Below are 56,277 nucleotides of genomic sequence, written 5' to 3'. Positions count from 1 at the left end.
CTGTTCGATATGGGTCGACTTGCCGGTGCCGTGATAGCCGGACACCATCACGCGACGGTTATAGGCAAAGCCTGCAAGGATCGCGAGCGTCGTCTGACGGTCGAAAAGATAATCCGGATCAAGCTCCGGCACATAGGAATCGCCTGCCGCATAGGCCGGCACCGTCATGTCGGAATCGATCCCGAACACGTCGCGCACCGAAACCGTCGTATCCGGCAAATTGGCTATATCCCGCTCAACCTTGTTCATCATGCCTCCAGAGCGGCAGGCAGCGACCGGCCGCGAAATTAACACCGGCAAGCTGCCGACCGGCAACTTTCATCCGTGGGCGTGTTTTCCGGCAAGCCGGACGGCGCGCCCCTTCCGTAATTCGTTGCGGGCATCCGTGCTTGCATCCGCGCAAGCGCGCGGCAGAAGAATGTCCGTCGGAGCTGTCGGGGACAGCCCCATGGTCGGCCTCTCAGCCCCAAACAGGCTTTAGCAAAAACCTGCCTGCTTGAGCAATTGATAAGCCTGAATAACATCGCGAAATCTTTCTTCCGATCCGCGATCACCACCATTCGCATCGGGGTGGTGCTGTTTCACCAGCTCTTTATAGCGCGCCTTGATCTTATCGCCAGTCGAATTTGGTTCAAGACCGAGCGTGGCCAGCGCCTTGATTTCCAGCGTGCGCGGCTTGCGCTGCGCCTTCTGGCCCGGCGCGTGTCCCTTGGCTTCCTTGAAAAGGTTGAAGGGATCGCGGATGCGGTTGTGATAGGAGGCCGAACCCGAGCGCATCTTGGCCATGTCCGGCGAGGTGCGCGCCTTTGCGGTGGAATTGGCCGTCGTCGACCAGGTCGGACGATGCCCCGTGATCGCATCCTTCTGGAATTTTGCGATATCGCCATCGGAAAGACCAGAGAAGTAATTGAAATTCTTGTTATATTCCCGCACGTGATCGATACAGAAACGGAAATATTCGCCCTCGCGCATGCGCCCGACCGGCGCGCGGTGCGTGCCTGGCTTGTCGCAGCCGTCCCATTGGCAGCAAGGCCCCGAAGCCTTCGCCTCGGCGGTCTTTCTGGGCTTGATGCGGATACTGTCGAAAAATTTTGAGTTCGTTGTCATCGAATCGAATTATGCGGATTATCAGTTGCTGAACAAGAATTGACATTTCGTCCGGTCTGGCTTCTGGCCATTTCAACTGGGCGAAATTTTGGAGCAGGTTGCTTTCCTGTGCGGATTTGCCCCACCTTTTGCCGCCGAAGCAGCGTTATATGAGGCACAGCGTCTATATGGGGAGAAGTGGTCCAAATGTCCATTCACAATAGCAAGCGCAATCACAAACAAAGCGCGATGGAAGAAAAACTCACCACGGCTTTCGCTCCCGAACGGCTTGAAGTCATTAATGAAAGCCACCTCCACGCCGGGCACCACCATGAAGAGCGCGGGCATCACGAGGTTTATGACGGCACCGGCGAAACGCATTTCCGCATCCGCATCGTTGCCGACGCCTTTGCCGGGATGAGCCGCATCGAGCGTCACCGCGCCATCAACGCGCTTTTGAAGGAAGAGCTGGATAGCGGCGTCCATGCGCTTGCGCTTGAACCTTCGGCTCCGGGTGAAGCCACGCGGCGCTGACAAGCAGTTCACAACAAGCTGACAGGCGGGCATGACTCTGAATGTGCGCAAGGCGCCCTCGCGGGCGCCTTTGCTTTATGGATCGAACTTTGCGGAGAAAATAAATGCGTGGGTGGAAGTTCAGGAAAATATGAATGAGTATATTCTTTTTCTATTCATAATAAATCAGGTCGTATGCGGGGCTCTCCGTAGTTTTCGTATCGGAACATAAGATACCAAAACAATGGTCGTCATATATGCTATATATTTCTTCCATTGCGATAACATTGATATAAGAACCAATATTACTGAAAATATCAAGCAAAATTTTAATTACACTATTAGTTGCAAGCATAATAATTAGATTATATTAATATGAGCTTATTTATATTAACAACTTACTTATATAAGAGATATTTGAAAATATCAGTGAAATTTGAAATCGCCGAGCCGGCTACGCCCGAGTTTCACGTACAAAACTGCCGCCCGCCGGAAGCAGGGTTCTTTAAAAACAAAGCGTTAATCAGATTTCGGCCGGCTCCGCCCGTCAGCGCGGGAGCGATGCAATGATCGGCGTCGGCTTGCCATCGGCATCGAGCGGCACGATGCGCAACCGCGTCAGGCGGTTTCTTTCCTTCTTCAGCACGGAAAACCGTTTCCCGTAAAAGGTGAAAGCCTGTTTCACCTCCGGAATGGTCTGGGTCTCATGAATGACGAGACCGGCAATCGTGGTCGCTTCTTCATCCGGCAAGGACCAGTCGAGCGCGCGGTTGATATCGCGAATCGGCAGCGAGCCGTCGACGATCACCGAGCCGTCCGGCTGCAGGCGGACGCCCTGAATTTCGATATCGTGCTCATCGGCAATGTCGCCGACGATTTCCTCCAGAATATCCTCCAGCGTCACCAGCCCCTGCACATCGCCATATTCATCGACAACGATGGCGATATGCGCCTTGCGGCGAAGAAAAGCGTCGAGCTGGTCCTGCAATGTGGTGGTGTCGGGCACAAACCACGGCTTGCGCGCGACTTTCATGATGTCGATGCGCGTAAAATCATTGTCGACATCGTAGAGCGCGCGCAACAGATCCTTGGTGTGGATGATGCCGACAATATTGTCGATATCGTCGCGCCAGAGCGGCATGCGCGTATGGGGGCTCGCCAGAATATCGCGCACGATTTCATCCGCCGGCGCATCGGCATTGACGGTGCCCATCGAAGTCCGGTGCACCATCACGTCGCTGACCTCCAGTTCCTTGAGGTCGAGCAGGCCGCCCAGCTGGTCGCGATCTTCCTTGATGAGCGACTTGTCGCGATGCAGCACCTCCACCGCGCCGCGCAATTCTTCCTGCGGGCTGAGCATGGAGTGTCCGGCGGCAAGATTGATGCCGCAGGCGCGCAGGATCACGCGCACGATCCGGTTCACCGCACTGGAAACCGGACCGAGAATCAGGACGACCAGCGACACGCCGCGCGCAACGGCCAGCGAAAAACGGTCGGGACCGGAGATCGCCCAGGATTTGGGCAGAACTTCCGCGAAGATGACCAGAATGACCGTCATCGCCAGCGTGGCATAGGCAACGCCCGCATCGCCGAACAGGTTGAGGAAGATGCTGGTTGCAATCGAGGAGGCCAGAATATTGGCGAGGTTGTTGCCGATCAGGAGCGCCCCGATCAGCCGGTCCCGGCGGCTGATGAGGCGCTGCACCACGCCTGCGCGCTCATCGCCATTATGTTCGAGCGTGTGCATGCGGGCGCGCGATGCCGCCGTCAGCGCCGTTTCGGACCCGGAAAAGAATGCCGAGAGAACGACGCAGAGCAGGATGACGCCGCACATGATCCAAAGCCCGAAAGCCATCCGCCTTGTCCTCTCACTTCGTTTCCAGACGTTCTTTCAGAAATTCCAGCACGGCGGTTGGCGGCACGTCCTTTGCAATGAAGGACTGGCCAATGCCGCGTGTCAGGATGAAGGTGAGCGCGCCGCGCGCCACTTTCTTGTCCTGCGCAATATAATCCATCAGTTTTTCCGCCGGTGGCAATCCGCCCGGCACATCCGACAGCCGGTATGGCAGGCCGACGGCCTTCAGATGCGCTTCGACACGCTCGGCATCCTCGATGCCGCAGAGGTTCATCTTGACCGAGAAGCGATGCGCCAGCGCCATGCCGATGGCGACGCCCTCGCCATGCACGAGGCGGCTGGAATCGTAGCCGGTCGCGGTTTCCAGCGCATGGCCGAACGTATGGCCGAGATTGAGGAGCGCGCGGTCGCCGGTTTCGCGCTCGTCACGGGCAACGACGGCGGCCTTGCAGCGGCAGGATTCGGCGATAGCTTGCGTCCGCGCCGCGCCGCCGGAGAAAACCTCCTGCCAGTTCCGTTCCAGCCATTCGAAAAAGTCCGGGCGGTCGATCAGCCCATATTTCGCAACTTCGGCATAACCGGCCCGAAACTCACGCGGGCTCAGCGTATCGAGCACATCCGTATCGGCCAGAACGAGCTGCGGCTGATAGAAGACGCCGACGAGATTCTTGCCATGCGCCGTGTTGATCCCGGTCTTGCCGCCGACGGACGAATCGACCTGCGACAGAAGCGAGGTCGGCATCTGCACGAAATTCATGCCGCGCCGCACGATACCGGCAACGAAGCCCGAAAGATCGCCGACCACGCCGCCGCCGAACGCCACCACCGCATCGCCGCGCTCCAGCCGCGCCGCCAGAACGGCATTGGTGACGGTTTCCAGCGTGGAAAAGGATTTGGATTTCTCGCCCGGCGCAACGATTACCGGCGTCGCATCGATACCGGCGCCGGCAAAGCTTGCCGTCAGGCGCTCCAGATGGGCCTTGGCGACATTTTCGTCCGTCACCACGGCCACGCGCACGCCTTTCAGGCGCTTCGCCACTTCCTCGCCCGCACGCTCGACAAGCCCCTTGCCGATCAGGATATCGTAGGAACGGTCGCCGAGCGACACGGGAACGGTGGTGATACCGGGGATGGAAGGCGCGTTCATGCATAGTCTCCAATATCAGGCAGCGAGAACATCAGCGGCTTTTACTGCCGGTCATGCCTCTGATCTTTCGAGGTGATCGGCCAGAACATCGATCAGTTCGGCGGCGATCACTTCCTTCTTGTCGTCACGGGACATCAATTCCAGATCGGCCAGCGCATAGACGGGATAACGCTCATTCATCAGCCGCTGCATGACGCCGCGCGGATCACTGTTTTTCAGAAGCGGGCGGTTCTGGCGGCGCGAGACGCGCTCCATCAGAATATCGATTTCCGCATTGAGCCAGATGGAAACGCCGGCCCGCGCAATTGCAGCGCGCGTTTCGGCATTCATATAGGCCCCGCCACCGGTTGCCAGCACCATCGGCCCGTCTTCCAGCAGGCGCATGATGACGCGGCGTTCCAGATCGCGGAATTCGACCTCGCCATAGGCTTCGAACAGTTCGGGAATGGTCATGCGGGAAACCGCTTCGATCTCCGTATCCGCATCGCGAAACGGCAGGCCGAGCAGGCCCGCCACCTTGCGCCCGACGGTGGATTTGCCCGCGCCCATCAGCCCCACAAGCACCACGACTTTCGAACCGAGCAGATCGCGGATCAGCCCCGCTTTCCCATGTAGATTGTTTTGTTTTGCCGTACTGCTCATTGACCTCGTCCATTTGCTCCGGTTCCACATGAAAAACGGGGCGACGTCAATTGCTTTGATTGGTTTTCGGGCACGCGGGAGCGCAAGCATTGTTTTTTTGTGCGATGGCACACTTGCCCCCTCTTTCATTTTCCCGTCCTCTCCCCTCCTTGCTTTCGTCCTAATGCCGCAGCATAAAAGATGCATGCCCACGCTGACGCGCCTCGTCCTCTTTCTCGCGCTTGTTGCCGCCATTGTTTATGGCGCGATGTACGCGCTTGCCACTTTCGTCAAGCCGGACACGCGCGAGATCACCGTCGACATACCGGCTTCAAAGCTGAAACCGGTCACGATTGCGCCGCCGCCCGCCCCCGCGGCCAACCCCGCTTCGGCACATGCCGACGACACGGCGCCGCAATTACCCCAGGCGCCCCAGGAATGACGATGCGCGCATCGCTGGCGATCGAGAATTTTCTGGAAATGATGAGCGCCGAACGGGGTGCTGCGGAAAACACGCTTCAATCCTACCGGCGCGACCTGGAAGCGGTGGCGGAGGCGATGGCGGCCCGTGGCGTCAATCTGGCCGAGGCCGGGCCGGACCATATCCGCAGCGCCATCGATGCCATGGCAACGCAGGGCTTTGCCGCGACATCGCAGGCAAGGCGGCTATCGGCGCTGCGCCAGTTCTTCCGCTTTCTCTATGCGGAAGGCTATCGGCAGGACGACCCGACCGGCACGGTCGATGCGCCGAAAAAGCAAAAGCCGCTGCCGAAGATCATGAGCGTCGAAAACGTGACGCGGCTTCTCGACCGCGCAGCGCTCGAAGCCGGTGAAGCCGCCGAACCGGCAGACCGGATCAAGGCCCTGCGCCTTCATGCGCTGCTCGAAACGCTCTATGCGACGGGGCTTCGTGTGTCAGAACTCGTCGGCCTGCCCGTCACCGTCGCGCGCACCGACCATCGCTTTCTGCTGGTGCGCGGCAAGGGGGCGAAGGAGCGCATGGTTCCGCTTTCACCCAAGGCGCGCGAAGCCTTGCAGCGCTTTCTTGCCCTGCGGGATTCACTGCCCGGCAGCGACGACAATCCTTGGCTTTTCCCGGCTTTTTCGGAAAGCGGCCATCTGGCGCGCCAGGTCTTTGCCCGCGAGTTGAAGGGGCTTGCCGCGCGGGCAGGATTGTCGGCGGCAGCCGTTTCGCCCCATGTGCTGCGCCATGCCTTTGCCAGCCATCTTTTGCAGAACGGGGCGGATCTGCGCACCGTGCAGCAATTGCTGGGCCATGCCGACATATCCACGACGCAAATCTATACGCATGTGCTGGAGGAAAGACTGCATAAGCTTGTGAGCGAGCATCATCCGCTTGCCGATTAGCTTCTGTCCGGTTATGAGAAAACCGAAAATTTGCAAGATGAGCCCGCAGTGAATATGTAAGGCGCCGTAAAACAGCCTTTTTCAGGCTCGCAATTGCGCTAATCCCTTTGGAAAAAGCACGAACAGTCAGGCCCGATGTACAACTATCTCGATTTTGAAAAACCCGTCGCCGACCTCGAAGGCCAGATTCTGGAGCTGAAGAAGCTCGCACAGGAACAGGGCAGCGTCGAGATGAGCGACGAGATTCGCCGCCTCGAGAAGCGTTCGGCCGACGCGCTGAAGGATATCTACCGCAAGCTGACCCCATGGCAAAAGGCGCAGATCGCCCGCCATCCGGACCGTCCGCACTGCCTGGAATATATCGACCGGCTGTTCACCGAATTCACCCCGCTTGCCGGCGACCGCAAATTCGCCAATGACGAAGCCATCCAGGCCGGGTTCGGCCGCTTCAACGGTCAGGCCGTCGCGATCATCGGGCAGGAAAAGGGCTCCGATACCAAGACGCGCCTCAAGCACAATTTCGGCTCGGCCCGCCCGGAAGGCTATCGCAAGGCCGTCCGCATCATGGAAATGGCCGACCGTTTCCAGCTGCCGCTCATCACCTTCGTCGATACGGCAGGCGCCTATCCGGGCGTCAGCGCCGAGGAACGCGGCCAGGCGGAAGCCATCGCCCGCTCGACGGCGGAATGCCTCAGGCTGCGTGTTCCGGTGATCTCGATCATCATCGGTGAAGGCGGCTCCGGCGGCGCCATCGCCATCGCGGTCGCAAACCGCGTCTATATGCTGGAACATTCGATCTATTCGGTGATCTCGCCGGAAGGCGCCGCCTCGATCCTGTGGCATGATTCGACCCGCGCCAAGGATGCCGCCTCCAACATGCGCATCACCGCGCAGGACCTGTTCGACCTCAAGATCGTCGACGGCATCATTCCCGAACCGATGGGCGGCGCGCATCGCGGCAAGGAATCCGTCATCGACGCCACCGGCGACATCATCACCGCCTCGCTGCGCGCGATGAAGGATGTCGACGGCGAAACGCTGAAGCAGGAACGCCGCCAGAAATTCCTCGAAATCGGCCGCAACATCTGATTTTCACCATCAATTGATCGATAATGCATCCGGGAAGCCGCGCGCTTTCCGGATTTGCATCAAGCTGCAAATTCGGCCATATTGCCGACGCGCCCGATTTTAGCTATTTGAGCAAGGATTTATAAACGATACCGTAAGGTTTCAGTTATAAAATCCGGCCTACAGGAAATTGGCTTTTGCTCATAAAGTCTCTGGCGTAGCTCTAACAGACTTGATGCGACATGAAGATCAGAACTGCAATTCTAGGCTCCGTAATGGCAACCGCGCTTCTCGCGGGCTGTCAGGGTTCGTCCGTATCCGATCTGAGCCTCAGGGCTGAAAAGCCGCTTCCCGAAAAGGTCGTTGCCCGGATGAAGGCGAAGGGCATGACCCGCACCTCGCCGATCATGGTGCGCATCTTCAAGGAAGAAGGCGTTCTGGAAGTCTGGAAGCAGAAGAACAACGGCAAATACGACCAGATTGCATCCTATGAGATCTGCAAATGGTCGGGCAAGCTCGGCCCGAAATATATCGAGGGCGACCGTCAGGCGCCGGAGGGGTTCTATACCGTCCGCCCCGCCCAGATGAATCCGAATTCGAGCTATTATCTCTCGTTCAATATCGGCTTCCCCAACGCCTATGACCGCGCCAATGGCCGCACCGGCCAGCACCTGATGGTGCATGGCGCCTGTTCGTCGTCGGGCTGCTATTCGATGACCGACGAACAGGTCGCGGAAATTTACGCCTTCGGCCGCGATGCCTTCAAGGGCGGCCAGCGCGACTTCCAGATTCAGGCATTTCCGTTCCGCATGACCGCCGCCAATATGGCGCGCTACAAGAACGACGCGAATTACCCGTTCTGGAAGATGCTGAAGCAGGGCTACGACGCCTTCGAGGTCAGCAAGGTGCCGCCGAAGGTCGATGTCTGCGAAAAGCGCTATGTGTTCAACGTTTCGACGCCGGACGGCCAGCCGCTGTCCCCGACGGATGCCTGCCCGCCATCGGTCGGCGGCGAGGCCATGTCCTATGCGTCTTACGAAAAGACCTTCCAGACGGCTTTCAGCGCCAGCCAGAAGGCACCGGCACCGTCCATTCAGGGCATTGCCGAGGCCAAGCTCGTCTCCGCCTGGAGCGCTGCGCGCGCACGCGGCGAAAAGGTAACGCGCGAGCCGCCGTCACTGACGCCTTCTTCCGCTGAAAAGACAGGTGCGCCGGATATCCGCCCGGCAACGCCCTCCATCCAGCCGACGGCCATTGCCGCAGCGCCGCAGCCAAAACCGACGGCACCGGCACAAGCTGCCGCCCAGCCGGTCACACCGCAGATTTCAGAAATGACCACCGCCAGCACGGTGGCGCAGAATGTCGAACAGCCGACATCTGTGGCAGCCGCCGAACCGAAAAAGCCGTGGTGGAAGATCATCGGGGACTGACGACTTTGCAGGATGCCATTCCTGTCTACGATCTGAGGGGGCTGAAATGCCCCCTTCCGGTTTTGAAAACCCGCAATCGTCTGGAAAAAATGCCAAGCGGCGCGCTTCTCTGGGTGGAAGCGACGGACCCGCTGTCCGGCATCGATGTCCCGCATTTCTGCACGCAGGAAGGACATGCCCTCATCGCGCAGGAGCGGGAAGGCACGCTGCACCGCTTTCTCATTCGCAGGAAGTGATGGTCAGCTCCGGGGCGAGAAACCCGGAATAGCCAGCGGGTTTTCGGTCAGCGCGGCCCGGTCCGGCCGGTCGAGCGCCGGGCGTCCCAAAAACGCATCGAAAAGCTCACGCACATAGGTTTCCGGCAAGTCCTTCACGATCATCACCAGAAGCGTCTCATGCTTGTCCTGCGGCCATTGCGGCAGGCGGGCCGGCGGATGGAAAATCTTCTGCACGCCATGGATGACGACCGGGCGGTCCGGATCTTCGGCAATCTGCACGATGCCCTTCACGCGCAGAAGCTTCTCGCCATGCGTCGAACGCAGAAGATCGAGGAACATGTCGAAGGTCGAGAGCGGGATCGGCGCATCATGGCGCAGCGAGAACGAACGGATCGCATCGTCATGGTGATGATGATGCGCGTGACCATGATTGTGATGGTGATGGTGATGGTCGTGATCGCAATCCGGCCCGCACACATGGTCATGATGGGAATGGCCGTGATGCTCGTCCTCATAGGCTTCCGCCTTGAGCCAGCGCTGCACATCCGCCGATTTTGTTTCCGGGTTATAAAGCCCGCATTCGAAAAGCGCGGCATAGCCGGTGCGCTGTTCGCCGGCTTCCAGAATATCCGCGCCGGGATTGAGCGCATGAAGACGCGCCTTCAGTGCCGCAAGCCCGGCCTGCGCTTCCGGCAGATCGGTCTTGGTCAGCACGATGCGGTCGGCCATCGCCGCCTGCTTGACGGCTTCCGCGTGATTGTCGAGCGTCGCCATGCCGTTGACGGCATCCACCGTCGCCAGAACCCCGTCGAGCCGGAAAACCTGCATGAGCACCGGATGGCCCATGATCGAATGCAGCACCGGCGCCGGATCGGCAAGCCCGGTGGTTTCGATGATGACGCGCTTCAGCGCCTTGATGCGCCCGGTCTGGAGGCGGTCGATCAGATCGGCCAGCGTATCGACCAGTTCGCCGCGCACCGTGCAGCACAGGCAGCCGTCGGCAAGCTCGATCACGCCCTCGCTTGCCTGCTCGACCAGCAGATGATCGATGCTGACCTCACCGAACTCGTTGATGATGACCGCCGTATCGCTGAGCGCCGGATCTTTTAAAAGCCGGTTGAGCAGCGTCGTCTTGCCGGAACCGAGAAAGCCGGTCAGCACGGAAACGGGAATGGGATTTCGCATATCAGTTAATGGCCGTTGTCTTGACACCCACTGCCCGCTGCGGGCGCGGCATGGGCACCGGAACCTGCGAAATGTCGAGCTGGCTCGGTCGGGTCGTCGGGCCGGGCTGGGAAACCAGTCCCACCTGCACCGCAACCGGATCGCGATCCATCGCATGGATATAGGGCGAATTGATTTTCAGCTTGCCCTCGACATCGCGGCCGTCCCAGCGGTCGGCCATGGCCTGCTGGCTGCAGATCGCCTTGCGCATATCGACGGCCTGATTGAGATTGCCGCCCGCGGCAGGACGCAAGGTCGCGAGCGTCGGCCCGCCGGAACCGCTGGTGCGGAAAGCATCGGTCATCATCTGCGCGGCCTGAACGGCGCGCGCTTCCTGCCGATCCGCGCCGAGAATGATCGCCAGCACCGTGCGGCCATTGCGCGTGGCGGAGCTTGCAAGATTGAAACCGGACGCGCAGACAAAACCTGTCTTCATGCCATCCGCGCCATCGTAACGGCCAAGCAGGATGTTGTAATTCGCCTGCACTTTCTTGCCCGCGCCGGGATCGATGGCTTCGGTTGCGAAATAATGCGCATATTGCGGAAATTCGCGGCGCAACTGCACGGCCAGAACCGCGAGATCGCGCGCCGTCGTATAATTGTTGGGATTATGCAGCCCGTTCGGATTGGCGAAATGCGAGCCGACCATGCCGAGACGCTGCGCCTCCGCATTCATGCGCTGGACGAAAGCGGATTCGGTTCCGCCCACGGCCTCGGCAACGGCCACGGCCACATCATTGGCAGACTTCACCAGCATGATCTTCAGCGCCGTATCGAGCGTCATGACCGAGCCGGGCTTGTAGCCCATCTTGCTTGGCGGCTCCTTGGAGGCATTGACCGTCATGCGCACCGGCGAATCCAGCGTCATCTGACCCGATTGCAGCGCACGGAAGGCGACATAGGCCGTCATCATCTTGGTGAGCGAGGCGGGATACCAGCGCTGGAAAGCTTCCCTCTGCTGATAGACCTTGCCGGTTGCCACATCCACCGCAATCGAGGGATTAGCCGCAGCCGATGCCAGCGCGGTCACGGACAGGCCAGCAGCTGCAAACCAGATTTTCAATGATTTCGACATCATTCCGTAGTTCCAATCGAAATAGCCTGCAACTTCTGCGGGTCCGAACTGCGCCATAATGGGAGATTAACGCTTTCTTTATCTATGCCATGTGGCGATGAAAAGGCAAACAGGGATTGCCCGCTTTCACCGAAACGTCATATCCTGCCTTCTCCAAATCATGCCCGGTCCGGGGAGCCATCAGAAAATGCCAGTGTTGAATCGTGCCGTTGAAACGCAAGCGGAAATCGCCGCCTGGCGGCGAAAACTGCACCAGAATCCTGAACTGCTCTATGACGTGCACGAAACCGCGAAATTCGTCGAGGACAAGCTGAAATCCTTCGGTTGCGATCTGGTGGAAAGCGGCGTCGGGCGCACCGGCGTCGTCGGCATCATCAAGGGCCGCCACGGCGATGGCCCGGCCATCGGCCTGCGCGCCGACATGGATGCCCTGCCCATCCTTGAGACGAGCGGTGTGGAATGGGCCTCGCAAAATCCCGGCAAGGCGCATTCCTGCGGCCATGACGGCCACACATCCATGCTGCTCGGCGCTGCGCAGTATCTCGCCGAAACGCGCAATTTCCGCGGCTCGGTCGCGCTCCTGTTCCAGCCTGCAGAAGAAGGCGGCGCGGGCGGCCTTGCCATGGTCGAGGACGGCGTGATGGACCGCTTCAATATTTCGGAAGCCTATGGCGTCCACAACATGCCGGGCCTGCCGGTCGGCCAGTTCGCGATGCGAAAAGGCCCGATCATGGCCGCGACCGATGAGTTCGACCTGTTCATTTCCGGGCGCGGCGGCCATGCGGCGCAGCCGCACCGCACCATCGATCCGATTCTTGCCGGTTCCCAATTGATGATTGCCCTTCAGGGCATCGTCTCGCGCAATGCCGATCCGCTCGATTCGCTCGTAATCTCGGTGACGAAGTTCATCGCGGGCGAGGCCTATAATGTGATCCCGGAAAAGGCGACGCTGTCGGGCACTGTCCGCACGCTCAAGCAGGAAACCCGCGCCTTTGCCGAACGCCGCATCCGCGAGGCAGCGGCCGGTATCGCCGCCGCGACGGGCGCGGAAATCACGGTGCGCTACAAGAACAATTACCCGGTCACCTTCAACCACGATGCGCAGACGGAGTTTGCGGCCCGCGTGGCAAGTGCGGTGGCGGGCGAAGGCAAGGTGGATGAGAATGTCGCGCCGATGATGGCGGCGGAGGATTTTTCCTACATGCTGGAAGCACGCCCCGGCGCCTATATTTTCCTTGGCAATGGCGACACGCCCGGCCTGCACCACCCGGCCTATGATTTCAACGACGATGCCATTCCCTATGGGGTCAGCTATTTTGCATCGCTGGTGGAAACGGCGCTTGCGGCCTGAAACTGAATAAAACTGCCCGCCCCGCTTTTTGCGGGGTTGGCGACCGGGATGAAAAACAGTATGTGTCTGAAAGCATTCGCAATGCCGGAATCACCGGCGAATGCGCATCGGTTGGTCCCGTAGCTCAGTAGGATAGAGCGACAGATTCCTAATCTGTAGGTCACAGGTTCGATTCCTGTCGGGATCACCACCGAACCATCACCCCTCATAAGGCCAGTTGGCCTGTGAAAAGACACCGCCATCGACCCAGATCGTCTGGCCGGTGACAAAGCGCGCCGCATCGGACGCAAAAAACAGGACCGGGCCGGAAATGTCCTCCGCTGTTCCCACCCGGCGCAGCGGCGTGATGCGCGCCCAGGTGCCCGCATAGTCGGGCTGTTCTTTCGCCGTCCGCTCATTGAGGATTGCGCCGGGCGCAACACAATTCACCCGGATGCCGTGCGGCCCAAGCTCCACCGCCGAAGATTTGGTGAACTGCTCTATCCCGCCCTTCGAAGCCGTGTAGGAAACAAGTTTCGGAAAGGCGAGCTTGTTGCAGCCGGAACCGATATTGACGATGGCGCCGCCCTTGTCGGCTTCCACCATGCGCTTTGCGGCAGCCTGCGTGTTGAGAAAACAGCCTTTCAGATTGGTGCGGATGACATCGTCCCACCCCTCTTCCGAAAGTTCCAGCAAGGGCGCCCAGGTCTGGATGCCCGCATTGTTGACCAGCACATCCGGCGCATCGCCGAACCAGTCGCAGACCTCATCGAAAAAGGCTTCCACTTCGGCACGCCTTCCGACATCGCAGCCAAGCCCCAACGCCTGACCGCCAGCCTCCTCTATGGCCTCGACAAGCGATTGTGCGGCATCATCATCATCACGATAGCTGAAGGCAACCGTGTAGCCCGCCTCGGAAAAAGCCGAAACCAGATGTCTTCCAATGCCGGTGCTGCCGCCCGTCACGACCGCGAATTCACCCATGAAAGCTCACTCCCAGAACTGTTCCAGACGATAAACTTAACCGGTTTTCAGCGGTGGTAAATCGGCAAAAAAGAAAATATCGTTCGGCCGAATGCGAGGAGAGAACAATGAATCCCGATATCAAGGAAGCCAATGGCGCATGCCACTGCGGAACCGTGCGCTTTCGTGTCAAATTATCCGACGGTCTTCACACGGCGCGGCGCTGCACCTGCTCCTATTGCCGGATGCGCGGGGCCGTGGCGGTTTCGGCTGATCTTGGCGGGCTGGAAATCCTCGAAGGCGAAGACGCGCTGACGCTCTACACCTTCAATACGGGCCGCGCGAAACACTATTTCTGTTCCCGCTGCGGGATTTATACGCATCACCAGCGCCGCTCCAATCCGAACCAGTTCGGCGTCAATGCGGCTTGTCTTGAAGGCGTGTCGCCATTCGATTTTGCCGCCGTTGCCGTGACCGACGGCGTCAATCATCCGTCCGACAATCCCGAACGGCGCGGCTCGAACATTGTGGGCTATCTGCGCTTCGAGCCGGTTGAAAACGATTAACGCCCGATCGCCTTCCGCTCGTTGCGCTCCCACGAGAACACCACCGGCGGCAGCGGATCGAGGCCGCGAATCATGTCCGCTCCCTTTTCGCCGATCATGATGGTCGGCGCATTGGTGTTACACGATGGAACGCGCGGCATGACCGAGCTGTCGCAGACCCGCAGACCTTCAAGACCGCGCACCTTGAGGTCGAGATCAACCACAGCCATCGCGTCGGTCCCCATCTTGCAGGTGCCGACGGGGTGGTGGTCGGTCTTGGCATTGGCGCAGGCATAATCGAACAGATCGTCGTCTGTAACCACCTTCGGCCCCGGCAGGCGTTCAGCCATGACATAGGGCTTCAAGGCGTCCTGTTGCATGATTTCACGCGCGATCTTCAATCCTTCGAGCGACATTTTGCGATCATGCGGGTCGCTCCAGTAATTGGGATCGATCAGTGGGGCTGCTGCCGGATCATTGGAAGCAAGCCGCGCCGTCCCGCGCGAGCGCGGATGCAGATAGGCGGAGTTGAGCGTCACACCGGCATTCTTGAGTTTTTCGACACCCGCCTCGATGCCCGAACCCAGCCCCAGATGAAACTGGATATCCGGCGAGCGGGCATCCGGGTCGGCATACCAGAAGCCGCCGGTTTCAAACAGGCTCGACGCCACCGGGCCGGAGCGCAGCAGCATATATTGCAGTCCGGCGGCAAGCGTGCGGTGCAGCTTCGCCACGCCGTCATAGGTGTGATCGCCGGTGCATTCGGCAATGACAAAGAGGTCGAGATGATCCTGCATGTTCTCGCCCACGCCGGGCAGATCGTGCTTCACCGCAACGCCGACCGCATTCAGATGATCGGCGGGGCCAATGCCCGATTGCAGCAGAAGTTTCGGTGAGCCGATGGCGCCGGACGAAACGATGATTTCGCGCGCGGCGCGCAAGACCTCGCCGCTCATCAGCACAACGCCGGTGGCGCGCGTCTTTTCCAGCACGATATTGGCTACCTGCGCATTCATGCGGATCGTCAGGTTCCGGCGATCCCTGATCGGCGCAAGATAGGCAAGCGAGGCCGAGGAGCGGCAACGGTTGCGCTGGGTAAGCTGGTAAAAGCCGACGCCCGCCTGCTCACGCCCGTTGAAATCGGGATTATAGGGAATGCCCAGTTCCTGCCCGGCGCGGATATAGGCATCGCAGATCGGCAGCGGCGCGGAAGGCATCGAAACGCCCAACGGCCCGCCATAGGAATGATAATCATCGTTGAAGCGCTGATTGTCCTCGGCGCGTTTGAAATAGGGCAGCACATGGCGATAATCCCAGCCGGTGCAGCCTTCTTCATCGGCCCACAGATCGTAATCGGCGGCATTGCCGCGCGTATAGATCTGCGCATTGATCGAGGAGCCGCCGCCGATGACTTTCGCCTGCGTATAGCGCAGCACGCGGTTTTTCATGTGCTTTTGCGGAACGGTTTCAAAACCCCAGCTGGCCACACCCTTGGTCATTTTGGCAAAGCCCGCGGGCATGTGGAACAGCGGATTCCAGTCGCTTCCGCCCGCTTCCAGCAGCAGCACTTTTATCGATGCATCCTCACTCAGGCGATTGGCGAGAACGCAACCGGCAGGCCCGCCGCCGACGATGATATAATCGTAATCCATCGCGCTACCCTTATAATTTTGCAATCGACAGGCCGCCATCGGCATGGATCGCCGAGCCGGTCGCAAAGATGAAATCGCCACCGGCAAGGCCGGCGACAATGGCCCCGACATCGCCCGCCTCGCCCCAGCGCTTCATCGGCACCAGACCGCCTTCGATCAGCGCATCGTAGCGCTCTGTAACCTTTGCCGTCATGTCGGTGCGGATGATGCCGGGACGCACCTCGAACACGCCGATCCGCGCTTCGGCCAGACGCAGCGCCAGCCCCTGCACGAAGGCGGTGAGGCCTGCCTTGCTGATGCAGTAATCAAGCCGCTCCGGCGATGTCATCACCGACGAAACCGAACTGATGGTTATAATGCTGCGTGGAAAGCGCACTTCGGCTGCGGCCAGCATGGCCTTCACCACGGCCTGCGTGAAAAACACCGTGCCGCGCAGGTTTACATCCATGATCGTATCGAAATTTTCCGGCTTCAGAGCCAGAAAATCGCCGCGCTCGACCGAACCCATGCCTGCATTGTTGACGAGGCAATCGATGCCGCCGAACTCCTTCATCACCGCGGAAACAGTTTTCTCATGCGTTCCAACGGCGGCGAGATCGCTTTCAAGGAAAGCCACCTTTCCGCCAAGCCCGCGCAATTCGTGGATGACGGCCTCGTCGCATTCGCGGTCTGTGATCGCCAGATCAAAACCCTTTGCGGCAAGCGTGCGGGCAATGCCAAGCCCGATCCCGCGCCGCCCGCCAGTCACCAGCGCAACAGGTCTTTGACGGTTCATGCCAGCACCTCCCGGTTCAAATGGTCCGCCACGCGCAAGGCCTGCGCGGCAATGGTCAGCGCCGGATTGACCGCCGCCGATGTCGGCAGAAGCGATGCATCGACCACATGGAGATTGGGGTGGTCATAAGCGCGGCACCAGGGATCGAGCGGCGCGGTTGCCGGATCGTTGCCGATGCGCACCGTGCCGCATTGATGCGACGGCGTGCGTCGGTCAAAGGGCCGCGACAGTACCACCGGAAACCCCGCCGCACGCAGCGCGGCTTTGAGCTTTTCGACCAGCATCCGATGCGCCTTCCAGTTGCTGCGCACCCAATGCAGAATAATGCGGTCGCCATCCACGCTCACGCGGCTTTCCGGCGATGGCAGGTCTTCGCTCATGGCGTAGAAATCGATCGTATGCCCGGCGATGCGGTTCAACAGCCATTCCGGCACGCGAGGCATATTGGATTTCAGGATCGCGCCAGACACGCGCCCCAGCAATTGCACATTGCCAAGCGGCGGCCCGCCTGCCCCATCCGACAGATAGTAATCATTGAAGCCGAATGTCTTCTGGTAGATGCTGTCATTGCGGTAGCGCGGATCGAAGGCGATCACGGCGCTCGCATTGTGGTTCATGAAATTGCGCCCCACCTGATCGGAGCGATTGGCCAAGCCCGACCGCAGCAAAAGCGCCGCCGACTGCACGGCACCGGCAGACAGGATGACGAGCTTCGGACGCTGGACCAGCGCCTCGCCGTCCTTCATATAATGAACCGCCGTGATTGTTTTCCCATCCGGCCCCGCTTCCAGCCGCGTCACACGCGCGGAAGTTTCCAGCCGGACATTCGGATATTGAAGCGCCTGCGCAAGCGGGCAGGTTTCCGCGTCCATCTTGCCGTCATCGCAATTGGGATGCGCATCCCAAGGCGTTCTGGCCTTTGCCAGCCAACGCTCGATATCAACACCCAATGGCAAGGAAGCCGGATGCAGCCCCGCCTTTTTCAGCCGCGCCCGCACATCGGCAATCGGGCGCTCGTCGCGGATAGCCGCATAAGGATAGGGCCTTGAATGATGCGGCTCGGTCGGATCATCACCCAACGCGCCGCGCACCTGAAACAGCTCTTCCGCCTTGCAATACCACGGCTCCAGTTCCTGATAGGCAAAGGGCCATGCGGGCGACACGCCTTCCAGATGCGCAAGCTCCTCAAAATCCTCGCGCCGATAGCGGATCAGCACCGCGCCATAAAATTTGGAATTGCCGCCGACATTGTAATAATTGCCGGGATTGAACGGCGTGCCGTCCGCCTCGTGCCAGAACTCTTGCGGGCGAAAGAAGCCCTGTTGGAAAATGGCGCGCGGGTCGCGGTTTTCCGGCCTGTCGGCCAGGCGCTCTCCCGCCTCCAGAATAAGAATGTCGGCACCGGATGCGGCAAGACCGGCGGCCATTGTCGCGCCGCCGATGCCCGATCCGATGATGACGATATCCGGCTGTCCTCCCAAAGCCGTCGCTCCCTATTTTCCTTGCGGCATCCACCAGCCCGTGCGCGCACCGATATGCATGTTGAGCGTCTTGGTCTCGGTATAATCCTCCACCGCATGACGCCCCAATTCGCGCCCCAGACCGGACTGGCGATAGCCGCCGAAAGGCAGTTCCGGCGTGCCGTCCATAAAAGTGTTCATCCAGACCGTGCCCGCCCGCACCTTGCGCCCGATAGTCATGCAGGTATCGAAATCGCGGCTCCACACGCCCGCTGAAAGCCCGTAATCGACCGCATTGGCAATCGAGATCGCCTCGTCCACCGTATCGAAGGAAAGCACCGACAGAACCGGGCCGAACACTTCCTCGCGCGCCACGGCCATGTCGGCCTTCACGCCTGCAAGAATAGTCGGTCCCATATAGTGGCCAAGACCGAGGTCCAGCACATCGCCGCCATGGGCAATTGCAGCGCCTGCCTTTTTGGCCTGATCGACATAGGCGCCAACCTTATCCAAATGCTGCGGCGTGATGATCGCGCCGACCTGCGTGCTGACATCAAGCGGATCGCCAACGATCACCTTTTTCGACAGATCGGCCACGCGCCCGACAATCGCATCGACAATCGAGCGATGCACGATCAGGCGCGACCCGGCATTGCAGCACTCGCCCGCGTTGAACCACGCACCGAACACGGCGGCATCGATAAAGGCATCCATATCCGCATCCGGAAACAGGATTTGCGGGTTCTTGCCGCCAAGCTCCAGCGACACTTTCTTCAGCGTTTGCGCCGCATTGGCCATGGTGAGCTTGCCCACGCCGGTGGAGCCGGTGAACGACACCATATCGACATGCGGATGCGTGCTCATATGCTGGCCGACATCGGCACCCGTTCCGGTCACGATGTTCACGACCCCATCCGGCAAACCCGCTTCGGCCAGAATTTCGCCGAGCAGCAGTGTCGAGCCGGAGGTCAGTTCCGAAGGTTTTACCACCGCCGTACAGCCCGCAGCCAACGCAAAAGGCAGCTTTTGGCCGACGATCAGGAACGGGAAATTCCACGGCGTGATGATCGACACCACGCCGATTGCCTCGCGCAGCACGACGCCCAAAGTACCATCGCCCAGCGTGTTGTAGCTTTCGCCATGCAGGTCGCGCGCAAGCGCTGCCGCATAGCGCCAGATATCGACCGAACCGGCAATTTCGCCCCGCACTTGGCTAATTGGTTTGCCGGCTTCAATCGCATCGAGATAGGCAAGCTCTTCCGCCCGCGCCTCGATCAGATCGGCAGCTTTCAGCAGAACCAGCGAACGCTGCGAAGCGGTTTTCGACGACCAGCGCCCATCGTCAAATGCCTTGCGCGCGCTCGCAACGGCGCGTTCCACATCGGCCTTGTTACCTGCCGGATAACGGCTCACGGTGACGCCATGGCCGGGCGCCACGCGCTCGATGGTCTTTCCGCTTTCGCTGCCCACCCATTTGCCATCGATCAGCATGGAGAATTCGCGGACTTCCAGCCCGGTCAAAGGCTGTGGTTTGACGACAACGCTCATTACCATTCTCCCTTAAAATTCGCTTCGCGCTTTTCGGCAAACGAGCGCACGCCTTCTTTCAGATCGCCGGTCTTGGCGACAAGGATGGATCCCAGCGCCTCGACAGCTGTTCCATTGTCCTCGCCATTGGCGACGGACAGCATCAGTTTGGAAATTTCGAGCGCAGCCGGCCCGCGTCTGGCGACCCGCGCCGCATAGGCCTGCGCCGCCTGCAAGGCTTCGCCCGTATCGACCACATGATCGACCAGCCCATGCGAAAGGGCTTCGTCTGCCGTAAACATTTCACCGCCCAGCACCATGCGGCGCACGATCTGCGCCCCGAAACGGCGCACAAGGCGCTGCGTGCCAGACCAGCCAGGCACCATGCCGAGCGAGGTTTCCGGCAGGCCGATCTTCGCCTGCCGCTCGACAATGCGGATATCGGCGGCACCCGCCAGTTCCAGCCCGCCGCCCAGCGCATGACCATTCATCGCCGCGATCAGCGGCACACGCAAAGTCGCCAGACGCTCAAACACGCGATGCCCATAGCGCACCCAGGCATGGCCAAACTCTTGCGGTTCCATGCCGCCCCAGGCCTTGATGTCGCCGCCTGCGGAAAAAGCCTTGCCCTCAGCCGTCAGGATCGCGACCCGCACGCTGCTATCCGCCTCCACCCGGTCGCAGGCGGCAGACAATTCCTGCAAAAGCTCGATATCGAAGGCATTGAGCTTTTCGGGCCGTCTGATGGTCATGACGGCAATGTGGTTCTCGGTTGTTATTTCTATCCGTTGAACCATTTACGCCTCCAGCTTTCGGGCAGGTTTTTGCGGCAGCGTGAGCCCGATCGGCTCTTCGCGGAACAGCGCCTTGTCCATGGTCTTGAGCCGGTCGGAAACAATCAGCGGAAACTCGGCTTGATCCAGAATATGCGCCTGCAAGTCGATACCGGGCGCAATCTCGGTCAGCACGATGCCTTCCGCCGTCAGCTTCATCACAGCGCGCTCGGTGACATAGGTAATGTCCTGCCCCTGCTCGACGCCGCGCGGGCCGGAGAAGGTGACATGCTCAACCGCATTGACAAGCTTTTTGAGCTTGCCTTCTTTTTCGATCACCAGCTTGCCGTCAGCGACCGACAGTTTTGCACCGGCATTGAACATGCCGGAGAAGACAATCTTCCTGGCGCGCGCGGTAATATCGACAAAGCCGCCAGCGCCCGCCGTCACATGCGGACGGAATGACAGTTTCGACACATTGACCGAGCCGTCGCGCCCGATCTCAAGGAAGGACAGAAGCGAGGCGTCAAAGCCCGCGCCCTGAAAATAGGTGAACTGATAGGGCGACGGCATATAGGCGTCGGCATTGGACGCACAGCCAAAGGCGAAATCCAGCAACGGCACGCCGCCGACAGCGCCCTGCTCGATCACCCATGTCACTGCGCCATGCAGGCCTTCTTCCAGCAGAATGCGCGGCACATTGGCGGAAATGCCGAAGCCCAGATTGACAGCACTGCCCGCCTGCAATTCCTGTGCGACACGCCGCGCAATCGCCTTTTGAATATTGAATTCGGCCAGGCGGAACGTATCCAGCGGGCGGAAAATCTCGCCGGAAATCGCCGGATCATAGAGCGTCTGCGTCGTCTGCTTCTGGTCGGGATCAACCACGATATAATCGACCAGAACACCCGGCACGCGCACGTCATGCGGTTTCAGCGTGCCTTCCTTGGCAATGCGCTTCACCTGCGCAATGACGATGCCGCCATTGTTGCGCGCCGCCAGCGCCTGGTCCAACCCGCCGAGAGTGGCGCCCTCATGCTCATAGGTGAGATTGCCGCGTTCATCCGCCGTGGTTGCCCGGATGATCGCCACCTGCGGGATGATGGCCGGAAAATAGAGCCACTCCTCGCCCTCGAAACTGACGCGCTTTACCACCGGTTCCTCACGCGCCTTATCGTTCATCGCGGTGCCCTGACGCTTGGGATCGACGAATGTATCGAGCCCCACCTTAGTCAGCACGCCGGGGCGCTTGGCGGCAGCTTCGCGGTGCATGTCGAACAAAATGCCCGACGGGATATTATAGGCCGGGATCTCGTTATTGGTGATCATCTGCCAGATCAGCGGCGGCTCGGCGCTTGATGGCCCGGATGGGTAGGAACCGCCAATGATCTTCTTGAGAAGCCCCTTCTTGGCGATGTAATCAACACCCTTGATGCCGCTCATATCGCCCGCCGCGATCGGGTGCAGCGTGGTGATGTTTTTGGGGTGGCCGGTTTCGTCGAACCGCTCGCCAATGGCTTTTAGCATCATATCCGGGCAGCCAAGGCCGCTTGATGACGAGACCGAAACGACGGCATTGTCGGGGATGAGTGCGGCTGCTTCAGCAAATGAAATATGCTTGCTCATAAGTTAAGTCTCAAAGTCCTGAATGAACGGCGGTTGCCTTGCCGGTCTTGGCAGCTTCAGCGACGGCAAGCCCGGTCGCGAGCGACCAGATGCCGTCCTCCAATGTCGCCGATGGCTGGCCTTTTCCGGCAATGGCATCGTGGAAAGAATGCAAGGCGGTTTCGTAGAGATTTTTGTGGTCGAGCGGCAATTCGTGCTCGCCGTTTTGATCACGCAGCAGCACGCTCCCGACCGGCTTTTGCGTCATCACATTGCGCGCAATGAGCGAGCCTTCGCTGCCATGCACCTCGAAGCCGGTTTCGGCATATTTGGCGGTGAAGGCATCATGAAACTGGGCAATCGCGCCGGATGGAAAACGCAGCACACCCATCACGCCATCTTCCAGCCCTTGGCCACTCAAGCCACCCTGTTGGCTGAAAGCGACCGCTTCGACCGGATTTTCACCCAGCACAAAACGCAGCGTGTCGGCATCATGCACGGTGATGTCGAGGATCACGCCGCCGCCCGCATCGGGGCGCTCGATGCGCCAGCCTTGCAGATGCGGCGGCAGATAAACCGCATGAAAAACGCGGGCGCCCAGCACCTTGCCGATCTTGCCCGCAGCAATGGCATCGCGCATGGCGCGGTGGCTGGCCGCATTGCGCAAATGATGGTTGGTGCCTGCCACAACGCCCGCCTCGCGCACGGCTTTCAGCATCTGGTGCGCATCACCAATCGTCAGCGCCAGCGGCTTTTCGCACAGGATATGCTTGCCCGCTTGTGCCGCGGCAATCGCCTGATCGCGATGCAGTTCATTGGTGGTGGAGATATAGACCGCGTCGATTTCCGGGTCGGACAAAAGCGCTTCGAGGCTGGTCACGGCGCGGGCAATCCCGTTTTCACGGGCATAGGTTTCGCCGCGTTCGGCATTGGTGCTGTAAACCGAAATCACTTCGCCGCCAGTGGCGCGAATGGCCCCGATCACCCACTCTTTCGCAATGGTGCTTGCGCCTATAAGGCCCCACTTTGCCATTCGAATTTCTCCTCCGGTTTTCTGAACGGCGCGCCGCAACTCGCACGCACCGCAAGACGCACCGACAAGCGCTGCGCCTCCGCCTCCACCCGTTCCGAATTGATCTGCTTCAGCAAAAGCTGTGCCGCACGTTCTCCCAAACCTTGCGGATCGACAGCCACGGTCGTCAGTGCCGGAACAGCCGTCTTTGCCTCGATCACATCGTCAAAGCCAACGACGCCGAAATCCCGCCCCGGCTCCAGATTTGCAGCCCGCAAGCCATCGCAGACACCGAAAGCAACCGCATCGTTGAAGCACACCGCAGCCGTCGGCTTCATGCCCTGCCGCAGCATCTGTTCCAGCGCCTCAACCCCACCAGCGCGCGACGGGGCGGAGGTGAAGACCAGCGCCTCGTCGAAGCCGATGCCCGCCTGCTCCAGCCCTGCGCAATAACCCGAAACGCGCTCGGCAAAGACCGCTATATCCGCATAGCCGCCCATGAAGGCGATCGACCTGTGCCCCAGCGACACCAGATGCTCGACCGCCTTCGCCACACCGCCGCGATTATCCGAAACGATGGAGGAAACGCCGGCACCCGGCACCTCGCGCACCATCTGCACAACCGGCAGGCCGCTTTTCGCCAATGGTTTCAGGTCATTGGCCTCAGTACCCCGCGCCGGCGAAACGATCAGCCCGGCAATGCCATGTTCGCGCATCGAGGCGATCACCTCGCGCTGGCGATCGATGCTTTCCGCCGTATTGGCCAGAAACTGCACATAGCCAGCCGACTGCATGACACGGTCCACACCGACGGCAAGTTCGGCAAAGAAACTGTTGGTCAGGTCATTGACCACAAGGCCGATGATTTTCGACTTCGCCTGACGGAGATTGGCCGCCGAACGGTTATAGACATAGCCCAGTTTCTCGATTGCCGCCTGCACCTTGGCGCGGGTTTCGGCATGAACCAGCGGACTGTCACGCAGAACCAGCGAGACGGTCGATTTCGACACGCCAGCCTCGCGCGCAATGTCGATAACGGTGACGCTGCCCTTGCTCATGGTCTGCTCCGGTTTCGATTGGTGATTTAATTGGAACGTTCCAACCCTGTCAAGAGCCGGGAGAAAAACCGCTCTGTGCCTTGAGTTTGCCACAATTCAAGCCGGTTTTTGGTGCATGTTTTTCCCGAAAACCCGTGTTCGACGCCAAAACACGCTCAAATCACACTTTCGCCACAATTTTTGACCGAATTGCCATTTGGAACGTTCTAAATTAAAATCAGGCATGAGAGGCGGAGGAACAATCATGGGCGATCATCAACTGATGCTGCCGGATGGCAATGGAACCTTGGTTGCCTACAGGCTGACCGGGACGCAAACCCCGCGCCCCAAAAGCCCGCCGCAGTTCAATCGCATCGCCTATGCGGCAGCGCATGTGGTCTCCGATCCGCTGAAAGATACCCGCCCATGGAACGACCCGGCGATAGACTGGGAGGCGACCATGGCTTTCCGGCATCACCTGTGGGGCCTCGGTTTCAGGATCGCCGAAGCGATGGATACGTCGCAGCGCGGCATGGGGCTGAACTGGGCGGGCGCACAGGAACTGATCCGCCGCTCGCTCGCCGAAAGCAAGACTGTCGCGGGTGCCGATCTTGCCTCTGGCGCAGGCACCGACCACCTCGATCCGGCGGAGGCAAGAAGCCTCGACGACATCATCAAGGCCTATGAAACGCAGGCCGCTTTCATCGAAAAACATGGCGGGCGCTTCATCCTGATGGCCAGCCGCGCGCTGGCCCGCATCGCCAGATCGCCGGACGACTACGTCAAGGTCTATGGCCGGATTCTCGCGCAGGCCCGCGAAAAGGTCGTGCTGCACTGGCTGGGCGATATGTTCGACCCACAGCTCAAAGGCTATTGGGGCTCGGAAAATTTCGATGAAGCACTGAACACCGTCATTGGCATCATCGAAACCAATCGCGACAAGGTGGAAGGCATAAAAATTTCGCTTCTGGAGGAGCGCTACGAAATCGCCTTGCGCAACCGCCTGCCGGAAGGCGTGCTGTGCTTCACGGGCGATGATTTCAACTATGCGCCGCTGATCGAAGGCGACGGAAACAGGCACAGCCATGCGCTGCTCGGCATTTTCGATGCTGTGGCACCACAGGCTTCCAGTGCTCTGGCGGCGCTGGCAGCGGGCAACAATGCCCGCTTCCGCGCGATCATCGAGCCGACCGTACCGCTATCGCGCAAAATCTTTGAGGCGCCAACGCAATATTACAAGGCGGGCATCGTGTTTCTTGCCTGGCTGAACGGCCACCAGACCCATTTCACCATGCCCGCGGGGATGCAGTCGGCGCGCGGCATTGCGCATTACGCCGACATTTTCCGCCTTGCAGACCGGGCCAATGTGCTGGACCAGCCGGAGCTGGCCATCCGCCGCATGAGGCAGCTTCTGGCGCTTTACGGCATGGAATGAAGGCAGGCGGGTTTCACCGCCAGCCAAGGCCCGGTGCAACATGCTTGAGGATCGACTCGATCACATGCGCGTTGTAGTCGACGCCAAGCTGGTTCGGCACGGTGAGAAGCAGCGTATCGGCCTCGGCAATCGCCTCATCCCTGGCAAGCTCCTCGATCAGCCGGTCCGGCTCGGCGGCATAGGACCGCCCGAAAACCGCGCGCAGATCTTCCTCGATATAGCCGATGGAATCCTGCTCCTTGCCGCCATTGCCGAAATAGGCCCGGTCGCGATCATCGACCAGCGCGAAGATGCTGCGGCTCACCGAAACACGCGGCGTGCGCGTATGTCCGGCTTCCTTCCAGGCTTCACGATAGGCGCGGATCTGCCTGGCCTGCTGGATATGCAGCGGTTCGCCCGTTTCATCCTTCTTCAAGGTCGAGCTTTGCAGGTTCATGCCAAGCTTTGCCGCCCAGACTGCCGTGGCATCCGAGGCCGCGCCCCACCAGATACGGTCGCGAAGCCCTTCCGCATGCGGCTCGATCCGCAGCAGGCCGGGAGGGTTCGGAAACATCGGGCGCGGATTGGGCTGGGCAAAGCCCTGCCCCTTCAGCGCTTCGAAGAACACCTCGCCATGCTGGCGGCCCATATCGGCATCGGTCTTGCCCTCTTCCGGCGCATAGCCGAAATAACGCCAGCCATCGATCACCTGTTCCGGCGAGCCGCGGCTGATGCCAAGCTGCAAACGGCCCTTGGAGATGAGGTCCGCGGCCCCTGCATCCTCGACCATATAGAACGGGTTTTCATACCGCATGTCGATGACGGCGGTGCCGATCTCGATCCGGCTGGTTTTGGCGCCGATGGCTGCAAGCAGCGGAAAGGGCGAGGCAAGCTGGCGCGCAAAATGGTGCACGCGGAAATAGGCGCCATCGGCCCCCAGTTCCTCGGCGGCAACAGCAAGGTCTATCGATTGCAAAAGCGCATCGCTGGCCGAGCGGGTTCCCGATTGCGGCGATGGCGACCAGTGGCCGAAGGAAAGAAAGCCGATTTTCTTCATGATGATGGTCCCTGATTGCGGGCAAAAGATTGGTTCCCGTCCAATATGGCGGCGCGGAGAAGGATTGGAAGTGTGCCGAACACGGACACAGTGTTCAGCATTCGGTGCCTGCGGCTTTCGCGCATTCCAAGAGCGGCGCTTCCCTGCGATACGTTGACAGTCCCAATGGACGCGATTAAGCCTCACATCAGGCGGATAAACCTTCAATCTGAGGTTATTGGAGAAAAGGTGTTTGCCGACAAGCAACGCACCAAAACAGGGGAGATTTTCATGCGTTCAATGCTTCTGGCCTTGCTGGCCGCAACGGCCATTGCCACTTCGGCACAGGCCAAGGACGTCACCGTCGACGTAACCGCCATCGTTGAACATCCGGCACTTGACGCCGTGCGCGACGGCGTGAAGGACGCGCTGGCCGAAGCTGGCTACAAGGAAGGCGAAAACCTCAAATTCGCCTATCAGTCCGCACAGGGCAACCCGGCCACCGCAGCCCAGATCGCGCGTCAGTTCGTCGGCGAGGGCCCGGATGTGATCGTTCCGATCTCCACGCCGTCGGCGCAGGCTGTTGTTTCGGCCACCCGCGATATTCCGGTGGTCTTCACCGCCGTTTCCGACCCGGTCGGCGCGCAGCTCGTCAAGGACATGGCAAAGCCCGGCGGCAATGTCACCGGCCTTTCCGACATGTCGCCGGTGGCCGAGCATATCAAGCTCATCAAGGAAGTGATGCCGAACATCAAGAAGCTCGGCTATCTCTACAATTCCGGCGAAACCAATTCCGTGTCGCTGCTGGCAGCCCTGAAGGAAGCCGCTGCCGCCGACGGCATCGAAATCGTTGAATCGGCTGCCACCAAGTCGGCTGAAGTCCAGGGTGCAGCGCGTGCCCTCGTCGGCCGTGCCGACGCCATGTATGTGCCGACCGACAACACCATCGTTTCGGCCCTTGAAAGCGCCGTCGGCGTTGCCGAGGAAAGCAAGCTGCCGCTCTTCACCGCCGATACGGATTCCGTCAAGCGCGGCGCGCTGGCCGCACTCGGCTTCAACTATTACGATGTCGGCAAGCAGACCGGCGCCGTTGTGGTGAGGATCCTCAAGGGCGAAAAGCCGGGCGATATTGCCGTAGACATCGCCAAGGGCACCGATCTCGTCATCAATCTTGGCGCGGCCAAGAAGATGGGCGTCGAGTTCCCGCAGGCCGTTATCGACCGCGCCACCAGCAAGATCGACTGATCGGGCCTGGAAACCGGATAAAAAAGGGCGGAGCCTCACAAGGGCTTCGCCTTTTTTGTTATGTTGCAATTGCCCCACAAAGTGCCGCATTTCGCGGCTTCCCTGGCGATATTGCTTGCACACTGGAACTTGTGGGTTGTATCTCGCCTGAGATAAAAGCCGCAAAAATGCGGTTTTGCATAAACAACCGGGGAATGGCCTGGCACAGCCCGATGGCTGGCAGGCGCACTCAAAACAAAACCGGTCGTGACTGAAGCTGGCCGCGTGGAATGGCCGGGATTTCCGGTTTCCGCAACGCCGATGATCGATGCCGCGCAATAGCGGCAATCGTTCATTTTGGTCGCGGCGAGAAACAAGGAATGACATTGTGAGTCAGATCGCCTTCTGGGGTGCGGTCGAATTGGGCCTCGTCTTTGCATTTGTAGCCATCGGCGTCTATCTGGCGTTCCGTGTCCTCGATTTTCCCGATCTGACGGTTGATGGTTCGTTTCCGCTGGGCGCTGCCGTGACCGGCGTGCTGATCCTTGCCGGCATGAACGCCTGGCTGGCGGCGGCCATTGCCATGGTGGCCGGCGCCGCCGCCGGGCTTGTGACCGCAACGCTGAATGTGCGCTTCAAGATTCTCAATCTCCTCGCCTCCATTCTCACCATGATCGCGCTGTTCTCGGTCAATCTGCGCGTCATGGGCCGACCCAATATCGCGCTCATCAATCAGGACACCATGCTGACGCCGTTCTTCGGCCATGGCATTCCCGAATATTATGTGCGTCCGCTGTTCCTGTTCGTGCTGGTGGCCATTGCGGTGTTCATCGTCTGGCGCTTTCTGGAAAGCGATATGGGCCTCGCCATGCGCGCAACCGGCGCCAATCCCCGCATGGCCCGCGCACAGGGCGTTCGCACCGACCGCCAGATCTATCTCGGCATGGCGCTTTCCAACGCTCTTGTGGCGCTGGGCGGCTCGCTTTTCGCACAGACCAACGGCTTTGCCGATGTGACCTCGGGCGTCGGCACCATCGTCGTCGGCCTTGCCGCCGTCATCATCGGGGAAACACTGCTGCGCAGCCGCTTCATCCTCGTGATCCTCATCGGCTGCGTGGCCGGGTCCATCATCTACCGCATCGCGATCCAGCTTGCGCTTTCAAATGGCGATATTCTCGGCCTGCAAGCCTCCGATCTCAACATCGCGACCGCCCTTCTCGTCACCTTCGCCCTGATATTGCCGCGCCTGCGTCGCGGAGGAGCATCGGCATGATCGAACTGTCCAATCTCGATGTCGTGTTCGCTCGCGGCACTCCGCTCGAAAAGCAGGTTCTGAACAAGATCAACCTCACCATGGACAAGGGCTCCTTCGTCACCGTCATCGGGTCGAACGGCGCCGGCAAATCGACCATGCTGGGCGTGCTTGCAGGCGATGTCATCCCCACCGCCGGCAAGGTCGTCATCAGCGGGAAGGATGTGACGCGCAAGCCCACCGCCGATCGCGCCGGTCTCGTCGCCCGCGTGTTCCAGGACCCGCTGGCGGGAAGCTGCGGCACGCTCACCATCGAGGAAAATCTCGCGCTGGCAGCCTCCCGCGGCAAGACGCGCGGCCTCACCCACGCGCTCAATTCCAATCGCCGCGCCTGGTTCCGCGACCGTGTGGCAAGCCTCAATCTGGGCCTGGAAAACCGCATGCATGACCGCATGGAGCTGCTCTCCGGCGGCCAGCGACAGGCGCTCTCGCTCATCATGGCGACGCTTGCCGGTTCGGAAGTGCTGCTGCTGGATGAACATACCGCGGCCCTCGACCCCGGCATGGCCGAATTCGTGATGGAGCTGACGCGCACGCTCATTGCCGAGAACAAGCTGACCGCGCTCATGGTCACGCATTCCATGCGTCAGGCGCTCGACTATGGCGACCGCACCATCATGCTGCACGGCGGCAAAATCCTGCTCGACGTGACCGGCGACAAGCGCAAGACGCTGGGTGTCGAAGACCTTATCGACATGTTCCGCAAGGTGCGCGGCCAGACGCTCGACGACGACGCGCTGCTGATCGAATAGGTTTTGCAAACAGCTTTGTTTCACAGCCGTCGTTCGGTTTGAGCGGCGGCTGTTTTGTTTGCGGGCGAATTGCGCTACAGCATTTCCAGCAAAAGTGTGAAACGGTTTTGCGTTCGGAAATGCGGAAATGAAAAAATGATAGAACGGTTCCGTTAAAACAGGAACCGCTCTGGTGAAATTCTATGGCGCAGAAGAAAGCACACGAAGTCGATAGTTTTCTGGCAAGACCGACAAGCTCGTTTCCGGTCGTGCTTCTTTATGGCCCCGACAAGGGGCTGGTGAGCGAACGCGCGCGCCGTTATGCCGAGGCGAGCAAGCTGCCGCTCGATGATCCCTTTGCCGTCATCCGCATGGAAGCCGACGAGATCGAGGCCGACCCGGCAAAGCTTGCCGACGAGGCCGGAACCATTTCGATGTTCGGCGGCCAGCGCCTGATCTGGATCAAGAACGCCGCTGGCCAGAAGAAGCTTGCCGAAGCGGTCAAGCTGCTGGCGACCGAGCCGCCGCAGGAGACGTTCATCCTTGTCGAGGCGGGCGATCTCAAAAAGGGCGCGGGCCTGCGCAGCGCCGTGGAAAATGCCGCGGCAGGCATGGCGCTCCCCTGTTATTCGGATGATGCGCGCGGCATAGACGGCGTGATCGATGATATTCTGGCCGAATGGAAGATGCAGATCACGCTCGATGCGCGCCAGCTTCTGCGCGCCAGCCTTGGCGGCGACCGCCTGGCGACGCGCGGCGAGCTGGAAAAGCTCTGCCTCTATGCGCGCGGCAAGGAGCGGATCGACATTGACGATGTGCGCCAGGCCGTCGGCGATGTCGCGGGCCTGTCCACCGACGAGGTGATCGATGCTGTTCTGGCTGGCGATCTGCCGCGTTTCGAGATTGCGTTCGACCGCGTCGTCAAATCCGGCACGGCGCCGTTTCTGCTGCTCAACACGGCGATGCGCCAGTTCCAGCAGGTGCAGACCTTGCGCCATATCGCCGACACCGAGCGCAAAAGCGCCTCCGTCGTTGTGGCCGGTGCGCGCCCGCCGATCTTCTTCAATCGCAAGAAGCTGATCGAAAATGCCGTCAGCCGCTGGACGGGCGATGGCCTTGCCCGCGTCATGGAACGGCTTCAGCGCGCCGTTCTGGAAAGCCGCCAGAATGCGGCTCTCGCCATCCCCATCATCCGCCAGTGCCTGCTGGCAATCAGCGTCGAATCGCTGCGAAACGCCCGGCGCTAGAATTCAGGAAACAGAGCCGGTTCAAGATGACGTCCGTAGAAGATCAAGCAAAAAGGGGAAGGCGTGGCCTTCCCCTTTTTAGTCTGGATGTCGATGGCGTGATTATACGCGGCGCTCGACCATCATCTTCTTGATTTCGGCAATCGCCTTGGCCGGGTTCAGACCCTTCGGGCAGGTCTGGGCGCAGTTCATGATCGTGTGGCAGCGATAGAGCCGGAACGGGTCCTCGAGATTGTCGAGGCGTTCGCCCTTGGCTTCGTCTCGGCTATCGATCAGCCAGCGATAGGCTTGGAGCAGCACGGCAGGGCCCAGATAGCGGTCGCCGTTCCACCAATAGCTCGGGCACGAGGTCGAGCAGCAGGCGCACAGAATGCACTCGTAAAGACCGTCGAGCTTCTGACGGTCCTCATGGCTTTGCAGCCATTCCTTCTGCGGCTCCGGCGAAACCGTCTTGAGCCATGGCTCGATGGAACGGTGCTGGGCGTAGAAATTGTTGAGGTCCGGCACAAGGTCCTTCACCACCGGCATGTGCGGCAGCGGATAGACCTTGATGGCCCCCTTGATGTCGTCCATGCCCTTGGTGCAGGCCAGCGTGTTCGCGCCATCGATATTCATGGCGCAGGAACCGCAAATGCCTTCGCGGCAGGAGCGGCGCAGCGTCAGCGTCGGGTCGATCTTGTTCTTGATATAGAGCAGACCGTCCAGCACCATCGGACCGCAATCGTCGCGGTCGACATAATAGGTGTCGATGCGCGGATTGTCGTCGTCGTCCGGCGACCAGCGATAGATACGGAATTCCGTGACCCGCTTGGCGCCATCGGGGCGCGGCCAGGTCTTGCCCTCTTGCGGGCGGGAATTCTTGGGAAGTGCGAGTTCAACCATTGCTCTTTCCCCCGATCAGTAAACGCGCTTCTTCGGCGCAATCTTGGCGAGGCTGATGCCGCCTTCCTCTTCCGTCGTCAACGGATCGAGGTGAACCGGGCGGTAATCAAGCTTGACCTTGCCGTCCGGCGACAGCCAGGACAGGGTGTGCTTGCGCCATTCGGCATCGTTGCGGTCCGGGAAATCCTCATGCGCATGGGCGCCGCGGCTTTCCTGGCGTGCTTCAGCCGAAACAACGGTCGTCAGCGCATTGGCCATCAGGTTTTCCAGCTCCAGCGTTTCCACCAGATCGGAGTTCCAGATCATCGAACGGTCCGTGACCTTGATGTCCGGCAGTTCGTGCCAGATCTTTTCCATGCGCTCGACGCCCTGCTTGAGCGATTCCGACGTGCGGAACACGGCGGCATCTTCCTGCATGGTGCGCTGCATCTTTTCGCGCAGTTCCGCGGTCGGCTGGGAGCCATTGGCAAAACGCAGGCGATCGAAGCGCTCCATGATCCTGTCGCAGGCGGCAAGGTCGAGATCGGGGATCTTCGACTTGCGGTCGATGACCTGACCGGCGCGGATGGCAGCCGCACGGCCGAACACCACGAGATCGATCAGCGAGTTGGAGCCGAGGCGGTTCGCGCCATGCACCGAAGCACAGCCCGCTTCGCCGACGGCCATCAGGCCCGGCTGCACGCGGTCCGGATCGTCCTTGGTCGGGTTCAGCACTTCGCCCCAGTAATTGGTCGGAATGCCGCCCATATTGTAGTGAACGGTCGGCAGAACCGGGATCGGTTCCTTGGTCACATCCACGCCCGCGAAGATCTTGGCCGATTCCGAAATACCCGGCAGGCGCTCATGCAGGACAGCCGGATCGAGATGGTCGAGATGCAGGAAGATGTGGTCCTTGTTCTTGCCGACGCCGCGGCCTGCGCGGATTTCCATCGTCATGCAGCGCGAGACAACGTCACGCGAGGCAAGGTCCTTGGCCGAAGGGGCATAGCGTTCCATGAAGCGCTCGCCTTCGGAATTGACCAGATAGCCGCCTTCGCCGCGCGCGCCTTCGGTGATGAGGCAGCCCGCGCCATAGATGCCGGTCGGGTGGAACTGCACGAATTCCATGTCCTGCAGCGGCAGGCCGGCGCGTGCCACCATGCCGCCGCCGTCGCCGGTGCAGGTATGGGCGGACGTTGCCGAGAAATAGGCGCGGCCATAACCGCCCGTCGCCAGAACCACCATCTTGGCGGAGAAGCGATGGATCGTGCCGTCATCGAGGTTCCACGCCACGACGCCGGTGCACACACCGTCGGTCATGATGAGGTCGAGCGCGAAATATTCGATGAAGAACTGCGCATTGTTCTTGAGCGACTGGCCGTAGAGCGTGTGCAGGATCGCATGGCCGGTGCGGTCGGCGGCAGCGCAGGTGCGCTGGACCGGAGGACCGTCGCCGAAATTCTGCATGTGGCCGCCGAAGGGGCGCTGATAGATCTTGCCTTCTTCCGTGCGCGAGAACGGCACGCCGTAATGCTCAAGCTCGTAGACGGCGGCAGGCGCTTCACGCGCCAGATATTCCATGGCGTCGGTATCGCCCAGCCAGTCCGACCCCTTGACGGTGTCGTACATGTGCCACTGCCAGCTGTCCGGGCCCATATTCTTGAGCGAGGCGGCAATGCCGCCCTGTGCGGCGACCGTGTGGGAACGGGTCGGGAAAACCTTGGTGATGCAGGCCGTCTTCAGGCCCTGCTCGGCCATGCCGAGCGTTGCGCGCAGGCCCGCGCCGCCGGCACCGACCACCACCACGTCGAACTTGTGATCGACATAGGTATATTTGCTTGCCACAGCGGCATCAGCCGCGTTGTTTACTGCACTAGCCATCGGGCTATCAACCTCCGAAGCTCAGCTTGAGGATCGCAAAGATGCAGGCAAAGCCGACCACCGCCGTAAAGAAGGTGTTCAGCATCACCAGCACGACCTTCATGCCTTCGCCATGCGCATAATCTTCGATAATGACCTGCATGCCCAGACGCATGTGATAAACGCCGGTCAGGATGAACAGCGCCATCACGATGGCCGTGAAGGGATGCGAGAGAGCAGCCCGGACTTGCTCATAGCTTGCGCCATTGAGCGAAATGACCAGGCCGATGAAAAACATGACCAGCGGCACCAGGGCGACCGCGCTCAGGCGCTGATACCAGAAATGGCCGGTGCCTTCCTTGGCCGAACCCAGACCCCGAACCTTGCCGAGCGGGGTGCGCATATCATTGTTCATACCGTTCATGGGATCAGCCTCCTAGCGTACCGAATAGGCGACGACCCAGACGAGGATCGTGGCGATGACGGAGAAAGCGACGGTCGCCCAGGCGATCTTGGAGGCGGTGTGCTTTTCAAGGCCCGCGCCCGTATCCCAGATCAGATGGCGGACGCCGCCGGCCAGATGGTGCAGAAGCGCCCATGTATAGCCGAACAGGATCAGGCGGCCGATCCAGGACGAGAACAATGCGTTGACGGTGTTGAAGCACTCTTCGCTGACGGCAGCCGAGATCAGCCACGCCGCCAGCAGCAGGGTGCCGAAATAAAGGGCGCCGCCCGTGATGCGATGGACGATGGACATCGTCATCGTGATGACCGGCTTGTAGATGGACAGGTGCGGCGACAAAGGACGCTGGCGCGTTACAGTCGGTTGTGTCATGGCTCTGTAGGCTTCCCTGACGTTTATCTCCGGCCACACCCCGCTGACGACGATCAGCAAGGCAGCCGGGTTGCGGGTTCTACCGAACCCCGGTTCGACGTCGCCCAAGGCACAGGGAACCGGACTTTACGATCCCGCGCCGGTACGACCCAAGAAAAATATGGCTGGACCGTGGCGTACGGCCCTATGTGGCGCTTTCTACTTCGCTTTTACCACCACGTCAAAGAAGCTTTTTCACGAAAAGACTAACAATTGGTCGCACCTTGGCGACACATTCGCGTGATTGCGGCATTCAAACGATTGAAGACCGCAACCGGCAAAAACATGTGTAATTTCATCCACTTTTGGGAAATCGATCAATTGCCGAATCGAATCACATAGCTCGACCAGTCGGCAGCCGTGGCAATCTGCTCATAGAGCTTGCGCCCGTCTTCCGGCACGCGCGGCGCATTGAGCACCAGCTTGGACCAGCTGCGCTCTTCCGCCTTGTCGGCCAGCACGTCGATCAGCGCCTTGGCGATGCCTTTGCCGCGATGATCGTGATGGACATAGATATGATCCACCTGCCCCGCGCGCAGGCCCGTCACCGGCTCGGGCAGATCGTAGAAGATCACGAAGCCGACCAGCCTGCCGTCGACGCGGGCGCCCAGCGTTTCCGCCGCGCGGTCCTGCAGCAGGTGCTCGGCATAGAAATCGTCGGGGCGGCGCGGCGCGCCGCGCTTCAGCGCCTGGGCATAGCTTGCCAGAAGCGGCGCGAATTCATGGGCATCGCGCAGATGGAGGAGCGCAATATCGACGGCATGATCTTTGGTCATTGGACGTTCCTTGGCGTTTCCGGCTCTTGTGCATGCGGCTTGCGAAGCAGCGCCGCATGGAAAGGCCGTTTTTTTGATTTTAGCCAGCACGGATGACAAAGGTAAAGAAAGAGTTAAGATGATCCGCATTCTCTTTGGGATCATGCAGGATGGGGCGCGATCAACCATGGCAAACCGCAAACCGAAAATGCCGGACTTGAGGCTTGGCCTGACCATGGGGCTGGCCGTCATCGGCGCGCTTGCCTTTGCCGGTTCCGCGCTGGGTGGCGAAGCGGTGCGCTTTGTCGACGGACAGGGAAATCGTGTCATCCGCATGCCGGACAACGGCGCGAAGATCATCCGGGTCGGCGCGGCGCAGGCGGCGGTTTCTTCCGCGCCGCAGCGCGTCCGGATCATTTCCGCCCCGCGCGATCATGCGCTCGCCCATATTGTCGCGCGGCCCGGCAGCACGTGCGAAAGCGCGGTCGTGCTGCATGGGCGCGCCTTCATGTACGGGATCGATCACGGAGAAACGCCGGTTCTGGACCATCCCGGCTGCGGCTATCAATAGGCCGCGATCAGCGCCCGGTCAGTGACCGGAATTCCAGCACGTTTTCATCGGCCAGTATCGGCAGCGCCGTGCGCACATTGTTGCGCCCGCCCTTTTTCGCTTCATAGAGCGCACCGTCGGCCCGCTTGTAGAGATCGGAAAACACATCGTCGAATTCCATTTCCGCAATGCCGAAGCTCGCCGTGAATGCGATAATGCCGTTCTTGCCCTGAATATGGATATCCCGGCAGGCAAGCCGGGCCTTGTCGGCAAAATGCCAGGCGGACTGGATCGTGTTTCCCGGCAGGATGATGGCGAATTCCTCCCCGCCGATGCGCGCGGCAATGCCGCCTTTGGCGCTCGCGGCCTTGTGCAGTTCGGCGGAAAAGGCGGCGATGACGCGATCGCCCAGCGCATGGCCATGCGTGTCGTTGATGGCCTTGAAGTGATCGATATCGCACAGGACGAGCGACAGGGCCTGCCGCATATGTTGCGATTTTGCGATGGCGGCTTCGGCGCGGAATTCGAAACCGCGCCGGTTGAGCAGGGCCGAGAGCTGGTCCGTCTCCGAGCGGATCAGCATATTGGTGATAAGCTCCCGCATCAGGCTCAAAAGCAGTAGCAGCCCGCCCGCGACCGAAAGCGCCGTGCCGATCGACTGCGAGACCATCGCATAGGTCGTGCCGATATAATCGGCCGGTTGCGCGCCGGCGCCCCCGGACACCAAGGCGATGAAAGGCTTCAACAGGAAATGGACGGCGCTGATGCCGAACAGCACCGCCATCAGTGTGTCGATACCCGTTCGATCCGCGCGCAGGATCACCCGCACCGCAAGCAGGAGCACCAGGAAATAGGGCGTCTGGTAAAGCAGCATGCCGATCATCCGGCTGCGGGCAATGTCGTAAATGCCATAGGCCATGGCAACGGACACGACGGTCAGCACGGCAAGGAGCATCCACGGCACCGGCCTGGCATACATCTGCGCCAGACCGACAACCAGGCACAACAAGGTCAGATAATAGGTCGTGAAGGCCAGCATATAGCCGAAGCGGGCATCGGGAATGGAAGGCATGGCAAGCTCTGTCAGGAAATAGAGCGTCGCGAAAATATAACCCAGCGCAAAGACGGGCGCCGCCGCATTATCCCGCGCATAGACGGCAATGCCCAGAAATGCAAAAGCAAACAGACCCGAAACGGTCACGTTGATCAGCAGGATAAAGTCCGCCCCATTCATCGATGCTCTTCCCCGCGCTGGCACTCAAATCGCCCGGACGCCAGCCCCCCTTGTTTCCTCCTACAATCAAAGCGTGAAAAAGCTGCTAATATGCAGCCAAAGAAAAACCGCCGGGATGAACCGGCGGTTTGATCGCTCCCCAAAGGCCGTGATGCCGGCCTTCGAAATCTCAGTTCCACGCGCGGATATCGACGAAATGTCCGGCGATCGCGGCGGCGGCGGCCATGGCAGGCGACACGAGATGCGTGCGGCCCTTGAAGCCCTGGCGGCCTTCGAAATTGCGGTTCGAGGTCGAGGCGCAGCGTTCGCCCGGCTTCAGGCGGTCATCGTTCATGGCAAGGCACATGGAACAGCCCGGCTCGCGCCAGTCGAACCCGGCCTCGATGAAGATCTTGTCGAGGCCCTCGGCTTCCGCCTGTTCCTTCACCAGGCCGGAGCCCGGCACGATCATGGCGCTCACGCCGGCGGCAACCTTCTTGCCTTTGGCCATGCGGGCGGCATCGCGCAGATCCTCGATGCGGCCATTGGTGCAGGAGCCGATGAAGACGCGGTCGATCTTGATGTCCGTCATCTTCGTGCCCGGCTTCAGGCCCATATAGTCCAGAGCGCGCCACTTGGATGCCCGCTTGGTTTCGTCCTTGATCTCGTCCGGATTCGGAACGACGTCGGTGACGAAGACCACGTCTTCCGGCGAGGAGCCCCAGGAAACGACCGGCGAAATCCGGGCCGCGTCGAGTTCGACGATCTTGTCGAAATGCGCGCCTTCATCCGAATGCAGCGTCTTCCAGTAGGAAATCGCCTGTTCCAGCGCCTCGCCCTTCGGCGCGCGCGGCTTGTCCTTGATATAGGCGAAGGTGGTTTCGTCCGGCGCGATCAGGCCCGCGCGGGCGCCGCCCTCGATCGACATGTTGCAGACCGTCATGCGGCCTTCCATCGACAGCGAACGAATGGCATCGCCCGCATATTCGATCACATAGCCGGTGCCGCCCGCGGTGCCGATCTCGCCGATGATGGCGAGCGTGATGTCCTTGGCGGTGACGCCGGGCGCCAGCTTGCCATTCACACGCACCAGCATGTTCTTGGCCTTCTTCTGGATCAGCGTCTGGGTTGCCAGAACATGCTCCACCTCGGAAGTGCCGATACCATGCGCCAGCGAGCCGAAAGCGCCGTGCGTGGAGGTGTGGCTGTCGCCGCAAACAATCGTCATGCCGGGCAGCGTGAAGCCCTGCTCCGGCCCGACAATGTGCACGACGCCCTGGCGGCGGTCACGCTCGGAATAATATTCGACGCCGAAATCAGCGGCATTCCTGGCCAGGGCCTCGACCTGAATGCGGCTTTCCTCGTTCTTGATGCCGTTGACGCGGTCCGGCGAGGTCGGCACATTGTGATCGACCACGGCCAGCGTCTTTTCAGGATGGCGCACCTTGCGGCCCGCCATGCGCAGGCCTTCGAAAGCCTGCGGGCTCGTCACTTCATGCACAAGATGGCGATCAATATAAAGGAGGCAGGTTCCGTCTTCCTGCTGATCCACTACATGGTCGTCCCAGATCTTGTCATAAAGTGTACGCGGCGCGCTCATTGCGAGAGGTCCCTTGAATAGGTCTTGACTTGAATAGTTCTTAACTTGGCTCATATGCACCCGCCGTCACGGTTCGTCAAGAAACTGAAACCGCAACAGGGTGTCGCAGTAACAATCTTGCGAGATATGGGCGAAATTATGCAATATGTTACGCAAGCCTTCGCATTTGGCAAATAAAAAAGGCGACCCGAGGCCGCCTTTTTCAAACAGAATGCCGTGAAACTTATTCAGCAGCAGCCTTGGCAGCTTCAGCCTTGGCAGCGGCAGCCTTGTCGGCTTCGCGCTCGGCCTTGGTGCGGTTGTCTTTCTTTTCAGCGATACGGGCAGCCTTGCCGGTAAGGCCGCGCAGATAGTAAAGCTTCGCACGGCGAACCTTGCCGCGGCGAACGAGTTCAACGCCTTCGACGATCGGCGAATAAACCGGGAATACGCGCTCCACGCCTTCGCCATAGGAAATCTTGCGAACGGTGAAGTTTTCATTGAGGCCGGCGCCGGAACGGGCGATGCAGACGCCTTCATAGGCCTGCACGCGGGTACGCGTACCTTCGGTCACGCGAACCTGAACGCGAACGGTGTCGCCTGGCTGGAAATCCGGAAGCTTGCGCTTTTCCTCGATCTTGGCTGCCTGTTCGGCTTCAAGCTGACGAATGATATCGGTCATCGTCTTTTTCCTTTACGAATTCTTCTCAAACAGCCAGAGCGCTCTGCACTTGCCGCCAAGCAATCCTGGCCCTGCGGCTATGCCCGTCAATTCGGGCAGGAGCGGTACACCATTTATTGGTTTACGGACGTCTCGGGCATATCCGGACGCTGCATGAACGCCGGGATTTTCCCGAACTGGCAGGCACATACAGCATCGCGGAGGATTTGTCACGCCCCGTCATAAATTTTCGTAGCCAGCGCCGCAGGACTGTGCCACAATTATCGTCAACAATAAAAATGCAAATCGTAAACAACTATATAAGTTGTTACTCAAATGGGGACAATATGACAATCAGGAATCCATCACCCTCCTTGTATAACGAGGATCTGGCGCCAGCTGAGGAGCGCAAATGGGGCGCCTTCAGCATTTTCAACGTCTGGACATCGGATGTTCATAGCCTTTGGGGCTATTATCTTGCCGCAAGCCTGTTTCTTCTGTGCGGCAGTTTTCTGAACTTCATCATCGCCATCGGTGCGGGATCGCTGGTGATTTTCTTCCTGATGAGCCTGGTCGGCAATGCCGGTGTGCGCACCGGCGTGCCTTTCCCGGTGCTGGCGCGCGCATCCTTCGGCACGTTCGGGGCCAATTTTCCGGCACTCGTGCGCGGCGTTGTCGCCTGCTTCTGGTATGGCGCACAGACGGCAGCAGCCTCCGGCGCGCTCGTCGCGCTGCTGATCCGCAATGAGAGCATGCTGTCCTTTCACCAGAACAGCCACCTTCTCGGCCATTCCACGCTCGAGGTCATCTGCTATGTCCTCGTCTGGGCAGCCCAGCTTCTCATCATCCAGCGCGGCATGGAAACCGTGCGCAAGTTCCAGGACTGGGCCGGCCCGGCCGTCTGGATCATGATGCTGATCCTGGCTGTCTATCTGGTCGTCAAGGCGGGCACCTTCTCCTTCGGCAGCGAAATCCCGCGCGATGTGCTGCTTGAGAAAACGCGGGATGCAGGCGTTACGGGCGAGCCGGGGTCCTTTGCGGCGCTTGCCGCGGTTGCGGCCACCTGGATCACCTATTTCGCGGCGCTCTATCTCAACTTCTGCGACTTCTCGCGCTATGCCAAGGATGAGGCATCCCTGCGGCGCGGCAATCTCTGGGGCCTGCCGGTCAATCTTCTGGCCTTCTGCCTCGTCGCCGGCGTCACCACCACCGCTGCCTTCACCGTTTACGGCGAAGTCCTGCTTCACCCCGACCAGATTTCGGCCAAGTTCGACAGCTGGTTCCTCGCGCTGCTGGCCGCTTTGACCTTCACCGTCGCCACACTCGGCATCAATGTGGTTGCAAACTTCGTGTCCGCAGCCTTCGACTTTTCCAACACCTTCCCGCAGAAGGTCTCTTTCAAGCGGGGCGGCATCATCGCGGCGATGATCGCGCTGGTTCTCTATCCCTTCGCACCGTGGGAAACCGGCGCGGCTCATTTCGTCAACTTCCTCGGTTCAACCATGGGTCCGATCTTCGGCATCATGATGGTGGACTATTATCTGCTGCGTCGCGGACAGCTGAATGTGGCCGATCTTTATCAGGAAGACGGTGAATTCCGGTTCCAGAATGGCTGGCACGTCAAGGCTTTCGTCGCCTTTGCCATCGGCGCCCTGTTCTCGTCCGTCCTGCCCATGACCACCAATATCCTGCCGGACTGGTGGGCGACCTATGGCTGGTTCTTCGGCGTGGGTATTGGCGGCGGCGTCTATTTTGTTCTGCGCCGGTCGCAGACGGAACTGCGCAAGCCCGCACATCAGCATTCTGCCTGACAGGAAACGAAAATGCCCGGCATTGCCGGGCATTTTCATCAGCCGGCCAATCGGGCCGGGATGCCTGTCCCTGAAACCCGCTCCTTATAAGCTTGACCGCCGGAGGTCCGATCCGGATCAGCTTCCTTTGCGCTTGTCCGCGCCATAGGCTTCCCAAAGATCGGGACGCCGCTCCCTCGTGATCCGCTCGGCCTGTTCGTGCCGCCATTTATCGATGGCGCCATGATTGCCGGAGGTCAGGATTTCGGGGATCGATCGTCCCTCCCAGACCTGCGGGCGGGTATAATGCGGATGTTCAAGCAGGCCGGTCTCGAAACTTTCCGTCTCGCCGGATTCGCGATTGCCCATCACGCCCGGCAACAGCCGGACAATGGCGTCGAGCAGCACGATGGCCGCCGTTTCGCCGCCGGACAGAATATAATCGCCGATTGAAACTTCCTCGAGATTGCGCGCCTCGATCACGCGCTCATCCACGCCCTCGAAGCGGCCGCACAGAATGATCGCGCCCGGCCCGTCGGCCAGTTCGCGCACGCGCTTTTGCGTCAGCGGCTTGCCGCGCGGGCTCATCAAAAGCATCGGACGGCGGCCATCGGCAACCGAGTCCAGCGCGCGCGCAATGACATCCGGCTTCATCACCATGCCGGCGCCGCCGCCGGAGGGCGTATCGTCCACCATACGGTGCCGCCCTTCCGCAAAATCGCGAATCTGCACCGCATCAAGCCGCCATTTGGCCTCGCCCAGCGCCTTGCCTGCAAGCGAAGCGCCAAGCGGCCCCGGAAACATTTCGGGGTAAAGCGTCAGCACGGATGCATGAAAGAAACCGGGGGCCTCCACGACCTTCGAAACTTCGGTCATGACTTCTTCGGCTTTTTCTTTTCACTTTCCGGGCGATCATCCTCATCGTCGGCGATCAATCCGGCGGCATAGGGTTCGACCAGCAGCGTGCCCTTGTCCAGATCGATCTCCGGCACGGCGGCCTCGGTAAAGGGAATGAGCATCGGGCGCTTGCCCTTTTCGCTCAGCTCGATGAGGTCGCCGCCGCCGAAATCGAACAGCGCGCTCACCACGCCATAGGTCTTGCCCTCGGCATCCACCGCCAGCAAGCCGATGAGGTCCGTCTGAAAAAATTCGTCCTCATCCAGTTCGTCATCCGGCAGCTGCGAGCGATCGATGAAAAGCTCGATCCCGTTCAGCGCCTCGGCGGCATTGCGGTCGTTGATGCCCTTGAAGCGCACGACCACGACCGTCTTGGCCGGGCGGGCTTCCAGAACCTCATAGCTCTTGCCCTGTTCGTCATAGAGCAGGCCGTAATCGGCGATGGCCAGCGGATCGCCGGTAAAAGTCTTCACACGCACTTCGCCGCGCGTGCCATGGGCGGCGCCGATGACGGCGAGCTGGATCGGGTTTTCTGGACGCGGCATTGCCAACCTTGTTTCTGCTGCTCGGATGGAACTATTTTTGTTCCATAGCTCTTTCGTCAGCGCAATTCACCTCATTTCGTCAGAATAATGGTTTTCGGCCCAGGGACAACCAGCCGGTAACCTATCGCTGGCAGACTGTCCGCCAGTCCAGAACCAACCCGGCTTGACCATGACAACGAACAGCGAATTTCTGATCCCTGCCCGCGCCGACCTCGCAGCCGCGCGCGAAGAATGGCTGAAGACGCTGAAAGATGCGCGCCGCCTGTCGGAAAATACGCTCGAAGCCTATGAGCGCGACACGCGCCAGTTCCTCAATTTCCTGACCGGCCATCTGGGCGGGCCGCCATCGCTGCGGGATGTCGGCAATCTGCGGATTGCCGATCTGCGCTCCTTTCTGGCCAGCCGCCGCAATGCAGGCGTCGGCGCCCGCACGCTGGGGCGCGGGCTTGCCGGTGTGCGCTCGCTGCTGCGTCATCTGGAAAAGCGCGGGCTTGCCAATGCGGCCGGAGCGAGCGCTATCCGCGCGCCGCGCCAGCCGAAATCGCTGCCGAAACCGCTGACCGCCGAAGATGCCCGCCGCGTGGTGGCCGCTGACGGGCAGATGGCGGAGGAACCATGGATCGCCGCGCGCAATGCAGCCGTCCTGACCTTGCTCTATGGCTGCGGGCTGCGCATTTCCGAAGCGCTGGGCCTCATGGGCGACGCATTATCCGACGGCGCCGCCCTTTCGATCACCATCACCGGCAAGGGCAACAAGGCCCGCCTCGTGCCGCTGTTGCCCGTCGTGCATCGCGCCGTCGCGCAATATCGGGCGCTTTGCCCGTTCGATCTTTCCGCCGACAAGCCGCTTTTTCGCGGCGCCAAGGGCGGTGTGCTGCATGCCGCCATCATCCAGCGCGAAATGCAGAAGCTGCGCGCCGGTCTCGGCCTGCCCGACAGCGCCACACCCCATGCGCTGCGCCATTCCTTCGCGACCCATCTTCTGGGACGCGGCGGCGATCTTCGGACAATCCAGGAACTGCTTGGCCATGCAAGCCTCTCCACCACGCAAGCCTATACCGGCGTGGACACCGAGCGGCTTCTGGAAGTGTACGACAAGGCGCATCCGCGCGCCTGAAAAGTCGCTGGCGCGGGCAAAAACCGGGCCTATATTACCTTCATGAAAAAGCTGCTTCTCCTTCTTGTCTGTGCCTGTCTGGCAGGCGCAGCATCCGCCCGCGCCGATGATGCGCCTGCCGCTTGCACCGTGCATGGCGTCAATCTCGTCGACGGGCTTGAGACGAAGGACCCGGCAGTCTGGAAGGAATTGCAGCGCGAAGCCGATGCCGTGCCCAATCGCAAGGGGCTTTTGTGGAAAATCGACAAGGATGGCGTCGCCCCCTCCTATCTCTTCGGCACGATCCATCTCTCCGATCCGCGCGTCCTGGCATTGCCGAAGCCGGTCGAGGACGCCTATCGGTCGGCCAGCACGGTCGTCATCGAAACCACGGATGTTCTGAACCCAAAAGCTTTTCTGCGTCTCAAGCTGGAAAAGCCAGACCTGCTGCTTTTCACCGACGGCACGACGCTCAAATCGCATATTCCGGCGGAGCGGCGCATGGAAATGGAACACAAGCTCGCAGAACGCGGCATCGTTCTCGACGCGGTCGCAAACATGAAACCCTGGGTTCTATCCAGCCTGCTGGCCCTTCCCGAATGCGAGCGAAAACGCAAAAGCGAAGGCGGGAAATCGCTCGATGAGCGCCTGGCGCTCGATGCACAAGCGGAGGGCCGCGATGTGCGGGGGCTTGAAAGCGCTGCCGAGCAGCTGGAAGCCATGAACAGGATGCCGCTCGACGTCCATATCCGCAATCTGGTTGCTTCCGTCGATTATGGCGACAGGATCGAGGACGCCATGGAAACGACAACCGCATTATATCTTGCCGGAGATGTCGGGATGATTATGCCCGCGCTCCGGAAAATCGTTCCCGATGGGCTTTCCGACGATGACTATGATTCATTCTTAAAATATCTCATTTCGGACCGGAATCACCGCATGGTTGATCGCGTCGTCCCGATTATCGACAAGGGAAATGCTTTTATTGCCGTGGGCGCGCTACATCTGCCGGGCAAGGACGGTATAATCGAATTGCTGCGTGCAAAGGGCTATCGGGTAATCCCGCTATAGGACCCATATGGCTGAATATTTCTAACCGGCTCTAAGATCGGTGATACTATTTTCAATGGCGGTAATATTGAGTTCGAGTTCGGCAATCTGTCTCAGTATGGATTTTCCCGGAAGCGCTTCTTCTCTGGCTGCTTCATCCAGAAGCTTGAACTGTTCATCGCGCAAAAGCGACGAGAGCTTTTCGAAGCGCTCAATGGTTTTCATATTTTCTTTCGAAGGCATAATATCTTTTCCTTAAATTTCGGCGTGGCTTTTAAGCGCTTGTGATGATCCAGCTTTACAGTGATAAAACCTGCATAGCCAGTTGATCGATCATAATCCGACTTGCCGGATCACTTCCGTGATTGAATATACATAGCGATGGACAGTTTCGCTCGGGTTAACGGCATATTCACAGCGCCCGCCCGCAGACCTATCAATCCATACTCCTTTTCTTATCTTGGAGTTTTCGGAACGATCCTCTCCTTTTCGCATTGTTATATACCGGGTGTGTTTTCGCAACATGATGCGGTTGGTGCTGAAGCGGTTCATGAATGACCCAATACCCGGCCAACCGACGCTTCCCGGCTATCGCTTCGATGATGGAAGGAACCATTGGAGGAACCCGATATGGTTGATCCCCTCGATCCAAGAAACAGCGATCCACGCCTTGCGGACCCGTCACGCCAACCCGGCCAATCCGGCCAATCCGGAATGCCGCCGCCCAATCGCGGCGGAAGCGGTTATCTGCTGGGCGCGGTGCTTCTGGCTGCGATCATCATTCTTGGTTACTTCTTTTACCGCAACGGCAGCGGAACCGATACTGCCGCGCCACCGCCGCCGGCGACGCAGGGCGAGCCCGCAACACCGGCTCCGGCCCCACCGGCCAGCCCGCCGGCACAGAACTGAACATCGAAAAAAGGCCCGCTCGCGCGGGCCTTTTCACAATCACAGGATTGCAGCCGATCACATATGGATCGGCTTGGCGAAGGTCGCCAGAGCGGATTCGCGCACGGCTTCCGACATGGTCGGATGGGCGTGGCAGGTGCGGGCCAGATCTTCCGACGATCCGCCGAATTCCATCAGCACGGCCAGTTCGTGGATCATTTCACCGGCATTATAGCCGAGGATATGCGCGCCCAGAACGCGGTCCGTCGCCTTGTCGGCGAGGATCTTCACAAAACCGTCGGTGTGCAGCATGGCGCGCGCACGTCCATTGGCCGTGAAGGGGAACTTGCCGATCTTGTATTCGATACCGGCGGCCTTCAGTTCTTCCTCGGTCTTGCCGACGGAAGCCACTTCCGGCTGCGTGTAGACGACGCTCGGAATGACATCGAAATTCACGTGACCGGCCTGACCGGCAATGATTTCGGCAACCGCAATGCCTTCGTCTTCCGCCTTGTGCGCCAGCATCGGCCCCTGCACCACGTCGCCGATGGCATAGATGCCTTCGACATTGGTGCGCCAATGATCGTCGATCGCAACGCGGCCGCGATCGTCCATATTCACGCCCGCTTCCTGCAAGCCGAGACCATCCGTGTACGGACGGCGGCCGGTCGCAACCAGCACCGCATCGGCTTCAAGCGTTTCGGCCGCGCCGCCCTTGACCGGCTCGAAAGTCACTTTCGCGCCCTTTCCGGCCTTTTCCACGCCCGTCACCTTGGCGCCGAGCTTGAAGGCAATGCCCTGCTTTTCGAGAAGGCGCTGGAACTGCTTCGACACTTCGCCATCCATGGGCCCGAGCACCTTGTCGAGATATTCGACGACCGTAACCTTCGCACCCAGACGCGCCCAGACGGAACCGAGTTCCAGACCGATCACGCCGCCGCCGACCACGATCAGGCTGCCCGGAACCTTGTCGAAGGAAAGCGCGCCGGTCGAGGAAACGATGACTTTCTCGTCAATATCGACCTTGACGCCCGGAATGCCGGCCACGTCCGAGCCGGTGGCGATGATGATGTTCTTCGCTTCGATTTCCTCGACCTTGCCGTCTTCGGCGGTCACGGAAACCTTGCCCTTGCCGACGATCTTGCCGGTGCCGATGAAGGCCGTGATCTTGTTCTTCTTGAACAGGAACTCGACGCCCGTGACATTGGCCTTCACGGTCGTGTCCTTGTGCGCCAGCATCTTCGTGAGATTGAGCTTCGGCGTCACTTCCACGCCCAGCGTGTCGAAGGAGTGGCCGGCTTCGGCAAACACTTCCGATGCATGCAGGAGCGCCTTGGAGGGAATGCAGCCGATGTTCAGGCAGGTGCCACCGAAGGTCTTGCGCTTTTCCACCACGGCAACCTTGAGGCCGAGCTGTGCAGCCTTGATCGCGGCGACATAACCGCCGGGGCCTGTACCGATGACAACCACATCGTATGACATTGAACTATCCTTCTTCAGTCTGTCCTGAACGTTTTCGAACGCCCGGTTCATCCGGGCCCGTTCTCTCATTCGCAATTATATCCATCCAACCGGCACCCACGGGCTGCCGGTCATTCCTCGTCGGGCGTGCATCCCTGAAAGCGGAATGCTTCCCACTGAAGCGGCTTTTCGGGCTTTGCCGCTCCAAAATCATAACCATCGAGCGCCGTCACCAGATCGGGCAGCAGGATCGCCTGCGCCGCCGGTTCGTCCGCCTTGGGCAGGACATCGGCTTCCGCGCCGTCCTTCAGCGCGTAGATGACGCTCTGCCAGATGCTGCAATCGTCGAGATCCTCCGGATTGGAACCATCGCCCTTGCAGTTGAAGGTCAGCAGCGCATAGGGACGCGCCACGCCTTCCTCCGGCCAGATCACCATGCCGTTGAGCTTGAACTCCGGCTTGTCATTGGCCGTGATCGTGAATTCATTCGTCGGCGCGGGCGACATTTTCAGGTCGTTCGGCTGCTCCGGGCGGAAAGTCAGCGTGTAGGCATCGTCGCGATCGCGATAGATCGCCCGGTTCTGCGTGCAGGCGGCCTGAACGGCGGTGGAGAAAACCGTGAGCGCAAGCACCGACATGGCCGTGACGTTGAGAAGCTTTCTTGCGGTATGCATCTGTCGGTTCTCCCTGAATGTTCCGGCCGAGCTTTTCCGGCAGCGAATCTTCGATGCCCGAAGATAAGGATTACATAGCCTTTTCGGTGGCAAGTTTCAGCCCCAGCGCGATGAAGACAACACCGCTGGCCCGATCGATCCATTTGGACGCGCGCGAGAAGGCCGCGCGCATCTTCGGCGTCGTCATGAAAAGGCTGACGCCGACGAACCAGGAGATCAGGGCTGTCGCCATCACCACGCCATAGCCAAGCTTCACCTCGGTCGGCGTATGGGCATGAACGACGGTGGAGAAAATCGACAGGAAGAAGAACACGGCCTTGGGGTTCAGCGCATTGGCGGCAAAGCCGAGGCCGAACGCCTTGGCGAAGCTCTGCTGCTTGCGCGGCTCCTTCGGCGCCGGCTCCACGTCGATCTTCGTCGTTCCCGCGCGCAGCGCCTTGATGCCGATATAGACCAGATAGGCCACACCGCACCATTTGACGATGTTGAACAGATAGATCGACTGGGAAATGATGAGCCCGAGACCCAGCACCGTATAGGTGACATGCATCATCAGGGCGGCACCGATGCCGAAGCTGGTGATGATCGCCTCACGGCGGCCATGCAGCAGCGATTGCCGGATAACCATGGCGAGATCGGCGCCGGGGGAAACGATGGCAAAGACGAAGATCGCCATCAGGGATGCAAGTTCGAACAGATAGGGATGCATCGCATTTCCTTCGTTGCGCGTGCCTTACGCGCAGGCTGTCATCACAGAACCAGAGCCAGAAGCATCACGCCGAGCCCCACCAGACCAATAAGCCAGACGAAGGACCGGAAATAGGGAATGCCCGCCAGATAAAGCGGAATATAGACGATGCGGCTGAAAAACCACAGCCACGCCCCGAGGATGCCCCATCCGGACGGGTCGCCTTTCAGTGCAAGCGCCAGCGCCAACGCCACGAAAGCCGGATAGGTTTCGCGGAAATTGGCGGAAGCGCGCTCCGCGCGACCGGCAAACTTGCCGGAGGGTTTTGGCCCCTCGTCGCGCGGACCGGCATTCCATCGGGAGCCGAGTTCCCGCGTCGCCGCAAAGCCCTGCAGGAGGATATGCACCACCAGCAGGACGACGCTCCAGCCGACCAGCGGCAGAAACGGGGATGCGGAGAAGGTGCCCGGCTCCATCGTTCTTCCTTAGAGATCGAGAACCAGACGTTCCGGATCTTCCAGGCTTTCCTTGACGCGCACGAGGAAGGTCACGGCTTCCTTGCCGTCCACGATGCGGTGATCGTAGGACAGCGCCAGATACATCATCGGGCGGATGACGATCTGGCCGCCGACGACAACCGGACGTTCCTGGATCTTGTGCATGCCGAGAATACCCGACTGCGGTGCGTTCAGGATCGGCGAGGACATCAGCGAACCGTACACGCCGCCATTGGTGATGGTGAACGTGCCGCCCTGCATGTCGGCCATGGACAGCGAACCGTCGCGAGCGGCCTTGGCCAGACGTCCCAGTTCCTTTTCGATTTCCGCAATCGACATGCTGTCGGCATCGCGGATAACCGGAACCACAAGGCCCTTGTCCGTGCCGACGGCCATGCCGACATGAGCAAAGTTCTTGTAGATGATGTCGGTGCCGTCGATCTCGGCGTTGACCGCCGGGATTTCCTTCAGCGCATGGGTCACGGCCTTGGTGAAGAAGCCCATGAAGCCAAGCTTCACGCCATGCTTCTTCTCGAAGATGTCCTTGTACTTGGTGCGCAGTTCCATCACCGCGGACATGTCGACTTCATTATAGGTCGTCAGCATGGCGGCAGTGTTCTGCGCATCCTTCAGACGCTTGGCGATGGTCTGGCGCAGGCGGGTCATCTTCACGCGTTCTTCACGCGAGGCGTCATCAGCCGACGATGCCGGACGGGCAGCAGCCGCAGCGACCGGAGCCGGAGCAGCCGAAACGCCCCCTGAAACGCCCTTGGCGATGGCATCGAGAACGTCACCCTTCAGCACCTGGCCGCGCTTGCCCGAACCGTCCACCTGATCGGCGGAGAGGTTGTTTTCCGAGAGCAGCTTGGCGGCAGCGGGCGCTGGCTGCATGGCCGGGCCGGACGATGCGGACGCCACCGGGGCCGCAGCCGGAGCGGCGGCGGCAGGCTTGGCTTCTTCCTTCTTCGCAGCCGGGGCAGCGGCAGCGCCATCGGTGGAAATCTGGCCGAGAAGCGCATTGACCTCGACCGTGTCGCCTTCCTTGGCCGTGATTTCAGCCAGCACGCCAGCAGCAGCAGCCGGAACTTCCACTGTCACCTTGTCGGTTTCCAGTTCCACCAGCGGTTCGTCGACAGCGACGGCATCGCCGACCTTCTTGAACCATTTTCCGATGGTTGCCTCAGTAACGGACTCCCCAAGCGTGGGAACGCGAATTTCGGTGGCCATGGTTTTTTCTTCCGTTGATCTTCAAACTTAGGATTACATGTTCAAGTGCTGGAGCCGCCCGCAAGCGGCTCCGGGAGTGGTTAGCTGCCGAGCGCATCCTCAAGGAAAGCGGCAAGCTGCGCAAGATGCTTCGACATCAGGCCCGTTGCAGGCGATGCGGCGGCCGGACGGCCCGCATAGCGCACGCGCTGATGCTTGGCGTCGATATGCGCCAGCACCCATTCCAGATACGGGTCGATGAACGACCACGCGCCCATGTTCTTCGGCTCTTCCTGGCACCAGACCATTTCCGCATGACGGAAGCGTGACAGCTCGTTGATGAGCGCCTTGGCCGGGAACGGATAGAGCTGCTCGACACGCAGCAGGTAGACATCGTCGATGCCGCGCTTTTCGCGCTCTTCATAGAGGTCGTAATAGACCTTGCCCGAGCAGAGAACGACGCGGCGGATCTTTGCATCCTTCTGGAGCTTGATGCCTTCGTCCTTGTTGTACTGCGCATCGTCCCACAGCAGGCGGTGGAACGAGGATTCGCCCGACATTTCAGCCAGCGTCGAAACGGCGCGCTTGTGGCGCAGCAGCGACTTCGGCGTCATCATGATGAGCGGCTTGCGGAAATCGCGCTTCATCTGGCGGCGCAGGATGTGGAAGTAGTTGGCGGGCGTCGTGACGTTGGCCACCTGCATGTTGTCTTCGGCGCAGAGCTGGAGATAACGCTCCAGACGGGCCGAGGAGTGTTCCGGCCCCTGACCTTCATAGCCGTGCGGCAGAAGGCAGACGAGACCGGACATGCGCAGCCACTTGCGTTCGCCCGACGAGATGAACTGGTCGAACACGACCTGCGCACCATTGGCGAAATCGCCGAACTGGGCTTCCCACAGGACCAGCGCGCGCGGATCGGACAGCGAATAGCCGTATTCGTAGCCCAGCACCGCCTCTTCCGAGAGCATCGAATTGATGGCCTCGTAGATCGCCTGCCCCTTCTGGATATTGTTGAGCGGGATATAGCGGTTCTGGTTCTCCTGATCGTAGAGGACCGTGTGACGCTGCGAGAAGGTGCCGCGCTCGACATCCTGGCCCGACAGGCGGATCGGGCTGCCTTCGGCAACCAGCGAGCCGAAGGCCAGCGATTCAGCCGTCGCCCAGTCGATCCCCTCGCCCGTTTCCATCATCTTGGCGCGGTTGTCGAGGAAGCGCTGGATCGTGCGGTGGACATGGAAATCCTTCGGCACTTCAACGAGCTTCTTGCCGATTTCCTTCAGCGTCTTCATCGGCACGGCGGTTTTGCCGCGACGCTGTTCGTCGGCATTATCGGCGGTGCGCAGGCCAGCCCATGCGCCGTCCAGCCAGTCGGCCTTGTTGGGCTTGTAGCTCTGGCCGGCTTCGAACTCGGTTTCCAGATTTTCGCGCCACTGCGCTTTCATCTGGTCGATTTCTTCCTGCGTGATGAGGCCTTCCGCGATCAGCTTGTCGCTATAGAGCTGAACCGTGGTCTTGTGGGCACGGATCGCCTTGTACATCAGCGGCTGGGTGAAGGACGGCTCGTCGCCTTCGTTGTGACCGAAGCGGCGATAGCAGAACATGTCGATGACCACCGGCTTGTGGAAGGTCATGCGGAACTCGGTCGCAACCTTGGCGGCGAACACCACGGCTTCCGGATCGTCGCCATTGACGTGGAAGATCGGCGCTTCGATCATCTTCGCCACATCCGACGGATAGGGCGAGGAGCGCGAGAAGGCCGGATTGGTGGTGAAACCGATCTGGTTGTTGATGATGAAGTGAACCGTACCGGCAACGCGGTGGCCCTTGAGGCCCGAAAGGCCGAGGCACTCGGCCACGACGCCCTGACCGGCAAAGGCGGCATCGCCATGCAGCAGCAGCGGCAGAACCTTGGCGCGCGTTGCAAGCGGCACCATGTCGTCGCGGGTGCGGCCGGCCAGCAGGTCCTGCTTGGCGCGGGCCTTGCCCATCACGACCGGGTTGACGATTTCCAGATGCGACGGGTTGGCCGTCAGCGACAGGTGGACCTTGTTGCCGTCGAACTCACGGTCCGAGGAAGCGCCCAGATGGTACTTCACGTCGCCCGAGCCTTCCACATCGTCCGGGGCGTAGGAGCCGCCCTTGAACTCGTGGAAGATGGCGCGATGCGGCTTGCCCATGACCTGGCTCAGCACGTTCAGGCGGCCACGATGGGCCATGCCGAAGATGATTTCCTTGAGGCCCATCTGGCCGCCGCGCTTGACGATCTGCTCCAGCGCGGGAATCAGCGATTCACCGCCGTCGAGGCCGAAACGCTTGGTGCCCTTGTACTTGACGTCGATAAACTGCTCGAAACCTTCCGCTTCGATGAGCTTCGACAGGATGGCCTTCTTGCCTTCCGGCGTGAAGGCGACCTTCTTGTCCGGGCCTTCGATGCGCTCCTGAATCCAGGCCTTTTCAGCCGGATCGGAAATATGCATGAACTCGACGCCGATCGTGCCGCAATAGGTGCGCTTCAGAATGTCGAGCATTTCCGGCACGGTCGCATATTCGAGGCCGAGCACGTTGTCGATGAAGATCTTGCGGTTGTAGTCGGCAGGCGTGAAACCGTAATTTTCCGGCTCCAGCTCGTTATAGTCGTTCGGCTTTTCGGCAAGGCCGAGCGGGTCGAGATTGGCGTGCAGATGGCCGCGCATGCGATAGGCGCGGATCATCATGATGGCGCGAACGCTGTCGCGTGCAGCCTGCGTGATCTCTTCGCTGGTCAGGGCCGCGCCGGTCGCGCCCTTGGCCTCGCCCTTCGCAGCCTTGCCCTTCAGCTTGTCGGTGACATGCTTTTCCACCTCGGCCCAGTTGCCGTCGAGCGCGGAAATGAGTTCGCCATTGGCGGCGATCGGCCAGTTCTTTCTGGTCCAGGACGCGCCTTCGGCGTTCTTCTTCACATCCTCGGCATTGTCGCCCAGCTTCGCGAAGAAATCGCGCCACTGCGGATCGACCGAATTCGGATCGTCCTCATATTTGGCGTACAGCTCCTCGATATAGTCGGCATTGCCGCCATAGAGGAATGAGGTAAGGGCGAAAACGTCGTTGGCTTGTTCTTGCCTTGCCATAGCCTATCCGGAGCCTAGCTCCGTCTCCTTGTCAGTGGCTCATCTTGCGCGGGCCGGAAGTTCGAAACTTCATCCCTCACGCCGCCGGGGAGGAACCGCTACAGACCCCGGCACAACTAAACTCTACGCGTCGGAACGGGCATATCCGTTCCCCTGTCGCCGGAATGATCCGGCTTTCATGCCAAACCCGGCAGCGGCTTTCGCCGCGGCCGGGATATTCGGATCGATGACCGATCTCAGCCGCCCGATCTCAGCCCTTGAGGACTTCAACCAGCGTCTTGCCGAGCTGCGCCGGCGACGGAGACACGCGAATGCCAGCCGATTCCATGGCCGCAATCTTGTCTTCCGCGCCGCCCTTGCCGCCCGAAATCACGGCGCCGGCATGGCCCATGGTGCGTCCGGCAGGCGCCGTGCGACCGGCGATGAAGCCGACCATCGGCTTCTTGCGGCCGCGCTTGGCTTCGTCCTTGAGGAACTGCGCCGCATCTTCTTCCGCCGAGCCGCCGATTTCACCAATCATGACAATCGACTTGGTTTCGTCGTCGGCCAGGAACATTTCCAAGACGTCGATGAACTCGGTGCCCTTGACCGGATCGCCGCCGATACCGACAGCCGTGGTCTGGCCGAGGCCTTCGTTCGAGGTCTGGAACACAGCTTCATAGGTAAGCGTGCCCGAGCGGGATACAACACCCACCGAACCCTTCTTGAAGATATTGCCCGGCATGATGCCGATCTTGCATTCTTCAGGGGTCAGGATGCCGGGGCAGTTCGGTCCGAGCAGGCGCGACTTCGAGCGTTCCAGACGCTCCTTGACGCGAACCATGTCCATGACCGGAATGCCTTCGGTGATGCAGACGATGAACGGGATTTCAGCTTCGATGGCTTCGATGATCGCATCGGCAGCACCTGCCGGCGGAACATAGATCACGGAAGCGTCGGCGCCGGTGCGTTCCTTGCCTTCGGCAACGGAAGCGAAGATGGGCAACTTTTCGCCCTTGGAGCCTTCCCAGGTCTCGCCGCCCTTCTTCGGGTGCACGCCGCCGACCATCTGCGTGCCGTAATAGGCAAGCGCCTGCTCGGTGTGGAAAGTGCCGGTCTTGCCGGTCAGGCCCTGCACGAGAACCTTGGTGTCCTTGTTGACGAGAATGGACATGCCTTAATTCCCCTTCACTGCAGCGACGATCTTCTGCGCCGCATCGTCGAGATCGTCGGCCGAAATGACGTTCAGGCCGCTCTCGTTGATGATCTTCTTGCCAAGCTCGACATTGGTGCCTTCAAGACGGACAACCAGCGGAACCTTGAGGCCGACTTCCTTGACCGCGGCGATCACGCCTTCGGCAATGACGTCGCACTTCATGATGCCGCCGAAGATGTTGACCAGAATGCCCTGGACGGCCGGATCGGCGGTGATGATCTTGAAGGCAGCCGTCACCTTCTCCTTGGAAGCGCCGCCGCCAACGTCGAGGAAGTTGGCCGGTTCTGCACCGTAGAGCTTGATGATGTCCATAGTTGCCATGGCAAGGCCGGCGCCGTTGACCATGCAGCCGATATTGCCGTCGAGGGCGACGTAAGCCAGATCGTACTTGGAGGCTTCGATCTCTTTTTCGTCTTCTTCCGACAGATCGCGCAGTTCCTGAATGTCAGGATGACGGAACAGCGCATTGCCGTCGAACGACACCTTGGCGTCGAGAACGCGCACGCGGCCATCGGTCATGACGATCAGCGGGTTGATCTCCAGAAGGCTCATGTCCTTTTCGGTGAAGGCCTTGTAGAGGATCGGGAACAGTTTGAGGCCGTCTTCACGCGCCTGACCTTCAAGCTTCAGCGCGTCGGCGAGCTTGCTGGCGTCTTCATCCGTCACGCCCTTGGCCGGGTCGATGGCGACGGTGACGATCTTTTCAGGGGTTTCCTCGGCAACGGCTTCGATGTCCATGCCGCCTTCGGTCGAAACGACGAAAGCCGGACGGCCGACGGTGCGGTCGATCAGGATCGAGAGATAGAGCTCGCGATCGATGTCGGCGCCATCTTCGATGTAGAGACGGTTGACCTGCTTGCCGGCTGGGCCGGTCTGCTTGGTGACGAGCGTGTTGCCCAGCATTTCCTTCGCATTGGCAACCGCTTCCTCGACAGACTTGGCGAGGCGCACGCCGCCCTTTGCATCGGCGGGCAGTTCCTTGAACTTGCCCTTGCCGCGTCCGCCAGCATGGATCTGGCTCTTGACGACATAAAGCGGTCCGGGAAGCGTCTTTGCCCATTCTTCCGCCTGTTCGACGGAATAGACAGCCACACCATTGGCGATCGGCGCGCCGTAGGTGTGAAGCAGGCGCTTGGCCTGGTATTCGTGAATATTCATCTGGTTGTCCTCTGCGGATTCCCGACCCGTTGCATATTGAGATTGAACGGAACCGGTACGGATTGACAGCCGGAAAAGGCCGGAGCCGCCCGCAGGCGACAATCCGGCCTTGTCTGGAATTTTACTTCAGCGACGGAGCGATACCGATGCAGGCTTCGCAAAGACCGGCGACGGAGGCCACCGACTTGTCGAACTGCGCCTTCTCGTCCTTGTCGAGATCGATTTCGATGATGCGCTCGACGCCATTGGCGCCGATGACGGTCGGCACGCCGACATACATGTCCTTGACGCCGTACTGGCCCGAAAGCTGGGCAGCGACCGGCAGGACGCGCTTCTTGTCCTTGAGGTAGGATTCAGCCATCTGGATGGCCGATGCAGCCGGAGCGTAGAAAGCCGAGCCGGTCTTGAGGAGGCCGACGATCTC

The 56,277-nt window shown here is 60.3% G+C and carries 55 protein-coding genes and 1 tRNA gene (2 of these 56 only partly in view); 19 read left to right on the top strand and 37 right to left on the bottom strand.

The window, feature by feature from the left end; genetic code table 11:
- Positions 1–249, bottom strand: the 5' portion of a protein-coding gene (cobS, locus tag AVM02_RS06900) for a cobaltochelatase subunit CobS (RefSeq protein ID WP_411506243.1). It extends 738 nt beyond the left edge of the window; the window shows 249 of its 987 coding nt (coding positions 1–249); it begins with the start codon at positions 247–249; the stop codon falls past the left edge of the window.
- A gap of 228 nt (positions 250–477) precedes the next feature.
- Complete coding sequence (locus AVM02_RS06895; RefSeq protein WP_411506228.1) at positions 478–1,107, bottom strand: J domain-containing protein; 630 nt, start codon at positions 1,105–1,107, stop codon at positions 478–480.
- Between the two features lie 186 nt (positions 1,108–1,293).
- Between AVM02_RS06895 and AVM02_RS06890 the strand changes: the two genes are divergently transcribed.
- Positions 1,294–1,620, top strand: a complete 327-nt coding sequence (locus AVM02_RS06890) for a BolA family protein (protein ID WP_411506227.1) — start codon at positions 1,294–1,296, stop codon at positions 1,618–1,620.
- A 526-nt stretch (positions 1,621–2,146) separates the two neighbouring features.
- On the opposite strand, the gene AVM02_RS06885 is transcribed toward AVM02_RS06890, so the two are convergent.
- The 3 genes from AVM02_RS06885 to AVM02_RS06875 are packed head-to-tail and all read right to left on the bottom strand — an operon-like array spanning position 2,147 to position 5,243.
- Positions 2,147–3,454 carry an HlyC/CorC family transporter gene (locus AVM02_RS06885; RefSeq protein ID WP_411506226.1) on the bottom strand — a complete coding sequence of 436 codons (1,308 nt, stop codon included), beginning with the start codon at positions 3,452–3,454 and terminating at the stop codon, positions 2,147–2,149.
- A 13-nt stretch (positions 3,455–3,467) separates the two neighbouring features.
- Positions 3,468–4,601, bottom strand: a complete 1,134-nt coding sequence (aroB, locus tag AVM02_RS06880) for a 3-dehydroquinate synthase (protein WP_411506225.1) — start codon at positions 4,599–4,601, stop codon at positions 3,468–3,470.
- A gap of 51 nt (positions 4,602–4,652) precedes the next feature.
- Positions 4,653–5,243, bottom strand: a complete 591-nt coding sequence (locus AVM02_RS06875; protein WP_411506224.1) for a shikimate kinase — start codon at positions 5,241–5,243, stop codon at positions 4,653–4,655.
- A gap of 184 nt (positions 5,244–5,427) precedes the next feature.
- On the opposite strand from AVM02_RS06875, the gene AVM02_RS06870 reads away from it, so the two are divergent.
- From AVM02_RS06870 to AVM02_RS06850, 5 genes are all read left to right on the top strand, one after another.
- On the top strand, positions 5,428–5,664 hold the full coding sequence (locus tag AVM02_RS06870; RefSeq protein WP_411506244.1) for a hypothetical protein: 237 nt from the start codon (positions 5,428–5,430) through the stop codon (positions 5,662–5,664).
- 2 nt (positions 5,665–5,666) lie between these two features.
- Entirely contained in the window at positions 5,667–6,590 is a 924-nt protein-coding gene (gene xerD, locus AVM02_RS06865) for a site-specific tyrosine recombinase XerD (RefSeq protein WP_411506242.1), read from the top strand.
- Positions 6,591–6,725: 135 nt separating this feature from the next.
- Entirely contained in the window at positions 6,726–7,679 is a 954-nt protein-coding gene (locus tag AVM02_RS06860; protein WP_411506223.1) for an acetyl-CoA carboxylase carboxyltransferase subunit alpha, read from the top strand.
- A gap of 221 nt (positions 7,680–7,900) precedes the next feature.
- On the top strand, positions 7,901–9,088 hold the full coding sequence (locus tag AVM02_RS06855) for a L,D-transpeptidase family protein (RefSeq protein ID WP_411506222.1): 1,188 nt from the start codon (positions 7,901–7,903) through the stop codon (positions 9,086–9,088).
- Complete coding sequence (locus AVM02_RS06850) at positions 9,067–9,324, top strand: sulfurtransferase TusA family protein (protein ID WP_411506241.1); 258 nt, start codon at positions 9,067–9,069, stop codon at positions 9,322–9,324. The genes AVM02_RS06855 and AVM02_RS06850 overlap by 22 nt, the downstream gene beginning before the upstream one ends.
- A 3-nt stretch (positions 9,325–9,327) precedes the next feature.
- On the opposite strand, the gene AVM02_RS06845 is transcribed toward AVM02_RS06850, so the two are convergent.
- Positions 9,328–10,491, bottom strand: a complete 1,164-nt coding sequence (locus AVM02_RS06845; protein ID WP_411506221.1) for a CobW family GTP-binding protein — start codon at positions 10,489–10,491, stop codon at positions 9,328–9,330.
- A gap of 1 nt (position 10,492) precedes the next feature.
- Positions 10,493–11,608 carry a D-alanyl-D-alanine carboxypeptidase family protein gene (locus AVM02_RS06840; protein ID WP_411506220.1) on the bottom strand — a complete coding sequence of 372 codons (1,116 nt, stop codon included), beginning with the start codon at positions 11,606–11,608 and terminating at the stop codon, positions 10,493–10,495.
- A 184-nt stretch (positions 11,609–11,792) separates the two neighbouring features.
- On the opposite strand from AVM02_RS06840, the gene AVM02_RS06835 reads away from it, so the two are divergent.
- Together AVM02_RS06835 and AVM02_RS06830 are read left to right on the top strand one after the other, a co-directional pair.
- The gene (locus AVM02_RS06835; RefSeq protein WP_411506219.1) at positions 11,793–12,956 is read left to right on the top strand and encodes a M20 aminoacylase family protein; all 1,164 of its coding nucleotides are present in this window, start codon (positions 11,793–11,795) and stop codon (positions 12,954–12,956) included.
- A gap of 113 nt (positions 12,957–13,069) precedes the next feature.
- A tRNA-Arg gene (locus AVM02_RS06830) sits at positions 13,070–13,146 on the top strand.
- Positions 13,147–13,154: 8 nt separating this feature from the next.
- Here the strand turns inward: AVM02_RS06830 and AVM02_RS06825 are convergent.
- The gene (locus AVM02_RS06825; protein ID WP_411506218.1) at positions 13,155–13,919 is read right to left on the bottom strand and encodes an SDR family NAD(P)-dependent oxidoreductase; all 765 of its coding nucleotides are present in this window, start codon (positions 13,917–13,919) and stop codon (positions 13,155–13,157) included.
- A gap of 107 nt (positions 13,920–14,026) precedes the next feature.
- Between AVM02_RS06825 and AVM02_RS06820 the strand changes: the two genes are divergently transcribed.
- Positions 14,027–14,464: a GFA family protein gene (locus tag AVM02_RS06820; RefSeq protein WP_411506217.1), complete on the top strand. Its 438-nt coding sequence runs from the start codon at positions 14,027–14,029 to the stop codon at positions 14,462–14,464.
- Here AVM02_RS06820 and AVM02_RS06815 read toward each other — a convergent pair.
- Genes AVM02_RS06815 through AVM02_RS06780 form a run of 8 tightly spaced genes read right to left on the bottom strand, consistent with a single transcriptional unit; the run spans position 14,461 to position 24,305 of the window.
- Positions 14,461–16,095, bottom strand: coding sequence for a GMC family oxidoreductase (locus AVM02_RS06815; protein ID WP_411506216.1), 1,635 nt, complete (start codon positions 16,093–16,095; stop codon positions 14,461–14,463). The genes AVM02_RS06820 and AVM02_RS06815 overlap by 4 nt on opposite strands.
- A 10-nt stretch (positions 16,096–16,105) precedes the next feature.
- Positions 16,106–16,870 (bottom strand): 3-ketoacyl-ACP reductase, encoded by a 765-nt coding sequence (locus AVM02_RS06810; protein WP_411506215.1) that lies wholly within the window; start codon positions 16,868–16,870, stop codon positions 16,106–16,108.
- The gene (locus tag AVM02_RS06805) at positions 16,867–18,351 is read right to left on the bottom strand and encodes a GMC oxidoreductase (RefSeq protein WP_411506214.1); all 1,485 of its coding nucleotides are present in this window, start codon (positions 18,349–18,351) and stop codon (positions 16,867–16,869) included. Before AVM02_RS06805 ends, AVM02_RS06810 begins: the two co-directional genes overlap by 4 nt.
- 12 nt (positions 18,352–18,363) lie before the next feature.
- A complete protein-coding gene (locus AVM02_RS06800; protein WP_411506213.1) occupies positions 18,364–19,884 on the bottom strand; it encodes an aldehyde dehydrogenase family protein in 1,521 nt (506 codons plus the stop codon).
- Positions 19,878–20,654 (bottom strand): enoyl-CoA hydratase/isomerase family protein, encoded by a 777-nt coding sequence (locus AVM02_RS06795; RefSeq protein ID WP_411506212.1) that lies wholly within the window; start codon positions 20,652–20,654, stop codon positions 19,878–19,880. Before AVM02_RS06795 ends, AVM02_RS06800 begins: the two co-directional genes overlap by 7 nt.
- Positions 20,655–22,256 carry an acyl CoA:acetate/3-ketoacid CoA transferase gene (locus AVM02_RS06790; protein ID WP_411506211.1) on the bottom strand — a complete coding sequence of 534 codons (1,602 nt, stop codon included), beginning with the start codon at positions 22,254–22,256 and terminating at the stop codon, positions 20,655–20,657.
- 10 nt (positions 22,257–22,266) lie between these two features.
- Complete coding sequence (locus AVM02_RS06785; protein ID WP_411506210.1) at positions 22,267–23,268, bottom strand: Gfo/Idh/MocA family protein; 1,002 nt, start codon at positions 23,266–23,268, stop codon at positions 22,267–22,269.
- Positions 23,247–24,305, bottom strand: a complete 1,059-nt coding sequence (locus AVM02_RS06780; protein WP_411506209.1) for a LacI family DNA-binding transcriptional regulator — start codon at positions 24,303–24,305, stop codon at positions 23,247–23,249. The genes AVM02_RS06785 and AVM02_RS06780 overlap by 22 nt, the downstream gene beginning before the upstream one ends.
- 244 nt (positions 24,306–24,549) lie before the next feature.
- On the opposite strand from AVM02_RS06780, the gene AVM02_RS06775 reads away from it, so the two are divergent.
- A complete protein-coding gene (locus AVM02_RS06775; RefSeq protein ID WP_411506208.1) occupies positions 24,550–25,719 on the top strand; it encodes a dihydrodipicolinate synthase family protein in 1,170 nt (389 codons plus the stop codon).
- Between the two features lie 13 nt (positions 25,720–25,732).
- Here the strand turns inward: AVM02_RS06775 and AVM02_RS06770 are convergent, their stop codons facing one another.
- Positions 25,733–26,755, bottom strand: coding sequence for an LLM class flavin-dependent oxidoreductase (locus tag AVM02_RS06770; RefSeq protein WP_411506207.1), 1,023 nt, complete (start codon positions 26,753–26,755; stop codon positions 25,733–25,735).
- A 270-nt stretch (positions 26,756–27,025) separates the two neighbouring features.
- Between AVM02_RS06770 and AVM02_RS06765 the strand changes: the two genes are divergently transcribed.
- From AVM02_RS06765 to holA, 4 genes are all read left to right on the top strand, one after another.
- Positions 27,026–27,979, top strand: a complete 954-nt coding sequence (locus tag AVM02_RS06765; protein WP_411506206.1) for an ABC transporter substrate-binding protein — start codon at positions 27,026–27,028, stop codon at positions 27,977–27,979.
- Positions 27,980–28,346: 367 nt separating this feature from the next.
- A complete protein-coding gene (locus AVM02_RS06760; protein WP_411506205.1) occupies positions 28,347–29,231 on the top strand; it encodes an ABC transporter permease in 885 nt (294 codons plus the stop codon).
- Positions 29,228–30,022, top strand: a complete 795-nt coding sequence (locus AVM02_RS06755; RefSeq protein WP_411506204.1) for an ABC transporter ATP-binding protein — start codon at positions 29,228–29,230, stop codon at positions 30,020–30,022. Before AVM02_RS06760 ends, AVM02_RS06755 begins: the two co-directional genes overlap by 4 nt.
- A gap of 182 nt (positions 30,023–30,204) precedes the next feature.
- Positions 30,205–31,248 carry a DNA polymerase III subunit delta gene (gene holA / locus AVM02_RS06750; RefSeq protein ID WP_411506203.1) on the top strand — a complete coding sequence of 348 codons (1,044 nt, stop codon included), beginning with the start codon at positions 30,205–30,207 and terminating at the stop codon, positions 31,246–31,248.
- A 102-nt stretch (positions 31,249–31,350) separates the two neighbouring features.
- Here the strand turns inward: holA and AVM02_RS06745 are convergent, their stop codons facing one another.
- The 5 genes from AVM02_RS06745 to AVM02_RS06725 form a co-directional block, all read right to left on the bottom strand.
- Positions 31,351–32,130: a succinate dehydrogenase iron-sulfur subunit gene (locus AVM02_RS06745; RefSeq protein ID WP_411506202.1), complete on the bottom strand. Its 780-nt coding sequence runs from the start codon at positions 32,128–32,130 to the stop codon at positions 31,351–31,353.
- Between the two features lie 15 nt (positions 32,131–32,145).
- Complete coding sequence (gene sdhA, locus AVM02_RS06740; RefSeq protein WP_411506201.1) at positions 32,146–33,990, bottom strand: succinate dehydrogenase flavoprotein subunit; 1,845 nt, start codon at positions 33,988–33,990, stop codon at positions 32,146–32,148.
- 7 nt (positions 33,991–33,997) lie between these two features.
- On the bottom strand, positions 33,998–34,393 hold the full coding sequence (gene sdhD, locus AVM02_RS06735; RefSeq protein ID WP_411506200.1) for a succinate dehydrogenase, hydrophobic membrane anchor protein: 396 nt from the start codon (positions 34,391–34,393) through the stop codon (positions 33,998–34,000).
- A gap of 12 nt (positions 34,394–34,405) precedes the next feature.
- A complete protein-coding gene (sdhC, locus tag AVM02_RS06730) occupies positions 34,406–34,804 on the bottom strand; it encodes a succinate dehydrogenase, cytochrome b556 subunit (RefSeq protein ID WP_411506199.1) in 399 nt (132 codons plus the stop codon).
- Between the two features lie 356 nt (positions 34,805–35,160).
- Entirely contained in the window at positions 35,161–35,619 is a 459-nt protein-coding gene (locus AVM02_RS06725) for a GNAT family N-acetyltransferase (protein WP_411506198.1), read from the bottom strand.
- 166 nt (positions 35,620–35,785) lie between these two features.
- On the opposite strand from AVM02_RS06725, the gene AVM02_RS06720 reads away from it, so the two are divergent.
- Positions 35,786–36,169, top strand: a complete 384-nt coding sequence (locus tag AVM02_RS06720; protein WP_411506197.1) for a hypothetical protein — start codon at positions 35,786–35,788, stop codon at positions 36,167–36,169.
- A 7-nt stretch (positions 36,170–36,176) separates the two neighbouring features.
- On the opposite strand, the gene AVM02_RS06715 is transcribed toward AVM02_RS06720, so the two are convergent.
- The 3 genes from AVM02_RS06715 to rplS all read right to left on the bottom strand — a co-directional run bounded on the left by AVM02_RS06715 (position 36,177) and on the right by rplS (position 39,622).
- Positions 36,177–37,382: a diguanylate cyclase domain-containing protein gene (locus AVM02_RS06715; RefSeq protein WP_411506196.1), complete on the bottom strand. Its 1,206-nt coding sequence runs from the start codon at positions 37,380–37,382 to the stop codon at positions 36,177–36,179.
- A gap of 169 nt (positions 37,383–37,551) precedes the next feature.
- Positions 37,552–38,961 (bottom strand): 3-isopropylmalate dehydratase large subunit, encoded by a 1,410-nt coding sequence (leuC, locus tag AVM02_RS06710; protein ID WP_411506195.1) that lies wholly within the window; start codon positions 38,959–38,961, stop codon positions 37,552–37,554.
- Between the two features lie 223 nt (positions 38,962–39,184).
- Complete coding sequence (rplS, locus tag AVM02_RS06705) at positions 39,185–39,622, bottom strand: 50S ribosomal protein L19 (RefSeq protein WP_006467977.1); 438 nt, start codon at positions 39,620–39,622, stop codon at positions 39,185–39,187.
- Between the two features lie 326 nt (positions 39,623–39,948).
- Here rplS and AVM02_RS06700 point away from each other — a divergent pair, with 326 nt between their 5' ends.
- The gene (locus AVM02_RS06700; protein ID WP_411506194.1) at positions 39,949–41,412 is read left to right on the top strand and encodes an NCS1 family nucleobase:cation symporter-1; all 1,464 of its coding nucleotides are present in this window, start codon (positions 39,949–39,951) and stop codon (positions 41,410–41,412) included.
- Between the two features lie 117 nt (positions 41,413–41,529).
- Here AVM02_RS06700 and trmD read toward each other — a convergent pair whose 3' ends face one another.
- Positions 41,530–42,267 (bottom strand): tRNA (guanosine(37)-N1)-methyltransferase TrmD, encoded by a 738-nt coding sequence (gene trmD, locus AVM02_RS06695; RefSeq protein WP_411506193.1) that lies wholly within the window; start codon positions 42,265–42,267, stop codon positions 41,530–41,532.
- On the bottom strand, positions 42,264–42,833 hold the full coding sequence (rimM, locus tag AVM02_RS06690; RefSeq protein ID WP_411506192.1) for a ribosome maturation factor RimM: 570 nt from the start codon (positions 42,831–42,833) through the stop codon (positions 42,264–42,266). Before rimM ends, trmD begins: the two co-directional genes overlap by 4 nt.
- A gap of 169 nt (positions 42,834–43,002) precedes the next feature.
- Here rimM and AVM02_RS06685 point away from each other — a divergent pair, with 169 nt between their 5' ends.
- Positions 43,003–43,950 carry a tyrosine recombinase XerC gene (locus AVM02_RS06685; protein ID WP_411506191.1) on the top strand — a complete coding sequence of 316 codons (948 nt, stop codon included), beginning with the start codon at positions 43,003–43,005 and terminating at the stop codon, positions 43,948–43,950.
- Positions 43,951–43,992: 42 nt separating this feature from the next.
- Positions 43,993–45,000 carry a TraB/GumN family protein gene (locus AVM02_RS06680; RefSeq protein ID WP_411506190.1) on the top strand — a complete coding sequence of 336 codons (1,008 nt, stop codon included), beginning with the start codon at positions 43,993–43,995 and terminating at the stop codon, positions 44,998–45,000.
- Positions 45,001–45,021: 21 nt separating this feature from the next.
- Here the strand turns inward: AVM02_RS06680 and AVM02_RS06675 are convergent, their stop codons facing one another.
- Positions 45,022–45,204: a hypothetical protein gene (locus tag AVM02_RS06675; protein ID WP_411506189.1), complete on the bottom strand. Its 183-nt coding sequence runs from the start codon at positions 45,202–45,204 to the stop codon at positions 45,022–45,024.
- 405 nt (positions 45,205–45,609) lie between these two features.
- Between AVM02_RS06675 and AVM02_RS06670 the strand changes: the two genes are divergently transcribed.
- On the top strand, positions 45,610–45,888 hold the full coding sequence (locus tag AVM02_RS06670; RefSeq protein WP_411506188.1) for a hypothetical protein: 279 nt from the start codon (positions 45,610–45,612) through the stop codon (positions 45,886–45,888).
- Positions 45,889–45,945: 57 nt separating this feature from the next.
- Here AVM02_RS06670 and lpdA read toward each other — a convergent pair whose 3' ends face one another.
- The 9 genes from lpdA to mdh form a co-directional block, all read right to left on the bottom strand.
- Positions 45,946–47,349: a dihydrolipoyl dehydrogenase gene (lpdA, locus tag AVM02_RS06665; protein WP_411506187.1), complete on the bottom strand. Its 1,404-nt coding sequence runs from the start codon at positions 47,347–47,349 to the stop codon at positions 45,946–45,948.
- Positions 47,350–47,459: 110 nt separating this feature from the next.
- Positions 47,460–48,002: a hypothetical protein gene (locus tag AVM02_RS06660; RefSeq protein ID WP_411506186.1), complete on the bottom strand. Its 543-nt coding sequence runs from the start codon at positions 48,000–48,002 to the stop codon at positions 47,460–47,462.
- Positions 48,003–48,072: 70 nt separating this feature from the next.
- On the bottom strand, positions 48,073–48,711 hold the full coding sequence (locus tag AVM02_RS06655; protein ID WP_411506185.1) for a LysE family translocator: 639 nt from the start codon (positions 48,709–48,711) through the stop codon (positions 48,073–48,075).
- Positions 48,712–48,752: 41 nt separating this feature from the next.
- Positions 48,753–49,166, bottom strand: coding sequence for an MAPEG family protein (locus tag AVM02_RS06650; RefSeq protein ID WP_411506184.1), 414 nt, complete (start codon positions 49,164–49,166; stop codon positions 48,753–48,755).
- A gap of 9 nt (positions 49,167–49,175) precedes the next feature.
- On the bottom strand, positions 49,176–50,414 hold the full coding sequence (gene odhB / locus AVM02_RS06645) for a 2-oxoglutarate dehydrogenase complex dihydrolipoyllysine-residue succinyltransferase (RefSeq protein WP_411506183.1): 1,239 nt from the start codon (positions 50,412–50,414) through the stop codon (positions 49,176–49,178).
- Between the two features lie 80 nt (positions 50,415–50,494).
- On the bottom strand, positions 50,495–53,500 hold the full coding sequence (locus AVM02_RS06640; RefSeq protein WP_411506182.1) for a 2-oxoglutarate dehydrogenase E1 component: 3,006 nt from the start codon (positions 53,498–53,500) through the stop codon (positions 50,495–50,497).
- 250 nt (positions 53,501–53,750) lie between these two features.
- Complete coding sequence (gene sucD, locus AVM02_RS06635) at positions 53,751–54,653, bottom strand: succinate--CoA ligase subunit alpha (protein ID WP_411506181.1); 903 nt, start codon at positions 54,651–54,653, stop codon at positions 53,751–53,753.
- A gap of 3 nt (positions 54,654–54,656) precedes the next feature.
- Complete coding sequence (gene sucC, locus AVM02_RS06630) at positions 54,657–55,853, bottom strand: ADP-forming succinate--CoA ligase subunit beta (RefSeq protein WP_411506180.1); 1,197 nt, start codon at positions 55,851–55,853, stop codon at positions 54,657–54,659.
- A 121-nt stretch (positions 55,854–55,974) separates the two neighbouring features.
- A protein-coding gene (mdh, locus tag AVM02_RS06625; protein ID WP_411506179.1) for a malate dehydrogenase crosses the window boundary here: on the bottom strand, positions 55,975–56,277 show its end. Its footprint extends 660 nt past the window's final position; only the last 303 of its 963 coding nucleotides appear in the window; the start codon falls outside the window, past its right edge; its stop codon occupies positions 55,975–55,977.

The sequence above is a fragment of the Brucella anthropi genome (assembly GCF_046630315.1).
Lineage (GTDB): Bacteria > Pseudomonadota > Alphaproteobacteria > Rhizobiales > Rhizobiaceae > Brucella > Brucella anthropi_A.
Note: the sequence above shows the minus strand (reverse complement) of the source record. Positions and strands in the feature narration are given on the sequence as shown.

Excerpts from the sequence above, each read along its gene's own strand:
- AVM02_RS06895 (WP_411506228.1), bottom strand. The coding sequence starts at position 1,107 with ATGACAACGAACTCAAAATTTTTCGACAGTATCCGCATCAAGCCCAGA.
- AVM02_RS06890 (WP_411506227.1), top strand. The coding sequence starts at position 1,294 with ATGTCCATTCACAATAGCAAGCGCAATCACAAACAAAGCGCGATGGAA.
- AVM02_RS06885 (WP_411506226.1), bottom strand. The coding sequence starts at position 3,454 with ATGGCTTTCGGGCTTTGGATCATGTGCGGCGTCATCCTGCTCTGCGTC.
- aroB (WP_411506225.1), bottom strand. The coding sequence starts at position 4,601 with ATGAACGCGCCTTCCATCCCCGGTATCACCACCGTTCCCGTGTCGCTC.
- AVM02_RS06875 (WP_411506224.1), bottom strand. The coding sequence starts at position 5,243 with ATGAGCAGTACGGCAAAACAAAACAATCTACATGGGAAAGCGGGGCTG.
- AVM02_RS06870 (WP_411506244.1), top strand. The coding sequence starts at position 5,428 with ATGCCCACGCTGACGCGCCTCGTCCTCTTTCTCGCGCTTGTTGCCGCC.
- xerD (WP_411506242.1), top strand. The coding sequence starts at position 5,667 with ATGCGCGCATCGCTGGCGATCGAGAATTTTCTGGAAATGATGAGCGCC.
- AVM02_RS06860 (WP_411506223.1), top strand. The coding sequence starts at position 6,726 with ATGTACAACTATCTCGATTTTGAAAAACCCGTCGCCGACCTCGAAGGC.
- AVM02_RS06855 (WP_411506222.1), top strand. The coding sequence starts at position 7,901 with ATGAAGATCAGAACTGCAATTCTAGGCTCCGTAATGGCAACCGCGCTT.
- AVM02_RS06845 (WP_411506221.1), bottom strand. The coding sequence starts at position 10,491 with ATGCGAAATCCCATTCCCGTTTCCGTGCTGACCGGCTTTCTCGGTTCC.
- AVM02_RS06840 (WP_411506220.1), bottom strand. The coding sequence starts at position 11,608 with ATGATGTCGAAATCATTGAAAATCTGGTTTGCAGCTGCTGGCCTGTCC.
- AVM02_RS06835 (WP_411506219.1), top strand. The coding sequence starts at position 11,793 with ATGCCAGTGTTGAATCGTGCCGTTGAAACGCAAGCGGAAATCGCCGCC.
- AVM02_RS06825 (WP_411506218.1), bottom strand. The coding sequence starts at position 13,919 with ATGGGTGAATTCGCGGTCGTGACGGGCGGCAGCACCGGCATTGGAAGA.
- AVM02_RS06820 (WP_411506217.1), top strand. The coding sequence starts at position 14,027 with ATGAATCCCGATATCAAGGAAGCCAATGGCGCATGCCACTGCGGAACC.
- AVM02_RS06815 (WP_411506216.1), bottom strand. The coding sequence starts at position 16,095 with ATGGATTACGATTATATCATCGTCGGCGGCGGGCCTGCCGGTTGCGTT.
- AVM02_RS06810 (WP_411506215.1), bottom strand. The coding sequence starts at position 16,870 with ATGAACCGTCAAAGACCTGTTGCGCTGGTGACTGGCGGGCGGCGCGGG.
- AVM02_RS06800 (WP_411506213.1), bottom strand. The coding sequence starts at position 19,884 with ATGGTAATGAGCGTTGTCGTCAAACCACAGCCTTTGACCGGGCTGGAA.
- AVM02_RS06795 (WP_411506212.1), bottom strand. The coding sequence starts at position 20,654 with ATGGTTCAACGGATAGAAATAACAACCGAGAACCACATTGCCGTCATG.
- AVM02_RS06790 (WP_411506211.1), bottom strand. The coding sequence starts at position 22,256 with ATGAGCAAGCATATTTCATTTGCTGAAGCAGCCGCACTCATCCCCGAC.
- AVM02_RS06785 (WP_411506210.1), bottom strand. The coding sequence starts at position 23,268 with ATGGCAAAGTGGGGCCTTATAGGCGCAAGCACCATTGCGAAAGAGTGG.
- AVM02_RS06780 (WP_411506209.1), bottom strand. The coding sequence starts at position 24,305 with ATGAGCAAGGGCAGCGTCACCGTTATCGACATTGCGCGCGAGGCTGGC.
- AVM02_RS06775 (WP_411506208.1), top strand. The coding sequence starts at position 24,550 with ATGGGCGATCATCAACTGATGCTGCCGGATGGCAATGGAACCTTGGTT.
- AVM02_RS06770 (WP_411506207.1), bottom strand. The coding sequence starts at position 26,755 with ATGAAGAAAATCGGCTTTCTTTCCTTCGGCCACTGGTCGCCATCGCCG.
- AVM02_RS06765 (WP_411506206.1), top strand. The coding sequence starts at position 27,026 with ATGCGTTCAATGCTTCTGGCCTTGCTGGCCGCAACGGCCATTGCCACT.
- AVM02_RS06755 (WP_411506204.1), top strand. The coding sequence starts at position 29,228 with ATGATCGAACTGTCCAATCTCGATGTCGTGTTCGCTCGCGGCACTCCG.
- holA (WP_411506203.1), top strand. The coding sequence starts at position 30,205 with ATGGCGCAGAAGAAAGCACACGAAGTCGATAGTTTTCTGGCAAGACCG.
- AVM02_RS06745 (WP_411506202.1), bottom strand. The coding sequence starts at position 32,130 with ATGGTTGAACTCGCACTTCCCAAGAATTCCCGCCCGCAAGAGGGCAAG.
- sdhA (WP_411506201.1), bottom strand. The coding sequence starts at position 33,990 with ATGGCTAGTGCAGTAAACAACGCGGCTGATGCCGCTGTGGCAAGCAAA.
- sdhD (WP_411506200.1), bottom strand. The coding sequence starts at position 34,393 with ATGAACGGTATGAACAATGATATGCGCACCCCGCTCGGCAAGGTTCGG.
- sdhC (WP_411506199.1), bottom strand. The coding sequence starts at position 34,804 with ATGACACAACCGACTGTAACGCGCCAGCGTCCTTTGTCGCCGCACCTG.
- AVM02_RS06725 (WP_411506198.1), bottom strand. The coding sequence starts at position 35,619 with ATGACCAAAGATCATGCCGTCGATATTGCGCTCCTCCATCTGCGCGAT.
- AVM02_RS06720 (WP_411506197.1), top strand. The coding sequence starts at position 35,786 with ATGGCAAACCGCAAACCGAAAATGCCGGACTTGAGGCTTGGCCTGACC.
- AVM02_RS06715 (WP_411506196.1), bottom strand. The coding sequence starts at position 37,382 with ATGAATGGGGCGGACTTTATCCTGCTGATCAACGTGACCGTTTCGGGT.
- leuC (WP_411506195.1), bottom strand. The coding sequence starts at position 38,961 with ATGAGCGCGCCGCGTACACTTTATGACAAGATCTGGGACGACCATGTA.
- rplS (WP_006467977.1), bottom strand. The coding sequence starts at position 39,622 with ATGACCGATATCATTCGTCAGCTTGAAGCCGAACAGGCAGCCAAGATC.
- AVM02_RS06700 (WP_411506194.1), top strand. The coding sequence starts at position 39,949 with ATGACAATCAGGAATCCATCACCCTCCTTGTATAACGAGGATCTGGCG.
- trmD (WP_411506193.1), bottom strand. The coding sequence starts at position 42,267 with ATGACCGAAGTTTCGAAGGTCGTGGAGGCCCCCGGTTTCTTTCATGCA.
- rimM (WP_411506192.1), bottom strand. The coding sequence starts at position 42,833 with ATGCCGCGTCCAGAAAACCCGATCCAGCTCGCCGTCATCGGCGCCGCC.
- AVM02_RS06685 (WP_411506191.1), top strand. The coding sequence starts at position 43,003 with ATGACAACGAACAGCGAATTTCTGATCCCTGCCCGCGCCGACCTCGCA.
- AVM02_RS06680 (WP_411506190.1), top strand. The coding sequence starts at position 43,993 with ATGAAAAAGCTGCTTCTCCTTCTTGTCTGTGCCTGTCTGGCAGGCGCA.
- AVM02_RS06675 (WP_411506189.1), bottom strand. The coding sequence starts at position 45,204 with ATGAAAACCATTGAGCGCTTCGAAAAGCTCTCGTCGCTTTTGCGCGAT.
- AVM02_RS06670 (WP_411506188.1), top strand. The coding sequence starts at position 45,610 with ATGGTTGATCCCCTCGATCCAAGAAACAGCGATCCACGCCTTGCGGAC.
- lpdA (WP_411506187.1), bottom strand. The coding sequence starts at position 47,349 with ATGTCATACGATGTGGTTGTCATCGGTACAGGCCCCGGCGGTTATGTC.
- AVM02_RS06660 (WP_411506186.1), bottom strand. The coding sequence starts at position 48,002 with ATGCATACCGCAAGAAAGCTTCTCAACGTCACGGCCATGTCGGTGCTT.
- AVM02_RS06655 (WP_411506185.1), bottom strand. The coding sequence starts at position 48,711 with ATGCATCCCTATCTGTTCGAACTTGCATCCCTGATGGCGATCTTCGTC.
- AVM02_RS06650 (WP_411506184.1), bottom strand. The coding sequence starts at position 49,166 with ATGGAGCCGGGCACCTTCTCCGCATCCCCGTTTCTGCCGCTGGTCGGC.
- odhB (WP_411506183.1), bottom strand. The coding sequence starts at position 50,414 with ATGGCCACCGAAATTCGCGTTCCCACGCTTGGGGAGTCCGTTACTGAG.
- AVM02_RS06640 (WP_411506182.1), bottom strand. The coding sequence starts at position 53,500 with ATGGCAAGGCAAGAACAAGCCAACGACGTTTTCGCCCTTACCTCATTC.
- sucD (WP_411506181.1), bottom strand. The coding sequence starts at position 54,653 with ATGTCCATTCTCGTCAACAAGGACACCAAGGTTCTCGTGCAGGGCCTG.
- sucC (WP_411506180.1), bottom strand. The coding sequence starts at position 55,853 with ATGAATATTCACGAATACCAGGCCAAGCGCCTGCTTCACACCTACGGC.